This window comes from Aquamicrobium soli (assembly GCF_042646345.1).
Lineage (GTDB): Bacteria > Pseudomonadota > Alphaproteobacteria > Rhizobiales > Rhizobiaceae > Mesorhizobium > Mesorhizobium soli_A.
In genome coordinates, this window is sequence record NZ_JBHRTK010000012.1 from 817359 (window position 1) to 872162 (window position 54804).

A 54804-nucleotide genomic window follows, 5' to 3' on the forward strand; every position below is an offset into this window, starting at 1 on the left:
CACTTCTGTGCCCGCCGGCAGGATTATGCTACTGCTTGATCCACGGCGGCAGCTTGAACTCGCCCGTCGCGTATTTCTTCGGCCCGACGAGGACGCGGTTGCCGTCCCAGATCTGGTAGAAGGTGACGGGGATATGGTCGTCGTCCTGCACCGCGAGGTGCGTCGCCAGGTCGAACTCGACAGGTCCGGGAGCCGTGTCGAGCTTGGTCTCGCCGAGCGCCTTGCCGATCGCGTCGTGATCCGTGGGGTCGCCGACCTTCTCCAGCGCCGCGAAATACATTTCCGCCTCCTCGTAGAGCGCGGAGCCGTAGACGCCGGGCGAAACGCCGTACTTGTCCTTGAACTTCTTCAGTACTTCCTGCCCGCGCGGCCAGCCGGGCGAGTCGATGGCGCCGCCGATCAGGTTGTAGAGCACGCCGTTCGACTGATCCTTGGTCAGGTCGACGAATTCGGGCACCGACGGCGCGTATTGCAGGAACACCAGGCTCTGGGTCGGCTGTTCGAGGAACTGCTTCAGGAACAGCGCCGAGTTCGACGGCTGGAAGTCGGTGTTGACGACGAGGTCCGGCGGGTCCTGCCGCACCTTGGCGAGGATGGCGCGCCAGTCGTTGACCGGTCCGAACGGCACCATCTCGTCCACGGTCACGGTCCAGCCGGCTGCCGAAAAGGACTTCTTCATGCCCTCCGAGATGACCTTGGAATAGGGATTGTCGGAAGAGATCATGGCCAGCTTCTTGCCGGCTGTGAGCTTGAACTTGCCGTCGGCGACCAGGCCGTCCACCAGCGGAAGGACGTCGGTCTCGTAGCCCGCATAGGAGGGCGAGAGCGACCAGCAGCAATTGTAGTTGTCCGGGTCCTTGGCGACGATGCCGGAGAACGAGCCGGACGGGCCGGAGGAGATGTAGGGCATGTTCGCGTCGGCGAAGAGGTCGACCTCGAACAGCGACAGGCTGGCGAAACCGGTCAGAACGACCTCGACGCCGTCGGTGTTGATGAGCCGCTGCGCGGCGCTGCTGACGTTGTCGGGCGAGCCGTCCTTGACGTCGGCCGAGACGATCTCGAACGTATAGCCCGCGACGCCACCCTTGGCGTTGCGTTCCTCCACGGCGAGTTCGACGCCCTTGACGAAATCCGATCCGTCGGAAGCCGAGGGGCCGGAAAGCGGCGCGAGCACGCCGATCTTGACGACGTCGGCGGCTGCCGCGCCCAATGCGACGCCGAGCGCCGAGGCGCCGAGCGCGCCGACGAGAAGCAGCCTTTTCAGTAGTCCCTGCTTGTGCACCGGATCATTCCCCCATTTTGCACGGTTCAATTGCGCGGCCTGCCGGCTTCAGGCGTGCCGCGCGTGGTCGATCAGCTTGTCGATGAAGCCGACGCAGCGTTCGAGCTGCTCGACGGCGATCCATTCGTCGGTGATGTGCGCCTCGCTGTCGCGCCCCGGCCCGCAGACGATGGTCGGCATGCCGGCGGCCTGGAAGATGCCGGCCTCGGAGCCGTAGTTCACGGTCGTCACCTCGTTGCGGCCGGCGAAGCGCTTGGCCAAGGTCTCGGCGTGCGAGCCCGCGTCGGGCACGAGCGGCGGCACGTCATAGGCGAAACTGGTCGCAACCGTGGAATCGGCGAACCCTTGCCGCATGGCGGGAACGACCTTCTCGTCGGAGAAGGCGCGGAATCTTTCGACCAACGCCTCGACGACGCCGGCTTTGGTCGCGCGGATGTCCCACTGGAAGGCGCAGTCGCCGGGAATGGCGTTACGCGCCGTGCCGCCTTGGATCACGCCGACGCTGACCGTCGTGTAGGGCAGTTCGAAGGGCGAGCCGGCCTCGGGCGCCGCGCGCAGTTCGGCCGCATAGCCGTGCAGCTCGCCGATGAGATCATGGGCATGGAAGATGGCGTTGACGCCGAGGTCGGGGCGCGAGGAATGGCACGCCTTGCCCGTCACCGTCGTGATCAGCCCGGTGCTTCCCTTATGGCCGCCGACGACGCCCATGCCGGTCGGTTCGCCGACGAAGACGGCAAGCTGCGGCGGCAGGGCCTTCGTCATGTGCTCGACGATGTCGTAGACGCCGAGGCAGCCGACCTCCTCGTCATAGGAAAAGGCGAAGTGGATGGGAGCGGCAAGCGGCTCTTTCAGCATGGCGGGAACGCCCGCCAGCATGCAGGCGAGGAAGCCCTTCATGTCGGAGGTGCCGCGGCCATAGAGCCGGTCGTTCTCCCGCCACATGGCGAACGGGTCGCGCGACCAGTTCTGGCCGTCGACCGGCACGACGTCGGTATGGCCGCTCAACACGTAGCCCGGCCGGTCGGCGGGGCCGATCGTGGCGAACAGGTTGGCCTTGGTGCCGGTCGCGTCGGGGATGATGACGCTCTCCACCCCGAAGCCGGCCAGGTAGGTCTTGATGAAATCGACGATATCCAGGTTCGAGCGGCTGGAGACGGTATTGAAGCCGACCAGCCGGTCCAGGAGTTCGATCTCGGAAAGATGTGTCATTGCGTGTTCCTGCTTCAGTCGCCGCTGCCGATCACAGCCGGTAGAATCGCTTGGCGTTGTCGTGGAACAGCCGCGACTGCTCCTGGGGCGACAGGGCGGCCGCGATCGTCTTGAAGGTGTCGTAGATCTGGTCGTAGCTCATCTGGATCTTCGAGACCGGATAGTCGGTGCCGAACATGCTGCGCTCGGAGCCGAAGCAGTCGATGCAGTGCATGGCCACGTCGCGCACGCTTTCCAGCGTCCAGTCGTGGTCGTAGGCGCCGGGGTTCGAGATCTTGATGGCGATGTTCGGGCAGGCCGAGATCAGCTTCAGCCCGTCGCGCCAGCGCTGCATGCCCTCCGGATCGCGGTCGATCGGGCTACCGCAATGGTTGATGATAATCTGCAGGTCGGGCAGCGCATCGGCGATCTCGCGCACGATTTCGGCCTGGTAGGGATACATCATCAGTTCGAGGTTGAGCCCGTGCTCGCGCAGCCGGGCGATGTCGCTGCGCCAGGCCGGATTGCGGCCGAGTTCGGGATCGGCCACGAAGCATTTCTTCGGGTCGGGATGCCAGCTCAGGATGCCGCGGATGCCCGTCATCCGCTCGAAAGCCGCCTGCCGGGCGATGGCGTCGGCCGCCGCCGGCGTGCCCAGCGAAGCGCCGCCGACATAGCGCGAGGCGACACCCTTGGACTTGTCCAGGGTTTCGAGCCATTGCGTCTCGCCGACCGGATCGCCCGCCCACAGCGCCTCGATATGCACGGTGGCGACGACATTGTGCCCGCTGGAATCTCGGACATAGTCGTCCACCAGATAATTGGTGGCGATCTCGGAAAGACCGGCCACCGCCTGTACGGAAGGGTCCGTCGGCAGCAGCCACGGATGCTTGCCCATGGAAAGATCCCACAGGTGATGGTGCGGATCGATGATCGGTCCCGAATACATGAAGTCTCCCGGCCTGCAGATATGGGGTCAAACCGGGGAGGCCAGCGCTTGCGACCCCCACCGGGAACCGCGCATGTTACCCAACCATGCCCGGTTCGCAACCCAAGCAGGCATAGTGCTGACAGCGCAAAAGCCTGTATTGTCCTTTTGGGACAGGATTTTACAGGACGGACTCCGCCGGCATCCGCCAAGCGCTCAGATAAGTTCGCGGCGCCAGCGCAGCGGCGTCAGCCCGGTGGCCTTGCGGAAAGACGTGGTGAAATGGCTCTGGTCGGCGAAGCCGCAGGTGAGCGCGATGTCGGCCAGCTGCAGGTCCGGCTTCCTGAGCAGGCCCTTCGCACGTTCGATGCGTCGGCGCACGATGAAGTTGTGCGGGGTCTGCCCTGTCGACTGGCGGAACATGCGGGCGAAGTGGCGAACGCTCCACCCTGCCGTCTGCGCGAGGTCCGGCAGCGCGATCTCTTCCTGCAGGTGGCTTTCGATGTAATCGCAGACCTGCCGCCAGTCGCGTGGGGAAAAGGCGCCGGATGCCGGAGGGGGCGTTCCGGCCCTGGCCAGCAGAAGGACCTGGCAGACCAGCGCCAGCACCATGCTGTCCGCCAGGATGCGGCTGAGTGGTTCCTCCTGGTCGCCGAGCGACCAGAGCTGCTGCAGAAGCGCGCTTATGGCCATGGTGTTGGGCGCGGTGGAGCCCGAAAGCGGCTCGAGCGCGGTCGCCAGGTCGTCTGGGCACTCATGGCCGAGCAGGCTTTTGACGTGATCGACCGGCACGGCCAGGATGACCAGCTTGCGCGGACCGCCGACGCGCCATCGGCTCTCGACGTTCGGCGGCACGAGGATGAGGTCACCCGTGCGCGACTTTCCTCCCGCCCATCCGGTGCCCATGTTCCAGTCGTAGGAACAGGCCGGCGCCGATAACGGCGTCGAGATGACGATTTCCTCGACGGCCGGGTCGGCAAGCTCGTGCCTTCCCTGCTCGACCAGGATCATGCTGGATCGCCTGCTACCCTGGATGGTGCGATGCTGCTGGGGAAAGGCGGAATAGGAGGAGGTGCGGTAGAATTCCGCATAGCTCTCATACGCTCCGCGCGCGAACTGCAAATCCTCGGTCCTCATGACCGGCCTCCACCGAGCCCATCCCTGCTTCGCGCGTTCGGCCGGAAACAGGCAGGCGTTTCAGGAAAGCCCCCCGCTGCCCTGCTCCGCTTGCGTTTGTAGCACGAATTTTTCCGGGGACCGCAAGCTGCGCTCCCCGGGGTCGCGTTACGGCTGCTCAGACAAGCGGATCGGGAGCCGCGCTTTCGCCGCGTCCCTGCTGCAGGATCATCCGACCGTGATCGGCCGCCGCGCGGCGGAACTTGGACGCCGCCTGGTAGTCGGTGTCGTTGTACCAGGCCTTGGCCGCGGCCTCGTCCGGGAATTCGAGGATGACCATGCGGTCGGTGAAGGTTTCGCCCTCGCAGGTGGTCACCGGGTCGCCCCGCGTCAGGAACTTGCCACCATATCTCTTCAGCGTAGCCGGGGTGAGCGCGGTGTACTTCTTGTAGGTCTCGGGGTCGTGGACCCTCATGGTGCAGATCATGTATGCGGCCATGGCCTCCTCCTTGGTTGTGGTCGAGCTTATCGCTTTATCGAAGCGGGTTCACGACAAATTTCGGTTGTGATCGCCGTAATTGCGCATAAAGTCACCAAGGACAAGAAAAATGGTAGCTTAAAACGCCATGACGCCCCTCGACGGCATCGATCACAGGATCCTGCGCGAACTGCGGCGCGACGGCCGCATCTCGACGGTGGAACTGGCCGAGCGCGTCGGCCTTTCACCGACCCCTTGCGCGCGGCGGCTGAAGCGGCTGGAGGAAACGGGGGTGATCCAGGGCTATGCGGCGCGCATCAATCCGGCGGCGCTGGGCTTCGGCGTCTGCGTGATGGTTTCCGTGCGGCTCGGCCAGCAGGGTCCCGAAGGGGCGGGTCAGTTCCTGGGCGAGGTGGCCAGGCATTCCGAAATCACCGAATGCCTGCTGGTGACGGGAAACATCGACTATCTGCTGCGGGTGTGGGTGAAGGACATTGCGGCGCTGCGCGAATTCATCAGCAATGTGCTGCAGTCCATCCCGTCGGTGGCCGAAACCTCGACCATGGTGGTCCTCAACCCCGACATGACCAAGCTTTAGCTTGTCGCCCGCCGACCAGCTTAGCGTTTGAAACTATTGATGAATAGGGAAGGTGGTACGCCCAAGGGGAATCGAACCCCTGTTTGCGCCGTGAGAGGGCGCCGTCCTGACCGCTAGACGATGGGCGCGCTCAAGAACCGGCCATATAGGCCGGCCTTTCGCAAAAAGCAACCGGCCTTTCGCGGCAAAAAGCGCTCATTTGTTGCGGATCGTGAATTGGCCGATCATGCGGCGCTCGGCGATGTCGTAGACGAAGATCGTGCGGGAACCGTCAGCGAGTTCGGCTTCGAGGGAAAGGCGGTTTTCCGACAGCGCCTGGGAAAGCACCTTCGCGCCCACCGGCAGCACGATGTCGCCGCTTACCGGCGCGCCGGCCGGCGCCGGAATTTCGCCGACGGGCGAGGGGGCCGGCGTCCTGGTGCGCGATTTGTAGACAAGGGCCGCAATCACCACCATAAGGGCGAGGAAGATAAGCCCGAGGTTGACGGCCATGAAGCGTATCAGCTTGCGCCGGACTTTCTCGAGCCCGGGGTCGAGCGGCGGCGTCTCTTCGTCGTCGGCGGCAGGCCTGGCCATGGCAGAATAATCCGGAACGGTTGTCGATGAGCGCTCATAGCGAACAGGCCCCCGAATTGATAGGGGACGAATTGACCGGCGGCGGCAAGACCGTGCTCGAGGTCGAGCCGGAGGCCGCCGGCCAGCGGCTCGACCAGTGGCTGGCCGGCAAGCTCGGCGCCACGCTTTCGCGCAATCGCGTGCAGGGGCTGATCCGGCAGGGCGCGGTCGGCATCGACGGCAAGCCGCTCGGCGAAGGCAAGCGCAAGCTTGTACCGGGCGAGCGCGTGTCGATCGTCCTGCCCGACGCCGAGCCGGCGGCGCCGCAGGGCGAGGCGCTGGCGCTCGACATCCTCTACGAGGACGGCGACCTGATCGTCGTCAACAAGCCGGCGGGGCTGGTCGTGCATCCGGGCGCGGGCAACTGGTCGGGCACGCTGGTCAATGCGCTCATCCACCACTGCGGCGAAAACCTTTCGCGTCTCGGCGGGGTGTGGCGTCCGGGTATCGTCCACCGCATCGACAAGCAGACCAGCGGTGTCCTGGTCGCGGCCAAGACCGACCTTGCCTATACCGCGCTGTCGGAGGCCTTCGCCGACCATGGCCGCACCGGCGACCTCGCGCGCGCCTATGCCGCGCTGGTCTGGGGCATCCCGCCTCGCGGCAGGGGAACGGTCGACGCCCCGCTCGGCCGGGCCGCCGACCGGGTGCGGCGCGCGGTCGTTCCCGAGACGCGCGAGGATGCCCGCCATGCGGTGACGCATTTTTCGGTCGAGGAGCGCTTCGGCCAGGGCCAGGGCGACGGCGCCCAGGCGAGCCTGATCGAATGCCGGCTGGAAACGGGGCGCACCCACCAGATCCGCGTCCACATGGCCCATATCGGCCACCCCGTCATCGGCGATCCCGATTATGGCCGCGCCTTCGCCTCCAAGGCCAATCGACTGCCGCCGCTGCTTCGCGAAAAGGTGAGGGCCTTCCCGCGCCAGGCGCTGCATGCCCGCCTTCTTGAATTCCGGCACCCCAATACCCATATCACCATGCGGTTCGAGGCGCCGCTGCCCCCTGACATGGAGGAACTTGTCGAGGGGTTCCGGTCGCTGTGAGCTGCCTTGAGAATTCCAGAATCGACCCATAAAAAAGCCTGACCGGCATTGTTCACTTCACCGTGACACTCCGTTCAGGCCGGAACTAACGCTGTCTTTTCTGGTTTTGTTCCAGTATAAGCCGACTGTCCCGGATGAGCCTCATCGTTGGCATCCGGTTCGCCTGCCCGCCGCTTCCTGGGGGCAGGAACTCAAGAGAGGAGGGTGCACATATGGCCCAGTCGCTACCCAGTATCGTTTCCGGCGAAGGGGGGCTTTCCCGTTATCTCGAGGAAATCCGCCGTTTTCCGATGTTGCAGCCGCAAGAAGAGTACATGCTCGCCAAGCGTTATGCCGAGCATGGCGACACTTCGGCCGCGCACAAGCTCGTCACCAGCCATTTGCGGCTCGTCGCCAAGATCGCCATGGGCTATCGCGGCTACGGCCTGCCGATCGGCGAGGTGATTTCCGAAGGCAATGTCGGCCTCATGCAGGCCGTCAAGAAGTTCGAGCCGGAGCGCGGGTTCCGGCTGGCCACCTATGCCATGTGGTGGATCAAGGCCTCGATCCAGGAATACGTCCTGCGTTCGTGGAGTCTGGTCAAGATGGGCACGACCGCGAACCAGAAGCGGCTGTTCTTCAACCTCAGGAAGGTGAAGAGCAAGATCCAGGCGCTGGACGACGGCGACCTCAATCCGGAGCAGGTCACGGAGATCGCGACGCGGCTCAACGTTTCGGAAGAGGAAGTGGTTTCCATGAACCGCCGCCTCTCCGGCGACGCCTCGCTCAATGCGCCGATCCGCGCCAGCGAGGGCGAGTCCGGCGAGTGGCAGGACTGGCTGGTCGATGACAGCCAGAGCCAGGAGCAGATGCTGATCGAGCAGGACGAGCTGGAAAACCGCCGCGGCATGCTCGCCGGCGCGCTCTCCGTCCTCAACGATCGCGAGAAGCGCATCTTCGAGGCACGGCGCCTGGCCGATGAGCCGCTGACGCTTGAGGAACTGTCGAGCGAGTTCGACATTTCGCGGGAGCGCGTGCGCCAGATCGAGGTGCGCGCCTTCGAGAAGGTGCAGGACGCCGTCAAGGCCGCCGCCAAGCGGCAGGCGCAGGCCCTGCGCACCATCGAGGCGCAGCCGGCCGCCTGAATGACGGCCGGGTCCTTCGCGTCCCGGCGGCCATCTTATGACCTATCATCAACGCCCCGAAAGCTGTCCGGCTTTCGGGGCGTTTTTTGTATTCAGCCGTGGGATGCCGTCAAGGCGTTTCGGGGCGGCCTCGCGGCGTGGCTGCGGAACCGGCCACCCGCTTTGTCGGAGAGGGTCGATAGAACTGCTCGACCATGGCTTCGACGCGCCGCCGGTAGCTGTACTGCTCCGCGCGAGCGAACGCGCCGGCTTTCAACGCCAGGAGCCGGTCCCTGTCTGAACATAATTGCGCCAGGGCCTCGGCGATGCGCTGCTCGACAGCCGGGCGGCCCTGCGCCCTGGTTTCAATGACCACGCCGCAGGTCGAATCCACTGCGACACCTGGCCCACCCAGATCGAGGCATACGATCGGCAGTCCGTGCGCCATCGCCTCGCCGATCGCCTGCCCGGCGGAATCGTGCAGGCTGGGAAACAGGAATATGTCGTGCGATCCGTAGAGCCGGTGCATTTCCGCGTGCGGCACCTGCCCGACGAATCGCACCATGCCGGCAATGCCCTTTTCCTCTGCGATGGCGCGCAGATAGGCTTCATCCGGCCCTGTCCCGGCGATGGTCAGGCGAAGTCCGGGGATGTGGCCCCGGAGCCGGGCAACGGCACCGAGCGCGAACTGGACGCCTTTCCAGTATTCCAGCCGTCCCGCGAACAGGATCGATGGACCGTCGGAGGATGCCTTGGATAGAAACACCGGCTCGCCCACTGCGGGCGGCGCGTAGATGTCCGGCACCACATGCGCTTTTCCCTGCCACCATGGTGGTACGTATCGACGGGTAGCCTCGTCGGTCACCAGGATCACGTCGGCCTGCGCCAGGCAGCGCAAGGCCATCGGGTCCAGCCGGCTGGCCAGGTTGAGCAGGTCGCGCTTGAACTCGAACGCCATGCCGCGCCTTGGGAAGCCTTGCCGCAGCCGCCATGGCGCGCTCTCTCCGCCGCCGACGGGACCGAAAATGAAGGGGGGCCCGAGGCCGCCCAGGAAGGACGGCCAGCGCAGCACCGTCCAGGTCAGGTGGTGGATGACATCGTAATGATTTTCGGCGTGCAGTTCGGCGGCCGCTGTTCGGGCCGTCATCTGCCATCGGTAATAGTGCTGGCGAATGCGGTGCGGGTTCTGGTAGCCGGGGCCGGGCCAGCCCGGTATGTCGTGCCAGGCGAAGGTCAGCCGTTCGGGGACGTCGTTGTTTTGGAGATAGCGCTCTATCGCCGCCCGATGGTGGCTGCCGCAGGTCAGCACGGTGACCGTGTGGCCCTGCCGGGCCATTTCCAGTGCCAGATTCCAGCCCTTTCCCTGTTCGGAACCCGCGCCGGGCTCGCAGGCGTAGGCCGAGGCAAGTATCTTCATCGATCCGTTCCGACCGCATCCGTCCGCGCTCGGCCGAGAATCGAGCATTGGCTGTCCCGGCGCAAACTGCACTTAAGAGGTAGCCGTCAGGTCGGCCGCGGCAGGCGTCAGAGCGCGTTGAGCGGGATTTTCAGGTAGCGGCAGCCATTGTCTTCCGGTTCCGGCAACCGGCCGCCGTTGATGTTGACCTGCAGGGCCGGCAGGATCAGGCGCGGCATCGGCAGGGTCTTGTCGCGCGCCTCGCGGGCGGCGACGAAGTCAGCCTCTGTCAGGTATTTCGACAGATGGCTATTGGTCGCCCTCTGCTCGGCGACGGTGCTCTCCCAGACGGGATCGCGCCCGCCGGGCATGTAGTCGTGGCCGGTGAAAAGCCGCGTTTCGTCCGGCAGGGCCAGGATTTCCTGGATCGACCGCCACAGGCGCCGGGCGTCGCCGCCGGGGAAATCGGCGCGCGCCGTGCCGCTGTCGGGCATGAAGATGGTGTCGTGGATGAAGGCGGCGTCGCCGACCAGATAGGTGATCGATGCGAGCGTATGGCCGGGCGAAAACAGCACCTTCGCCGGCAGGTCGCCGATCGAAAAGGTCTCACCCGGCTCGAACAGCTTGTCCCATTGCGAGCCGTCCGCGGGGAAATCGGGCCAGTTGAAGATGACCTTCCACAGGTTCTGTACCTCGGTGATTTTCGAGCCGATGGCGGTCGGCGCCCCGGTTTTCCGGCCGAGGTAATGGGCCGCCGAAAAATGGTCGGCGTGCGGATGCGTGTCCAGGATCCACTCGATGTCGAAACCGCTCCGGTCGACGAAGTCGAGCAGGGAGTCGGCATTGGCGGTCGAGGTCGCGCCCGCCTTTTCGTCGTAGTCGAGAACCGGATCGATGATGGCGCAGCGCCGCGTGGCCGGATCGGCGACCACATACTGGATCGAACCGGTGGGCTTGTCGTAGAAGCCCGTCACCAGCGGGCGGGTGGATGATCCGATCAAAGCGTCCCCCTTCACGCAGGAATAAATTTCCATGCCTGCCTTGAATCCAGGCATGGTTATCCTCCCCGGCGGCGCAGTCAAGCGGCGCCGGGGCAGGCTTGGGGCGGGCAGAAAATCAGGCGGCGGGCTGCCTGGTCTTGCGCAGGTAGGGCAGGACCTTCTCGAACGAACCGAAGCGCTTGATGGCTTCCTCGTCCGAGATCGTGCCGCCGATGACGACGTCGTCGCCCTGCTTCCAGTCCGCCGGCGTCGAGACAGAGTGCTTGGCGGTAAGCTGGATCGAATCGATGGCGCGCAGGATTTCCTGGAAGTTGCGGCCGGTCGACATCGGGTAGGTGAGGATCAGCTTGATCTTCTTGTCGGGGCCGATGACGAACACCGAGCGCACCGTCTGGTTGTCGGCGGGCGTGCGGCCTTCGGAACTGTCGCCGGCGCCGGCCGGCAGCATGCCGTAAAGCTTGGCTACCTTGAGGTCATGGTCGCCGATCATCGGATAGTGGACCGCGTGGCCGGTCGCCGTCTTGATATCCTCCTTCCAGCGATGGTGGCTTTCCACCGGGTCGACCGAAATGCCGATGATCTTTGCGTTGCGCTTGGCGAACTCGCCTTCGAGCCCGGCCATGGTGCCGAGCTCGGTGGTGCAGATCGGCGTGAAATTCTTGGGATGCGAAAACAGGACGGCATAGCCGTCGCCGATCCAGTCGTAGAAATGGATCGTGCCCTCAGTCGTTTCGGCCGTGAAGTCAGGCGCCGTGTCGTTGATGCGAAGGCTCATGGCGTGCTCCTTGTCGTGATCGTGGCGATGGATGGTTTCGCGGCGGCCCGGCTACGTTTGGTCAATCGCCGGCCGCTGTGCGGGCAATCTAAGCTTGGGCCGAGCCATGCGGCAAGCGTTTTCGCGCCATGCCGGGCATGGCGTTCGCGGGGGCGGGAAAGGTCAGGCCTTGCCGGCGGTCAAGGTAACCGCCAGGTCCTCCATGCGCTGGGCCAGCGCGCCGAGCGCTCCCGTCAGCGCCGCATCGTTCTTGTCGGCCTTGGTCAGCGCCTCGTCGCGCGTCTTGCGCAGGGTCTGCACTTCGCTTTCCATGCCCTTCACGCGCTTCTGGAGTTCCGTCAGCTCGTCCATCACCATGATGCCGGCCATGACCGTCAGGCGCTGGTCGCCGATCTCGCCGAAGGAATCCTTCAGGTGCGAGACATAGCGGTCGAAACGCGTGGCGAGGTCCGCGAGGTGCTCTTCCTGGCCTTCGTCGCAGGCCATGCGGTATTGCTTGCCGTCGATGGATACCGTGACTTGTGCCATGCCCGTGCCTCCTCGCCTACCTGTCCAGCACCGCGCGGATGGTTTCCATGGCGGTCACCAGCCGCCGCGACACTTCCTTGTTGGCGTCTTCCAGCCGCTCGGCGCGGGCCTCGGAGTTGTCGAGTTCCTGCGCAAGGCGGGAGCGATCCGCGTTCATGCGCTGCACTTCGGCCTCGGCTTCGGAATAATCGCGCTCGTTCTCGAGCCTTGTCGCCACGGCGCTTTCCAGCTCTTCGATCGCTTTGCCCAGCCTGGCGATGACTTCCTTCAGGGTCGTTTCACCGGTCATGGTTCTATCCCATCATCCGCCCATCACCGAATCGTTCGCTTTCAGAAAGCGTTATGTCCGAAACATTAGGCGGCGGGTGAAGCATGCGTCAACAAAGCTCTATGGGCTGTCCCCTGCTAAGGCTACAGTGCGGGACAGCGGATGGCTTCGACACAGGAAAACACAGCGATTTATTGACTAAAGCCCCGCGGCTGTTATGTGTCGCCCCATCTTTTTCCCGAACCGTCATTGCCCGGAGGAACCATGGTTTCGCGCGAACAACATGACCGGATGGCCAATGCAATCCGATTCCTTTCCATGGACGCCGTCGAGAAGGCGAAGTCGGGGCACCCCGGCCTGCCGATGGGCTGCGCCGACATCGCCACGGTACTGTTCACCCGCTTCCTGAAATTCGACGCGAAAAACCCGCACTGGCCCGACCGCGACCGCTTCATCCTGTCGGCCGGCCATGGCTCGATGCTGCTCTATTCGCTGCTCTACCTGACGGGCTACGAGGATATTACCCTCGACCAGATCAAGAATTTCCGCCAGCTGGGTTCGCGCACTGCCGGCCATCCCGAATACGGCCATGCGGCCGGCATCGAGACGACCACCGGCCCGCTCGGCCAGGGCATCGCCAACTCGGTCGGCTTCGCGCTCGGCGAGCGCATCATGAACGCGGCCTTCGGCAAGGACCTCGTCGACCACTACACCTATGTGCTGGCCGGCGACGGCTGCCTGATGGAAGGCATCAGCCAGGAAGCGATCACGCTGGCCGGACACCTGAAGCTCAACAAGCTGATCGTGTTCTGGGACAACAACGACATCTCCATCGACGGATCGGTGTCCTTGACCGACAACACCGACCAGGTCGCCCGCTTCCAGGCTTCGGGCTGGAATGCCATGCATATCGACGGCATGGACCCCGAGGCGATCGCCTATGCGATCGAGGCGGCGCGCCATTCCGACAAGCCGACGCTGATCGCGGCCAAGACGACCATCGGCTTCGGTGCGCCGACAAAGGCCGGCACCAACAAGGCGCACGGCTCGCCGCTCGGCGCCGACGAAATCGCCGGTGCGCGGAAGTTCTTCGGCTGGGACCTGCCTCCGTTCGAGGTGCCGACCGATGTCCTTTCGGCGTGGCGCGAGGCCGGCCAGGCCGGCGCCAACGCGCGGACCGAATGGGAAGGCCGACTGGCCAAGTCCGACAAGAAGGCCGAGTTCGAGCGCCGCGTCAGCGGCAAGCTGGTCGAGGGCTTCGACGGCGTCATCGCCGACTACAAGAAGAAGCTCGCAGCCGACAAGCCGAAGGTCGCCACCCGCAAGTCCTCCGAAATGGCGCTGGAGGTCATCAACGGCTTCCTGCCGGAGACCATCGGCGGCTCGGCCGACCTCACCGGCTCCAACAACACCAAGACCAGCCAGACCAACAACATCACGCCCGGCGACTACGGCCAGCGTTATGTCCATTACGGCATCCGCGAGCACGGCATGGCGGCGGCCATGAACGGGCTTTCGCTGCATGGCGGCATCATCCCCTATGGCGGCACCTTCCTGTGCTTCTCGGATTATGCGCGGCCGTCGATGCGGCTGGCCTCGCTGATGGGCATCCGCTCCATCTTCGTCATGACGCACGATTCCATCGGACTTGGCGAAGACGGCCCGACCCATCAGCCGGTCGAGCACCTGGCGGCGCTGCGCGCTATTCCCAACCACCATGTGTTCCGCCCGGCCGACGCCACCGAGACGGCGGAATGCTGGCAGGTCGCCATCGAAAGCGAAAAGACGCCCTCGACGCTGGCGCTGACCCGCCAGAACCTGCCGGAACTGCGCACCGAATATGTTGCGGAGAACCTGTCGAGCAAGGGCGCCTACGAACTGGCGGCGGCCGAAGGCGGCGAGGCTGCGGTCACCATCTTCGCTTCCGGCTCCGAGGTCGAGATCGCGCTCGGCGCGCGCGCCCTGCTTCAGGGCCACGGCCACCCGACCCGCGTCGTCTCGGTGCCCTGCTTCGAGCTGTTCGACGAGCAGAGCGCCGACTATCAGGCGAGCACGATCGGCAAGGCCGGCGTCAAGGTCGCCATCGAGGCCGGTATCCGCCAGGGCTGGGACCGTTTCATCGGCACCGACGGCATCTTTGTCGGCATGACGGGCTTCGGCGCTTCCGGCACCATCGAGCAACTCTATCCGCACTTCGGCATTACCGCCGAGGCGACGGCAAAGGCCGTGGAGGCCCGGTTGCACAAATGATGGCTTCGGCGCGCGCCGGAGCGATTTGATTTAAACCCGCGGCGGATCGCTGGCCACGCCTGGCGGCCGCCGCAGCGAACGACGGACGTCTTCCGCCCCAGGAGAAACAAATGACTGTCAGAGTTGCCATCAACGGATTTGGCCGCATCGGCCGCAACGTCCTGCGTGCCATTCACGAATCCGGCCGCAAGGATATCCAGGTCGTCGCCGTCAACGATCTCGGCCCGGTCGAGACCAACGCGCATCTGCTTCGCTATGACAGCGTGCATGGCCGCTTCCCGCACGAAGTGACGGTCGACGGCGACCAGATCTCCATCGGCTCCGAAAAATTCAAGGTCTGCGCCGTGCGCGATCCGGCGCAACTGCCGTGGAAGGACCTCGGCGTCGACATCGCGCTCGAATGCACCGGCCTGTTCACCTCCAAGGAGAAGGCGTCGGCGCATCTCACCGCCGGCGCCAAGCGCGTGCTGGTTTCGGCCCCGGCCGACGGCGCGGATCTGACCGTCGTCTACGGCGTCAACCACGACAAGATCAGCAAGGATCACATCGTCATTTCCAACGCCTCCTGCACCACCAACTGCCTGGCGCCGGTGGCGCAGGTGCTGAACGATGCCTTCGGCATCGAAAAAGGCTTCATGACCACGATCCACTCCTATACCGGCGACCAGCCGACGCTGGACACCATGCACAAGGACCTCTACCGCGCCCGCGCGGCGGCGATGTCGATGATCCCGACCTCAACCGGCGCGGCCAAGGCGGTCGGCCTGGTGCTGCCGGAACTGAAGGGCAAGCTCGACGGCGTGTCGATCCGCGTGCCGACCCCGAACGTCTCGGTCATCGACTTCAAGTTCGTCTCCAAGAAGCCGGTCACGGTGGAAGAAGTGAACCAGGCGCTGGTCGCCGCTTCGGAAGGCAAGCTCAAGGGTATCCTCGCCTACACCAAGGACCCGCTGGTCTCCATCGACCTCAACCACAACCCGGCGTCCTCGACCTTCGCGCTCGACCAGACCAAGGTCATCGAGGGCAACCTGGTGCGCGTCATGTCGTGGTACGACAACGAATGGGGCTTCTCCAACCGCATGTCCGATACGGCGGTGGCCTTCGGCAAGACCATCGCCTGACGGCCCGCTTTTTCGCAGAATCGAACGCCCGGCTCCGGCCGGGCGTTTTCGTTTGCGCCATGCGGCAAAAAAAAGCTTGCCGCCCTCGCGTTCACAACAAAACATTTGCGGTTTGCCTTGTCTTCGCCGCACTGTGTCTTATGCACGAAACAGGCTCGTTTCACGTAGCCGGGCCGGGTTCGGAGGAGACAGGGGGAAGATGGAGCATGCGATCTATCTCGTGACGCTGATCGGCACCGGACTGGTGGTGGCCGCGGCGTTTTCGAGCCTGATCGCCTTTCGCTTCGGCGCTCCGCTGCTGCTGCTGTTCCTCGGCATCGGCCTCGTCAGCGGCGGGGACGGCCTCGGCATCCAGTTCGACAATGCCCGGGTCGCCTATTTTGCCGGCTCACTGGCGCTGGCCATCATCCTGTTCAATTCCGGATTCTCCACATCGCTGAAGGTCCTGAGGCAGGCGGCGTTGCCGGCGCTGACGCTGGCGACGGCCGGCGTGCTCGTCACCACCGGCGTGTTCGGCGTTGCCGTCTACTACCTGCTCGGCCTTAGCTGGCTGGAGTCCTTCCTGCTCGGGGCGGCCGTTGCCTCGACTGATGCGGCGGCGGTGTTTTTCCTGTTGCGCGCCGGCGAGATCCATCTGCGCGAGCGCGTGCGTTCGACGCTCGAAGTCGAGTCCGGCACCAACGATCCGATCGCGATCTTCCTCACCATCACGCTGGTCGAGATCATCGCCGTCCACGGCAACCCGCACGCCAACGCGCTTTTCATCGACCTCGTCGTCGGCTTCTTCCTCAGCATGGGGCTGGGCGCCATCGTCGGCCTGCTTGGCGGCTTCGCCATCGTGCGGCTGGTCGACAGGCTCAATCTCGACCACGGCCTGCTGCCGATCTTCGTCCTGACGCTGTCGCTGATGGTATTCGCGGCGGCCGGCGCCATCGGCGGCTCGGGCTTCCTCGCCGTCTATCTGGCCGGGTTGGTGGCCGGCAATTCCGACATCCGCGCCGTCACCATGCTGAAGCGTTTCCAGGACGGCATGTCGTGGCTGGCGCAGATCATCATGTTCCTCGTGCTCGGGCTGTTCGCCACGCCGTCGCAGTTTTCGGCGCTGCTGGTCCCGGCGGTGCTGCTGGGCCTGTTCCTAGTGTTCGTCGCGCGGCCGGTGGCGGTGTGGCTGTGCCTGGCGCCGTTCCGGCTGCCGCGGCCGGAGGTGGCGTTCATCTCCTGGGTGGGCCTGCGCGGGGCCGTCTCGATCCTGCTCGCCATCACGCCGCTGCTCGGCGGGCTGGAAAACGGGCGCACGATCTTCAACACCGCCTTCATCGTGGTCCTGGTCTCGCTGGTGGTGCAGGGCTGGACCGTCGGCCCGCTGGCGCGACGGCTCGGCCTCATCGTTCCGGCCCGCCTCGGCCCGCTCGACAAGGTCGAGCTGGAACTGCCGGGCTCGGCCCGCCACGAGCTTCTCGCCTACAAGGTGGCGCCGGGCAGTCCGGTGGCGCGGGGCGAACGCATTCCGCGCTGGGCAAGGCCCTCGCTGGTGGTGCGCGACGGGCGTTCCATGCGCTTCCAGGACATGGGCCGGCTCGCCGCCGGCGACAACGTCTATATCTTCGTGCCGGACCGCTATCCGCGCCTGCTCGACAAGCTGTTCGCCAGCCGCGCGCTGGTCGACCCCGAGGACGCCGATTTCTTCGGCGCCTTCGCCGTCGATCCGGGGCGTCCGGCGGCCGAACTGGAGACAGCCTACGGCATCGGCCTCAGCGAGGCCGAGCGCAAGCTTAGCGTCGCGGCACTCCTCGTCGAGCGGTTGGGCGGCCATGCCGAATATGCCGACCGCGTGCCGATCGGCCCGATCGAACTCATCGTGCGCGATGTCGACGACAAGGGCCACATCTCCGGCGTCGGCCTTTCCTTCGAGCCGACCGCGCCGGTGGCCCGCGTCCCGGTTTTCCTCAGCGCCGGCGAGATCGCCGACCGGGTGGTCGCGTTTCTGCGTGACCGGCGCAGGAAGCGCGGCGGTCCGCAGCCCGCGCCGGCAAAGGAAGAGGGAAAGCCGGAAGCGGTGGGCGAAACCGGGCAGCCTCCGTCGCAGGAAACCGCGAGCGAGGCGGATATGGGAGACGACGCGCCGCAGGCCGCCTGACAGGTTGCCGCCGGTTTTTTCGGCCGAATGCGGTTGCCGGCCTTGCATCGCCCAAAACGCACGGTAAGGTCCGCTCGCTTTTTCCGGAAAGGACCTCGACATGGCCGACTTCAAGACCCTCGACGATATCGGCGCCATTGCCGGCAAGCGCGTTCTGGTGCGGGTCGACCTCAATGTTCCGGTCATCGACGGCAAGGTCAGCGACACGACGCGCATCGAGCGCATCCTGCCGACGCTTGACGAATTGTCGAAGAAGGGCGCGAAAGTCATCCTGCTCGCCCATTTCGGCCGGCCGAAGGGTGAGCCCAATGTCGAGTTCTCGCTGGACCCGATCGCCCATGCGGTCGCGGCGATGATCGGCAAGCCGGTCGCCTTCGCCGCCGACTGCATCGGCGAGGAAGCCGCCGGCGCGGTCGCGCGCATGAAGGACGGCGACCTGCTGCTCCTGGAAAACACCCGCTTCCACAAGGGCGAGGAAAAGAACGACCCGGCCTTCGTCGAAGCGCTGGCGAAGAACGGCGATATTTTCGTCAACGACGCCTTTTCGGCGGCGCACCGCGCGCATGCCTCGACGGAAGGGCTGGCTCATCGCCTGCCGGCCTATGCCGGGCGCACCATGCAGGCCGAACTCGAAGCGCTGGAAAAAGGCCTCGGCAATCCGGTCAAGCCGGTGGTCGCCATCGTCGGCGGCGCCAAGGTGTCGACCAAGATCGACCTGTTGATGAACCTGGTCCAGAAGGTCGATGCGCTGGTCATCGGCGGCGGCATGGCCAACACCTTCCTTGCCGCGCGCGGCACGCAGGTCGGCAAGTCGCTGTGCGAACATGACCTCGCCGCGACCGCCAAGCAGATCATGATCGAGGCCGCCACCGCCGGCTGCGCCATCATCCTGCCGTCGGACGGTGTCGTCGCGCGCGAGTTCAAGGCGGGCGCCGCCAACGAGACGGTGGCGATCGAGGCCTGCCCGGCCGATGCGATGATCCTCGATGCCGGGTCCGCGTCGGTGGACAAGATCAACGAGTGGATCGACCGCGCCGCGACGCTGGTGTGGAACGGCCCGCTCGGGGCCTTCGAGATCGAGCCGTTCGACCGGGCGACGGTGGCCGTGGCGCGGCATGCGGCGGCGCGCACCAGGGAGGGCAGGCTCACCTCCGTTGCCGGCGGCGGAGATACGGTTTCGGCGTTGAACCATGCCGGCGTTGCCGACGACTTCACCTATGTCTCGACGGCCGGCGGCGCGTTCCTCGAATGGATGGAAGGCAAGCCGCTGCCCGGCGTCGAAGTGCTGAAAAAGTAAGGCGCGGGATAATACCTTCGGCGTTCAATCGATTTTGAGTTTGGGCAACCATTCCTTTGGCGCTAGCGTTTCCTGAGCCGTAGTCACGGAGAAGGAACATGAGCGAACGTCTCGAGGATATCGCCGCCGCCATGGTGGCCGACGGCAAGGGCCTGCTGGCCGCCGACGAAAGCACCGGCACCATCAAGAAGCGTTTCGACGCCATCGGCGTGGAGTCGACGCCGCAGAGCCGGCGCGACTATCGCGAACTGATGGTGCGCACTACCGGCGCGATGCGCGAGTGCATTTCCGGCGTCATTCTCTATGACGAGACGATCCGCCAGAATGCGGCCGACGGCACGCCGCTGATCGACATCATCAAGGCAACCGGCGCCATTCCCGGCATCAAGGTCGATGCCGGCGCCAAGCCGCTGGCCGGGTTTCCCGGCGAGAAGGTCACCGAGGGGCTCGACGGGCTGCGCGAGCGGCTGGCGGAATATCATGGAATGGGCGCCCGCTTCGCCAAATGGCGCGCGGTGATCGACATCGACGTGGCCAAAAGCGTTCCTTCCGGCGCCTCCATCGCCACCAACATGCATGCGCTCGCGCGTTATGCGGCGTTGTGCCAGGAGGCCGGCATCGTGCCGATCGTCGAACCGGAAGTGATGATGGAAGGCGACCATCCCATCGAGACGTGCTTCGAAATCAGCAAGGCTGCGCTGCTCAGGCTTTACGGCGAGCTCTACGGGCTGCGGGTCCGGCTCGAAGGCACCATCCTCAAGCCCAACATGGTCATCGCCGGCAAGAAGGCGGCAAGGCAGGCGGGGCCGGAGGAAGTGGCCGAAAAGACCATCGGGCTGTTTCGCGAGGCGGTGCCGGCTGCGGTGCCGGGCATCGTGTTCCTGTCGGGCGGCCAGTCGGAGGTGGAGGCGACAGAGAACCTCAATGCCGTCAACGCCATCGGTCCGCATCCGTGGAAGGTCAGCTTTTCCTATGGCCGCGCCTTGCAGGAGGCGGCGCAGAAGGCCTGGGGCGGCAAGGCCGCCAATGTCGCGGCGGCCCAGCAGGCGTTTGCCCATCGCGCCCGCATGAACCACCTGGCGGCGCTCGGCCAATGGCGGCCGTCGTTGGAAACGGCCGGCTGAGGCCAGGGCCCGCCGGTCAGTGCCAGTGCCCCATCACCGCCGTCAGCGAGATGGCGGCCAGGGCCAGCACGGCCAGCTTCCAGAAGTCGCGGCGCTTCTTCAGCCACGGCCAGCCGAGTGGCTTGATCAGTTGAATGATCATCATGGCGAGGATGACGAGGGCGAGAAACTTGGACATGCCGTCTTTGAACAGCAACGCGGGCGCGTGTCAAAGCCAATGCGGAGACTGGGCCAATAGGCGATCCGGGCCGATGCGGGAACTGGGTCAAAAGCGCCATGGACGTAGACCCTTTCGAGGCGCTAGAACGGCTTGGTTACTGCCCGGGAGGAGACAATATGGCATCGCGCTATCATGAGATCTATCAAAGCTGGCAACGCGATCCTGAAGCGTTCTGGGCCGGGGCGGCGCAAGGCATCGACTGGATAAAGCCGTTCGACAAGGTGCTGGATACCGAGGCCGGCGTCTATGGCCAATGGTATGCCGGGGGCCTGTGCAATACCTGCTGGAACGCCGTCGACCGCCATGTGGAAGGCGGGCGCGCCGACCAGGCAGCGCTGATCCACGACAGCGCCTACACCGGCGTGATCCAAAAATTCACCTATGCCGAGATGAAGCGCGAGATCGTTGCCCTTGCCTCGGTGCTGAAGAACCAGGGCGTGGGCAAGGGCGACCGCGTCGTCATCTACATGCCGATGGTGCCGGAAGCGGTGTTCGCCATGCTGGCCTGCGCGCGGCTCGGCGCCATCCACTCGGTGGTGTTCGGCGGCTTTGCCTCCAACGAATTGGCGACCCGCATCGACGACGCCAAGCCCAAGCTGGTGATTTCCGCCGCCTGTGGCCTGGAGCCGGGGCGTGTGCTCGCCTACAAGCCGCTTCTCGACGGTGCCATCGCGCTTTCCCGCCATAAGCCGGACCATTGCCTCATCCTGCAGCGCGAACAGCTTCGCTGCGACATGAAGGAAGGCTATGACATCGACTTCGCCGACGCGGTGGCGCGCGAGCGCGCGGCCGGCGCCAATGTCGATTGCGTGCCGGTACTGGCGACCGACCCGCTCTATGTCCTTTATACGTCCGGCACCACCGGCCAGCCCAAGGGCGTCATCCACGACAATGGCGGCCATATGGTCGCGCTCAAATGGTCGATGGAAAACGAATATGGCGTCAAGCCGGGCGAGGTGTTCTGGTCCGCGTCCGACATCGGCTGGGCGGTCGGCCACTCCTACATCGTCTACGGGCCGCTGCTGCATGGCTGCACCACCGTCATGTTCGAGGGCAAACCGGTCGGCACGCCCGACGCCAGCGCGTTCTGGCGCGTGATTTCGCAGCATGGGGTCGTCGCCCTGTTCACCGCCCCGACGACGTTCCGCGCCATCAAGGGGCAGGACCCCAGGGGCGAACTCGTCGCCAGGTTCGACCTTTCGACGTTCAGGACGCTGTTCCTCGCCGGCGAGCGGGCCGATCCCGAAACGATCAAATGGGCCGAGCAAAGCCTGAAAGTGCCGGTGATCGACAATTGGTGGCAGACCGAGACCGGCTCGCCGATCACCCACAATCCGGTCGGACTCGGGCTGCTGCCGGTCAAATACGGCTCGCCCGGCGTGCCGATGCCGGGCTACGACATTCGCGTGCTGGACGATGCCGGCCACGAGGTGCCGCGCGGCACGCTGGGCAATGTGGTGCTGAAGCTGCCGCTGCCGCCCGGCTGCCTGCCGTCGCTGTGGAACGCGGACGAGCGTTTCCGGCAGGCCTATCTCGCGGAGTTCCCCGGCTACTACAAGACGGCGGATGCCGGCATCGTCGACGAGGACGGCTATCTGTTCATCATGGCGCGCACCGACGACATCATCAATGTCGCCGGCCACCGGCTCTCGACGGGGGCGATGGAGGAGGTGCTGGCCACGCATCCGGACGTTGCCGAATGCGCGGTCATCGGCATCGCCGACGAGCTGAAAGGGCAGGTGCCGCTCGGCTTCGTCGTCCTCTACGCCGGCGTCTCGCGCGATACGGCGCTGATCGAGAAGGAAGTGGTGGGCCTTGTGCGCGAGAAGATCGGGCCGGTTTCCGCCTTCAAGACGGTGATCACCATCAAGCGCCTGCCGAAGACGCGCTCGGGCAAGATCCTGCGCGGCACCATGCAGAAGATCGCCGACAAGGAACAGTGGTCGATGCCGGCCACGATCGACGATCCGGCGATCCTGGAGGAAATCGGCAAGGCGCTGGCGGCCCGCGGCATCGGCGTCTGAGGTTCGCAGCGCGGCCTTGTGCCCGGCCGCGGCCTTTCCTTTCCGGCGTCAATTCGCTAGACGGGGCCTTCCCCACATAATGCAGTCCGTGCCGGTCGGCGCGGTCCGTCTGTTGCGAGCGCTCGACCATGGAAACAGCCTATTGCGGTGTCGATTTCGGCACCACCAACTCCACCGTCGGCCTGTGCCGGCCGGGGGAGACGCCCAGGCTCATTGCGCTCGAAGGGGAACACCGGACCATCCCCACGGCACTGTTCTACAGCCTCGAGGACGGCAAGACCTATTTCGGCCGCTCGGCGGTGTTCGAATACATGGATGGCGCCGAAGGGCGGTTCATGCGGGCGCTGAAGTCGATCCTTGGCACCGGCCTGATGAAGGACACCACCCAGGTCGGGCGCGAGCGGCTGCGTTTCGAGGCGATCATCGGCCGCTTCCTGCGCCATCTGCGCGGCCGGCTCGAAGCCGAGCACGGAGCGGCGCCCGAGCAGGTCGTCCTCGGCCGTCCGGTGCGCTTCGTGGACGAGGACGACGCAGCCGACGAACAGGCGCAGGCGCAACTCGAGACGGCCGCGCGCATGGAGGGTTTTCGCCACATCGAGTTCCAGTTCGAGCCGGTGGCGGCCGCGCTCAGCCATGAGCGTGCGCTCGATGCCGAGCAACTCGTGCTGGTCGTCGACATCGGCGGCGGTACCTCGGACTTTTCCGTGCTGCGGCTTTCGCCGGAGCGGGCGCGGCGCGCCGACCGCCTCGACGACATCCTGAGTACGACGGGCGTGCATATCGGCGGCACCGATTTCGACCGCCAGCTCAACATCGCCAAGGTCATGCCGTATCTGGGGCTCGGCTCCGAAACGCGCGACGGCAAGCGCCAGCTTCCTGTCTGGTACTTCAACGACATGGCGACATGGCATCGCATCAACACGCTCTATACCGCGCAGAACGCACGCGACATCCAGCGGTTGGCGCGCGAGGCGGCCGAGCCGGAGAAGCTGGCGCGCTATGCCCATGTGCTCAAGAACCGCTCCGGCCACCGGCTGGCCGGCGAGGTGGAAACGGCCAAGATCGCGCTGACGGATGCGGACGCGCAGACCATCGTCCTCGAGGAGCCGGGCCTGCGGCTCGAGGTTCCGGTGACGCGTGCCGAGTTCGAGGCGGCGAGCCACGACCTCGTCGCGCGCATCGGCGCTTCGGTGGACGAGGCCCTGCGCCTCGCCGGGATCGAGGCACAGGCGATAGAGACCGTCATCCTGACCGGCGGCGGCGTGCAGGTTCCGGCCGTGGAAAGGGCGGCGACGCAGCGCTTTGCCGGTGCGCGCATCTCCCGCTCCGACCGTTTCGGATCGGTCGGCCTCGGTCTTGCCATCGACGCGGCGCGCCGCTTCGGCTGAGGGTATTCGAGCCCCCTGCACCCCTGCTGACAGGCTGCTGGCAGCAGGGGTGTGAGACAATGGCCTCCAGTCAAATCAGGAGGCCCACGATGAACCAGCTCACCATCCTGCACAGCGTCAAGCGCTATATCGGCAAGGTGCGCACGCTCCGCAACGAAATCCGCACCGAGCGCCTGCTCAATTCCCTGCCGGCCGAGGTCCGCATGGATATCGGCTGGCCGGACCTGCACGAAGGCTGGCAGCAACGCCATAAATAGCCTTGATTCCGGCGCCATGATGCCCGTCGATCGCTTCCGGCCGGACGGCGGCCGCGGCACGGGCCTCCTGACACTATGCTGTCAGCAGGCCCGTGCGATAGTATCCGCGAACCCTGGGTGGACGGCGGAGAGGAACGACGATGCGACGCGCCGACAGACTGTTCCAGATCGTGCAGCACCTGCGTGGCGGCCGGCTGGTCACCGCGCAGAAGCTTGGCACCTGGCTCGAGGTTTCCGAGCGCACGATCTACCGCGACATCGCCGATTTGCAGTCGACCGGCGTGCCGATCGACGGCGAGGCGGGCGTTGGCTACATGATGAGGGAAGGGTTCGACCTTCCGCCGCTGATGTTCACGCGTGACGAGATCGTCGCGCTGGTCGCGGGCGCCCGCATGGTGCGCGCCTTCGGCGGCGCCGCCATGGCGCGGGCGGCCGAGGAAGCGCTGGTCAAGATCGGCGCCGTCTTGCCCGATGCCGAGAAGGATCGCATCGCCCGCACGGAAATCCACACACCGATGTGGGTGGTGAGCGACGCCGCCCGCGAGGCGATCGACCTGATCGAGCGGGCGGTGGAGAAGCGGCAGGTGCTGACCATCGACTATACCGACGAGGCCGGCCGCGGCAGCGTGCGCGACATTCGTCCGCTCGGGCTATGGTTCTGGGGCAAGGTGTGGACGCTGATCGCCTGGTGCGAGATGCGGGGCGATTTCCGCGCCTTCCGCATCGACCGCATCGGATCGGTGATCGTGGCCGGCCGCACCTTCCGGCCGGAGCGGGGCAAGCAGCTCGCCGATTTCTACCGCACGGTGGAACGCAGCGGCGACCAAGCCATCCTCAACGGGACGGCCCGGGGCGGATAAGGCGGTCCGCTGGAGCATTTTGCAGCCAGACGGAATCGTCTGGCGTCGCACCAATGCGGCTGAAATAGAAAGACAGAGCGGCAGCCTGGATTTATCCGGGCGTACGCCGCTCTGCTATTCCTCGCCGTCTTCGTCCTCGTCCTTCGACTTCAGCGCCGACAGCTTGGCGAACACGGCATCGGCGTCCAGCTCCTCGTCCTCGTCCCGCGGCTTTTCCGTGGGCGGCACGAGCCGCTCGGTGACCGATGCCGGCAACAGCGTATCGCCGACCGGGGCGGCCGGCTCCTTGCCGCGCGAGGCGCGGTTGACTTCCATGTCGAGGTCGATCTGCGAGGTCAGGCCGAGCGTCACCGGGTCCATCGGCACCAGGTTGGCGGCGTTCCAGTGCTTGCGCTCGCGGATCTGCTCGATGGTCGACTTGGTGGTGCCGACCAGGCGCGAAATCTGCGCATCCTTCAGTTCGGGATGATTGCGCACCAGCCACAGGATCGCGTTCGGGCGGTCCTGGCGCTTCGACAGGGGGGTGTAGCGCGGGCCCTTGCGCTTGGATTCCGGTACCCGGACCTTCGGCTCGGAGAGCTTGAGGCGGTAGTTCTCGTCCTTTTCGCCGCGCGCGATCTCGTCGCGGGTCAACTGGCCGGTCATGATCGGGTCCATGCCCTTGATGCCCTGCGCCGATTCGCCGTCGGCGATCGCCTTCACTTCCAGCGGATGCAGGCCGCAGAACTGCGCGATCTGCTCGAAGGAGAGCGCGGTGTTGTCGACCAGCCAGACGGCGGTCGCCTTGGGCATGAGCAGCGTATTGACCATCGGATACAGTCCTTTTATTCGCCCGCGTTCCCGCGCGGGCGGTGGTTTTAGAGCCACCGATATGGGAAAAAGTGCGGCCTGTATAAACGCCCTTTGTGCGTTTCGCAACGGTTTTGGGCAATTTCAGCCGAATGAACCGCCGGTGGCGGCGGACGATTCGGCGATCAGTCGCACACCACCTGGACGCGCTCGCCCGACCGCGTGACGGAGCGGCACGCCAGCCCCGATGAGGCCTCGCCGGCGGGCGGGCGGGCACTGGACAGCCGGCGCGCTGACTTCCTCGCCGTTCTCGTTCCGGCGTGCGGCGATACCGGGAAAGGCTCGGGCACGGTGGCGACGACGTTCGGCCGGCTTTCGACCGGGCGCATGCGGCCGGGATGCCGCATGTCCAGCGGGCCGAGGTCGACGCGCCGTATGTCGAGGGGTTCGGGGATCACCACCGTTCCGTCGTCGGTCCTGGCGCAACCGCCCAGCGCCAGCGTCACGAAAACCAAACCTGGAAAGAACCGTCTCGGCATCCACCAACCTCCGTTGCCCGGACCTTGGCCAAGGAGGGTGGCCGGATCAAGGCAATGCGGCGGTGAAACGGCAGAGGTTGGGCTTAATTATGGCGCTTCCAGCTTTGTTAAGGTTAGCAGCTCGTTAATGCTTGCATGCCTATTGTCTGCGGCGAGCCGTCAAGAGGTTCGGGGTGGTACTGCCTGGGGTGAAGCGATTGTGGTGACTGCAGGAGAACCGGGTGACGCGCCGGCGGGGGACGCGAACATCCGAGAGCCGGCGGCAAAGGCCGGACCGCTTGCGGAATTGTCCGGCGAAGAACTGCTTGCCCTGGTCGAGGCCGGCGCCGACTGGCTGTGGGAAACCGATTCCGAGCTGCGCTTCTCGTGGTTTTCGGACACCTACCAGAAGGTCACCGGCATCGATCCGGCGCAGGTCATCGGCCGGTTCCGGTTCGATTTCCTCCGCAAGGCGCTCGACGGCAGCCGCGCCATCGCCGCGCATCTCGACGACCTGCAGGCGCATCGGCCGTTCCGCGACTTCGTCTATGAGCTGAAGGACGGCCGCAAGGGGTGTCGCTGGATCTCCACGACGGGTTTTCCGCGATTCGATGCGGACGGGACCTTCATCGGCTATCGCGGCGTCGGCCGCAACGTCACCGGGATCGCGGCCTCGGTGGAAGCGCTGGAAGAGGCTTCCTCGCAAGGCGAGGAGCCGCATGCCGAGCAGATGATGGCCGCGCTCAACGTCATGAACGACGCCTTCTGCTACTACGATGCGAACGATGTCCTCGTCCTTCACAACGAGGCCATGCGTACCATGTATGCCGACCTTGGCGACGCGCTCGCCCCAGGCGCCCGTTTCGAGGACCTGCTCGACGCCGGCCTGGCGCGCGGGATGTGGGATACGCAGGGCCTCCCGCCGGGCGAGTGGCGGCAGGCCTGGCTCGAGCGCCGCCGCAACCAGCTGCAATCGACGGCAATGCTGCGCTTCGCCGACGGGCGCTGCGTCATGCACCGGGAAGTGCGCGTTGCCGAAGGCGGCATCGTCGCCACCTGCACGGATGTGACCGAGCTTGAAAACCGGCAGAGCGAATTGCGGGTCATCGCCGAGCGCAGCAGCCAGCTATTGTTCGACCTGCAGCGCACGGTCGATTCGGTGGAGATGGGCATCGTCGTGGTCGACGCCGACCTCAATACGGAACTCATCAATCGTGCCTTCTATCGGTCGTGGGACATGTCTCCCGAGCAGGTGCCGCTTGGTGTTCCCTTTCGCCGGCTGATCGAATTCGACCGCAACAACGGGCTGGAGGACATCGCCGAGGACGACTGGGAGGCCTATGTCGCCCGGCGGCTGGCCGATATCCGGGCGGGAGAGGTGGCGCCCCGCGAATTCACGCGCGGCGACGGACGCTCGACGATCTATTCGGTCACCCCGCTTTCGGGCGGCAAGCGGCTGCTGACCTATTACGACGTCACCGAGATGAAGGCGCGCGAAGCGGAACTGGCGGTGACGCTGGAGAAGGCAAAGCTGGCCGAGGCGGTCATCAACAGCGTGCCCAATCCGATGTTCGTCAAGGACTCGGATCTGACCTACGTGATGGCCAACCAGGCCTTCGCCGACTTCTTCAGCACGACGCCCGAGCGGATCGTGGGCCTGAAGGACAAGGACCTTGTCCCGCCCGAGGAGCAGGGCCTGTTCGAGCCGTGGGAACGGCAGGTCCTCGAGACCGGGGAAATCTACGAAGTCGAAGTGGGCTTCGAGCGCGACGGCGTCGAGGGCGCGCGCATCGTTCGCAAGAATCGCGTCCGGACTTCGAGCGGCAAGGCTTATCTCGCCAGTTCGATCTTCGACGTCAGCGAACTGAAGCGCCGCGAGAAGGAGGCCGACGAAGCGCGCAAACATCTGGCCTATGTGCTGGAATCGCTGCCTGCCGCGGTCATGATCTACGATCGCGACGACAATTTCGTTTTCGCCAACAAGAAGCTGCAGGATTCATGGCCCGCCCTGAGGTCGGTGTGGAATCCGCAAAGCACGCTGCGCGACGCTTTCAGGGTCGGCTATGCCAGCGGCTATTTCATGGAGAGCGGCGACAAGGAAGTCGACAAGCTCTACGGCGTCGATACCGAACGCTGGATCGACGGCATGGTCGCGCGCTACCATCAGCGCAGTTTCGTCTCCGAGCGCCAGAATCCGGACGGCCGCTGGTACCAGGTCTACGACATGCGCACGGACGACGGCACCTTCATCGGCGTGCGCGTCGACATCACGGAGCTGAAAAGCCGCGAGAAGGCGCTGCGCGATTCGATGCGCCAGATCGACCTGTTCCGGCATGTGATGGACGAGTTGCCGGTCGCGGCCTTCGTCAAGGCCGAGGACCTGACGGTCGAGTTCGTCAACAAGGCCTGGTGCGCGATGACCGGCATCGCCAAGGACGAGGCGGTGGGGCGTACCGACGCCGAGTTGTTCCCCCGCGAGGCGGCGCAAGGCTACAGCTACAACGATTCCCAGGTCGGCATCACCGGCAAGGTCATCGAGGTGGAGGAACCGGTCGCCCATCGCGACGGCACGGTGCGGCAGGTGATGACGCGCAAGAGCCGGCTGGTGGCGTCGGACGGCTCGATCCATCTGGTCGGCTCCAGCGCCGACATCACCGACGTCAAGGCGCGCGAGCGGGACCTTGAAGAAAGCATGCGCGAGAACGAGGTGTTCCGCAGCCTGATCGATAACGTGCCGGTGTCGATCTACGCCAAGCGCGCAGACCTCAGGCAATTCTACGTCAACAAGGGGTGGTGCGAGCTCACCGGCTTCAGCTACGAGGAAGCGCTGGGCAAGACCGACATCGAAATCTTCGGCGCGGAGGGCGAGGCTTTCGTCGAGAGCGACCTCGAGGTGCTGCGGACCGGCGAGACGCAGGAGATGGAGGAAACGGTGACGGGGATCGATGGCAGCCTGCGCCATCAGTTCGCCCGCAAGGGCGCCATGATCGCCTCCGACGGCTCGCTCTACCTGATCGGCTCCACCACCGACATCACCGAACTGAAGCAACGCGAGGCGGAACTGCGGGAGGCCCGGCAGCGGGCGATCCTTGCCGATCGCGCCAAATCCGAATTCCTCGCCAATATGAGCCACGAAATCCGCACGCCGATGAACGGCGTCCTCGGCATGGCCGAGCTGCTGGCGAAGTCGGATCTCGACCCCAAGCAGCGGACGTTCACCGACATCATCGTGAAGTCGGGCAACGCGCTTTTGACCATCATCAACGACATTCTCGACTTTTCGAAGATCGATGCAGGCCAGCTGGTGCTCGATCCGGCGCCGTTCAACCTCGCCGAGGCGATCGAGGACGTGGCCACGCTGGTTTCGACGCGGGCCAAGGAAAAAGACCTGGAACTGATCGTGCGGGTCGAGCCCGGGCTCGACGGGCCCTACGTCGGCGATGTCGGGCGTATCCGCCAGATCGTCACCAACCTGCTCGGCAATGCGATCAAGTTCACCGACGAGGGCCATGTGCTGGTCGACGTCACCGGCGAGGCGGTGCCTGCCGGAACGCGGTTCCACGTCTCGGTGACCGACACCGGTATCGGCATTCCCGACGACAAGCGCCAGCTCGTCTTTGAAAAATTCAGCCAGGTCGATGCCTCGTCGACGCGGCGACACGAGGGCACGGGTCTCGGCCTCGCCATCACGGCGCGCCTGGTCGAGCTGATGGGCGGCGAGATCGGCGTCGAAAGCGAGGAGGGCAAAGGGTCCACCTTCTGGTTCTCCGTCACCTTGCCCGATGCCGGGCGGCCCGGGGCGTGGCGCCCCATGCCGATCGACATCACCGGGGCGCGCGTGCTGGTGGTCGACGACAATGCCGTCAACCGCGCCATCCTGTCGGAGCAGATGGCGGCGTGGAAGTTCGATTCCTGCGCGGCGGCCAGCGGCCCGGAAGGCCTGCAGGTGCTGGTTGCCGCGGCCGCCTACGGCCTGCCGGTGGACTGCATCGTGCTCGACTACCAGATGCCGGGCATGAGCGGCGCCGAGATGGCCCGCATCGTGCGCCGTACCGAGGGGCTGGCGGATACGCCGATCATCATGCTGACCTCGGTCGACCAGTCGCTGGCCAGCGTCAGCTACCGCGACCTCGCCATCGACGCCCACCTCATCAAGCCGGCGCGGTCCTCCGCCTTGCTCGAGGCGCTGGTCACCACCATCCAGTTCCATCGCGCCAAGTCGGGACCGCATGAGCCGCCGGCGCTCGCGCTGCCCGGGCCGGAACCGGCTGGCCGGGCGGAAGCGGCGGCCGAGGCGGTGGAATCTGCCGTGATGTTGCCGTCGAGGCCGCTGCCGCTGCGTCCGCGCGGCGACGCCGTGCCGGGCGACGGCCGCCAGCTCGATATCCTGGTCGCCGAGGATAACGAGGTGAACCAGATGGTGTTTACCCAGATACTGTCGGAGACGGGATACGCCTTCGAGATCGTCGAAAACGGCCGCAAGGCGCTGGAAGCCTATGCCCGCGCCAAGCCGCTCATGATCCTGATGGACGTATCCATGCCGGAGATGAACGGCCATGAGGCAACGGCCGAAATCCGCCGCCTGGAAGCAGGGACGGGGACGCATGTACCCATCGTCGGCGTGACGGCGCACGCCCTGAAGGGCGACCGCGAGCGCTGCATCGAGGCCGGCATGGACGACTACCTGTCCAAGCCGATCAGCCCCAAGGCGCTGCTGGAAAAGCTTCGGCGCTGGCTAAGCGAGGAAGGCGATGACGCCGGCTACGAGGCGGGCGCGAGGGCCTAGCTCCGTTTGAACGGAATCGGCCTTCTCTCGGGGCCATTTGCAGGCGCGGTGACGCCGCCTGCCTTCCCGCATCGTAATGGAAGCGTCACGAAGCTGTCATGTGACTGTTACAAACGCCGGCTATGGGCTTGCCGGGCGCCGGAAAACGGTGCCGCGAGACAAATCCGAACAGGAGCAGGCCACATGAGACATTTCCTCCGCTCTGCTGTCGTTGCCGTCGCAATGGCCACAGTATCCAGCTTCACCCTTTCCGCTGCCTCTGCCGCCGACATCTCCGGTGCGGGCGCCACCTTCCCCTATCCGATCTACGCAAAGTGGGCCGACGCCTACAAGAAGGAAACCAATATCGGCCTCAACTACCAGTCGATCGGTTCCGGCGGCGGCATCAAGCAGATCAAGGCCAAGACCGTGACCTTCGGCGCCTCCGATGCGCCCATGAAGGGCGAAGACCTCGAGTCGATCGGCCTGGCGCAGTTCCCCATGGTGATGGGCGGCATCGTGCCGGTGGTCAACATCGAAGGCATCAAGCCGGGTGAACTGGTCCTCGACGGCAAGACGCTCGCCGACATCTTCCAGGGCAAGATCACGAGCTGGGACGACGAGGCGATCAAGAAGCTCAACCCGGATGCCGCGCTGCCTTCGCAGGCCATCGCGGTCGTCCACCGCTCGGACGGCTCGGGCACGACCTTCAACTTCGCCACCTACCTGGCCGACGTCAGCGCCGACTGGAAGGACAATGTCGGCGTCAACACGGCGCTGGAGTGGCCGGTCGGCATCGGCGCCAAGGGTAACGAAGGCGTCGCCAACAACGTCGCCCAGACGGCCGGTTCGATCGGCTATGTCGAATACGCCTATGCCAAGCAGAACAACCTGACCTACACCGACCTGATCAACAAGGAAGGCAAGAAGGTCGAGCCGACCGCCGCCTCGTTCTCGGCCGCCGCCGCGAACGCCGACTGGTCCTCGCAGCCCGGCTACGGCGTCATCCTCGCCAACCAGCCCGGCGCCGAGACCTGGCCGATGACGGCCGCGACCTGGATCCTCGTCTACAAGCAGCCGGAAGACGCGGCCGCCACCGCCGAGGCGCTGAAGTTCTTCGCCTGGTCCTACGAGAAGGGCGGCGAGATGGCCGCCGAGCTCGACTACGTGCCGATGCCCGACAGCGTCGTCAAGAGCGTGGAGGCGATGTGGACCAAGGACATCGTCGGCAGCGACGGCAAGCCGCTCTATAACGGCATGTAAGGTCTGGAGGGGGTGCCCCGGCGCCCCCTTTCCCCAGCGAATGGAACGCCCATGACGATTGCTTCAGAAGCCATGCCGTTGTCGGAACAGATGCGGGCCAGGGCTGCCACCGTAAGGCGCTTTGCGCTTACCGACGCGGTCTTCCGCGCGGTTACCCGCGGTGCGGCGATCCTGGTCCTGCTCATCCTCGGCGGCGTCGGCATCTCGCTGGTGGTCGGCGCGTGGCCGGCCCTGTCGGCGTTCGGCGGCTCATTCCTGGTCACCCAGTCCTGGAACCCCGTCACCGAGAAATTCGGCGCGCTGGCGCCGATCTACGGCACCATCGTGACGGCGGCGATCGCCATCCTGATCGCGGTGCCGATCGGCATCGGCATTGCCGTCTTCCTCTCCGAATTGTGCCCGCGGCCGCTGCGCCGCCCGATCGGCATCGCGGTCGAGCTCCTGGCCGGCATTCCCTCGATCATCTACGGCATCTGGGGCTTGTTCGTCTTCGCACCGTTCCTGCAAACGACGGTCCAGCCCTTCGTCATCAACCTGTTCCACGGTGTTCCGGGCCTGTCGAGCCTGTTTGCCGGGCCGCCCTACGGCATCGGCCTGTTCACCTCGGCCCTGATCCTGGCGATCATGGTGCTGCCCTTCATCACCTCGATCACCAAGGACGTCTTCGACACGGTGCCGGCGGTGCTGAAGGAATCGGCCTACGGCATCGGCTGCACCACCTGGGAGGTCACGCGCCGCGTCGTCATCCCCTATACCCGCGTCGGCATCATGGGCGGCGTCATGCTGGGCCTCGGCCGCGCGCTGGGCGAGACGATGGCGGTAACCTTCGTCATCGGCAACGCCCACCGCATCTCGGCCTCGCTGTTTGCGCCCGGCACGACGATCTCGGCCACCATCGCCAACGAGTTCACCGAGGCCGACGGCGAGCTCTATACCTCCTCGCTGGTGGCGCTCGGCCTGATCCTGTTCGTCATCACCTTCATCATCCTCGCCATCGCCCGCTATATGCTGGCGCGGATCGAAAAGCGCGCGGGAGCCTGAAAGATGTCCGTATCCTCTTCGCTTCACCGCCGCCGCAAGGCCAGGAACGCCGTCATGATGACGCTGTGCATGGGGGCTGCCGGCGTCGGCCTCGCCTGGCTGGCGCTGATCCTCGGCGCGCTCGTCTACAAGGGCACGGCCGGCCTTTCGCTGGCGGTCTTCACCGAGATGACGCCGCCGCCGGGCGACGCGGGCGGCCTCGCCAACGCCATCTTCGGCAGCATCGTCATGACGATCATCGCCGTTCTCGTCGGCACGCCGGTCGGCATCCTCGCCGGCACCTACATGGCCGAATACGGGCGCTTCTCGCGGCTGACCACGGTGGTGCGCTTCATCAACGACATCCTCTTGTCGGCGCCGTCGATCGTCATCGGCCTGTTCGTCTACGAATTGATGGTGCGGCCGATGGGGCACTTTTCTGCGCTCGCCGGAGCCATGGCGCTGGCGATCCTGGTGATCCCCGTGGTCGTGCGCACGACCGAGGATATGCTGAACCTGGTGCCGAATGCGCTGCGCGAGGCAGGCACCGCCATCGGTGCGCCGCGCTGGATCGTCATCCGTTCGGTCGGCTACCGTGCCGCCATGTCGGGCATCGTCACCGGCATCCTGCTGGCGATCGCCCGCATCTCCGGCGAGACGGCGCCGCTCCTGTTCACTTCGCTCAACAACCAGTTCTGGTCCGGCAACCTCAATGCGCCGATGGCGAGCCTGCCGGTCACCATCTTCCAGTTCGCGCTTTCCCCTTACGAGGAATGGCAGCAACTGGCCTGGACCGGAGCGCTCATCATCACCCTGACGGTTCTGGCCCTGAGCATCTTCGCCAGAAGCCTCACCGGACGCAGGACCTAAGACAGGATGGCACAGATGTTGGCTTCCGAGATGACCATGACGCAAAGCGTTGCCGAAAAGGCCGCCAAGACCAAGATCGAGGTCAAGAACCTCAATTTCTACTACGGCGAGTCGAAGGCGCTGAAGAACATCACGCTGTCCCTGCCGGAGCGCAGCGTGACCGCCTTCATCGGCCCGTCCGGCTGCGGAAAGTCGACGCTGCTGCGCGTCTTCAACCGCATCTACGAACTCTACCCCAAGCAGCGCGCCGAGGGGCAGGTCCTGCTCGACGGCTACAACGTGCTCGACCGCTCCCAGGACCTCAACCTGCTGCGCTCCAAGATCGGCATGGTGTTCCAGAAGCCGACGCCGTTCCCGATGTCGATCTACGAGAACATCGCCTTCGGCGTGCGGCTCTACGAGAACATCGCCAAGAGCGAGATGGACGGCCGCGTCGAGCAGGCTCTGCGGCGCGCGGCCCTGTGGGACGAGGTCAAGGACAAGCTCGACGCCAGCGGCACCAGCCTTTCGGGCGGCCAGCAGCAGCGGCTGTGCATCGCGCGCACCGTGGCGGTGAAGCCGGAGGTGATCCTGCTCGACGAGCCGGCTTCGGCGCTCGACCCGCTGTCCACCGCCAAGATCGAGGAACTGATCGACGAATTGCAGGCCGACTACACCATCGTCATCGTCACCCACAACATGCAGCAGGCGGCCCGCGTGTCGAGCCAGACCGCCTTCATGTATCTCGGCGAACTGATCGAGTTCGACAAGACCGAGAAGATTTTCACCTCGCCCGGCCACAAGCGCACACAGGACTACATCACCGGCCGGTTCGGTTGAGCCGCAGCCACGGCCATAGGGATACGGACAGCACCATGAAAGAACATACCGTCACCGCCTTCGACGAGGAACTGGGGCAGATCGGCGGCCTGCTCAACGGCATGGGCGAACTTGCCGGCGCGATGGTGAACAGCGCCACCCATGCGCTGCTTGCCGGCGACAACGCGCTGGCGCAGAGGGTCGTTTCCGACGATGCCCTGATGGACTCGCGCCAACGCGAACTGGACGACCGGGCCATCACGCTCATCGCCAAGCGCCAGCCGATGGCCGACGACCTGCGCGCCGTTGTCGGCTCGATCCGAATGGCCGGCGACCTGGAGCGCATCGGCGACCTTGCCAAGAACATCGCCAAGCGCGTGGGCGCGGTCGGGCAGGACGCCATCCCGCGCACGCTCTCGCACTCGATCGACGGTATGGCGCAACTGGTCCTGGAGCAGGTTCGCGGCGTCGTCGAGCGCTACACCGCAGGCGATACCGCCGGGCTCGCGGCGCTGCGCAACGACGACGAGCGCATCGACGTCAAATACACGGCGGTTTTCCGCGAGTTGCTGACCTATATGATGGAGGACCCGCGCAATATCACGGCCTGTACGCATCTGCTGTTTTGCGCGAAGAATCTGGAGCGCATCGGCGACCATGTCACCAATGTCGCCGAGAACGCGTATTATGTGCTGAGCGGCGAACAACTCCCGGCAGACCGCCCCAAGGCGGACGAGATGGCAGCGCCGACCGCGTGAGCGGGTAGACAGGAAGGTGGATTGCATGATCGCACCGCGTATCATGGTGGTGGAAGACGAGGAGCCGCTGGGCGTGCTCCTGCGCTACAACCTGGAATCCGAAGGCTACCAGGTCGAAGTGGTGACCCGGGGCGACGAAGCCGAGATCAGGCTGCAGGAAAGCGTGCCCGACCTTCTGGTGCTGGACTGGATGGTGCCGGCGCTTTCCGGCATCGAACTGTGCCGGCGCCTGCGCATGCGGCCCGAGACCGAGCGCCTGCCGATCATCATGCTGACGGCGCGCGGCGAGGAAAGCGACCGGGTGAGGGGGCTTTCGACCGGCGCCGACGACTACCTCGTCAAGCCGTTCTCGACGCCGGAATTCATGGCGCGGGTGAAGGCGCTGCTCCGGCGTGCCAAGCCGGAGGTGCTGTCCTCCGTGCTGAAGGTCGGCGACATCGTGCTCGACCGCGAGACCCACCGTGTCTACCGCAGCGACAGCGAGATCAAGCTCGGGCCGACGGAGTTCCGCCTGCTGGAATTCATGATGCGCTCGCCCGGCCGCGTGTTCTCGCGCGGGCAGTTGCTGGACAATGTCTGGGGCGAGTCGATCTATGTCGACGAGCGCACCGTCGACGTCCATGTCGGGCGCCTGCGCAAGGCGGTAAATGGCGGCCATGCGGAGGACGTCATCCGCACCATCCGCGGCGCCGGCTACGCGATCAGGGAAGCCTGACCGCCGACCGGCGGCGGCATCGGCCGCCCCGGCGCGAAAATCTCCTGGTCGACGAACACCAGCGCGCGCATGGCGCAGCCTTCGCGGATCAGCAGCAGTTCGTTGGTTTCGGTATCGAAGCTGATCGATTTCGAGTGGTGGCCGCCGGCGGTCTTGGCGATGGCCTCGCGCAGCGCCGGCTCGATGAGATCGAAAGCGCTCGCGCCCACCCCGACCATGGTGACCGGCGCCGGATCGATGAGGGCGAACAGGCTGCCGAGGCCGAAGCCGAGGGCCTCGCCGGCCTTGCGGAAGGCTTCGCGCTCCGGCCCGTCGCGTTCGCGGGCGATTTCCGCCAGCGCGCGGATGTCGGCATCGGTCACGTCGGCGGAAGGTTCTTCGTTATCGTTATGCTGGCGGGCGTTGCGCCAGATGGCGTAGTTGCCGGCATAAGCCTCGATGCAGCCGCGCCGTCCGCAGCGGCACAACGCGCCCTCCGGCTTGTGCACCATGTGGCCGAACTCACCGCCCGACGAATGCGTGCCGGTGAACAATTGCCCCTTGAGCACGATGCCCATGCCGATGCCGTGCGACAAAAGCACGGCGATGAAGTCGTCGCGGTAATGGGCGGGGTCGCGCCAGCGCAGCGCCACCGCCATCATGTTGCAGTCGTTCTCGATGACGACGGGAATGCCGAATTCCTTCTCCAGTATGGCGGCGAAGGGGATGTCGGTCTGCGGGGTGATCGGCGACCACAGCATGGCGCGCGCCGCCGAATCGGTGGTGCCCTGGACGGCGAGCACGATGCGCGCGACGCGCCTGGCGTCGAGCGCCGGGTCCTCCAGTTGCCGCCGTATGAAGGCGACGCATTCGCCGATCAGGTCCTCGCGCGGCAGCGACTGCGTATCCAGCCGCCGCTCGTCCTGCGCGACCACGCCACCGGTGTAGTCGATGACGGCCAGCGACAGGAAATTCAGCGACAGCACCACGCTCAGCACGAAGGAGGCCTGCGGATTGAGCGCCAGCCCGACTTGCGGGCGCCCGCGCTTGGCGGAAGGGACGCTGTCCCTGCTTTCGCTGAGGATGCCTTCGGCGATGAGGTCGGCCGAGATCGCCGATATGGTCGAATGGCTGAGCCCTGTCTCCGCCGCGATCGCCGTGCGCGACACCTGCCCGACGGAACGGCGAACGGCCGAAAGCACCAGCGCGCGGTTGCGCCGGCGCAGATCGTCGTGGCGTACTCCGGCTGCCATCCTGCCTATTCCTCCACCTTGCCGGCCCCCGCGCTCCTCGCTGTTTCGTGACTTTGTGGGACACTGGCAATAGCCTAATCCTTAGTGAAAGCCTTTCGCCCTGTCATTGTTTATTTCGGGTTTCGAAAAAATTATGGAACGGGACGAATCCCTGTTGACAGGCCGGGGGCGTTGGGTGAGTATTTTTTCGAAGCTCGAAATAAAAGCTTCACTTTAGGGTCCGGGCTTGTCCGGGCCATGATGGTCGCGTCCCACGAGGGCGTAGGGAGGAAATCATGAAGAAGTTTACTGCCGCCATCATGGCGGGTGCCGCGCTTTCCATGACGCTGGTGTCGGTCGCGCAGGCGAAGGACAAGGTGATCGGCGTTTCCTGGTCGAACTTCCAGGAAGAGCGCTGGAAGACCGACGAAGCGGCGATCAAGAAGGCGCTGGAAGCCAACGGCGACAAATACATTTCCGCCGATGCCCAGTCTTCGGCCGCCAAGCAGCTTACCGACGTCGAAAGCCTGATCTCGCAAGGCGCGAACGCGCTGATCATCCTGGCGCAGGATGCTTCCGCCATCGGACCGGCCGTGCAGAAGGCGCTGGACGAAGGCATCCCGGTGGTCGGCTACGACCGCCTGATCGAGAACAAGGACGTATTCTACCTGACCTTCGACAACAAGGAAGTCGGGCGCATGCAGGCCCGTGAGGTCTACAAGGTCAAGCCGGAAGGCAACTACGTGTTCATCAAGGGCTCGGGCGCCGACCCGAACGCCGACTTCCTGTTCGCCGGCTCGATGGAAGTGCTGAAGGACGCCATCGACAGCGGCAAGATCAAGAATGTCGGCGAGGCCTATACCGACGGCTGGCTGCCGGCCAACGCCCAGAAGAACATGGAGCAGTTCCTGACCGCCAACGACAACAAGGTCGACGCGGTGGTGGCCGCCAATGACGGCACCGCCGGCGGCGCCATCGCGGCGCTGCAGGCGCAGGGCCTTGCCGGCACCGTGCCGGTTTCCGGCCAGGACGCCGACCACGCGGCCCTCAACCGCATCGCGCTCGGCACGCAGACGGTCTCGGTGTTCAAGGATGCCCGCGACCTCGGCAAGAACGCCGCCGAGATCGCCTCGCAACTGGCCGACGGCAAGGCCATGACCGACATCGCGGGCGTGCAGGACTTCACGACGCCCGGCGGCAACACCGTCAAGTCGGTGTTCCTGACGCCGGTCGCGATCACCAAGGACAACCTCAACGTCGTCATCGACGCGGGCTGGATCAGCAAGGACGAGGTCTGCGCCGGCGTGAAGGCAGGCAGCGTCGCCGTCTGCAACTAGGCGCCCGGCCTCCGGTAATCCCGATGCCGCCGCGCCGACGGGGTGCGGCGGCATCGTTCGACTTCATTTGAAATCGAAAAGCGCATAACATCGCAGCCAGCCAACGCGGTGGGAGGAAATCATGGCCGACACCACGACGTCCAGCGCCTCGGCCGAGGTCGCCCGTGCCTCCGAACTGGGACCGGTCGGCCGGTTCCTGAAGGCGACCGAACTCGATACCCGCATGCTCGGCATGGTTGCGGCGCTGATCCTGATCTGGATGCTGCTGCACGGCCTGTCCGGCGGCCTGTTCCTTACGCCGCGCAATCTGTGGAACCTGTCGGTGCAGACCTCCTCGGTCGCCATCATGGCCACCGGCATGGTGCTGGTCATCGTCATGCGCCACATCGACCTGTCGGTGGGTTCGCTGGAAGGCGTCATCGGCATGGTGATGGGCGTCATGCAGGTGCACATCCTCATCCGTGTCTTCGGCATCCAGACGGGCGATCCGTGGATCTGGGTCATCGCGCTTGCCTGCGGCGTGGCCGCCGGCCTGATCGTCGGCGCGTTCCAGGGCTTCATCATCGCCTACATGGAAGTACCGTCCTTCATCGTCACGCTGGGCGGCCTGCTGGTCTGGCGCGGGGCGGCCTGGTGGGTCACCAGCGGCCAGACGGTGGCGCCGCTCGACGCGACCTTCCAACTGATGGGCGGCGGACCGCGCGGCTCCATCGGCGCGACATGGAGCTGGGTCGCCGCCGCCGTGGCCTGCCTCGCCGTCGTGCTGATGCTCATCAACGGCCGAGCGCAGCGCAAGCGCTTCAAGTTCCCGCTGCGGCCGGTATGGGCCGAAACCTTCATCGGCGCGGTCAATTGCGCGGTTATCGTCGGCGCGGTGTGGATCGCCAACTCCTATCCGTGGCCGGTCGGCATCGTTCGCCGGTATGCCGAGCAGAACGGCATCGAAATCCCCGAGGGCGGCCTGTTCATCGCCCATGGCATCGCCATTCCGGTTCTGATGGCGGTGGCCGTCGGCATCGTCATGACCTTCGTCACCAACCGGACCCGCTTCGGCCGCTATGTCTTCGCCATCGGCGGCAACCCGGAAGCGGCCAACCTCGCCGGCATCAACACGCGCTGGGTGACGGTCAAGGTCTTCATGATCATGGGCGCGCTCGTCGCCGTCAGCGCGGCGATCTCGTCGGCCCGCCTCAACGCCTCCACCAATGCGCTCGGTACGCTGGACGAACTGCTGGTCATCGCCGCGGCCGTCATCGGCGGCACGTCGCTCGCCGGCGGCTCCGGCACCATCATCGGCGCCATGCTGGGCGCGCTCCTGATGCAGTCCCTGCAATCGGGCATGGTGTTGCTCGGCATCGATTCGCCGCTGCAATCGATCGTCGTCGGCGCGGTGCTGGTGATCGCGGTGTGGCTCGACACCGTCTACCGGAAGCGGGTCTAGGAGGCAGGAAATGGCTGAGAACATGGCATATGCCGGCGCCGTTCCGCTGGTCGACATGAAGAACATCTCGATCGCTTTCGGCGGCATCCGGGCCGTCGACGATGCCTCGGTCGATCTCTATCCCGGCGAGGTCGTGGCGCTGCTCGGCCATAACGGCGCCGGCAAATCGACTCTGATCAAGATCCTGTCTGGCGCCTACAGGCGCGACGCCGGCCATATCTTCGTCAACGGCGAGGAGGCTTCGATCTCCAACCCGCGCGATGCCAAGCGGTACGGCATCGAGACGATCTACCAGTCGCTGGCGCTCGCCGACAATGTCGATGCCGCCGCCAACCTGTTCCTCGGGCGCGAACTGATGACCAAGTGGGGCACGCTCGACGACGCCGCCATGGAGGCGGAGGCGCGCAAAGTCATGGGCCGGCTGAACCCGCGCTTCCAGCGCTTCAAGGACCCGGTGATCAAGCTCTCCGGCGGCCAGCGCCAGTCGGTGGCGATCGCGCGCGCGATCCTGTTCAATGCCCGCATCCTGATCATGGATGAGCCGACGGCGGCGCTCGGCCCGCAGGAAACCGCGCAGGTCGGCGAACTGGTCAAGCAGCTGAAGGCGGAGGGGATCGGCATCTTCCTCATCAGCCACGACATCCACGATGTCTTCGATCTCGCCGACCGCGTCTGCGTCATGAAGAACGGCCAGGTGGTCGGCACCGCACGCACCACCGACGTGACGCAGGACGAGGTCCTCGGCATGATCATCCTCGGCAAATGCCCGCCCGGCGCCGTTCCCGGTCCCGGCGCGCTGAAGATTGCCGCCTGACGGGCATCCGGGCTGCCTCGGCCCGGCATCACCTGAATCACGGCCTGTGCAGCCGGGCCGCCCTGGTGCCGCGCCTGCTTGTGTTGGCGCGCGAACGCGCTAAGAAGGTCAGGTCTCGTCCAGGTTGCGGAATGACTTGAAGAAGATACATCCGATCGCTGCCTTCGTCGCCGTTGCCCTGATCAGCCTGGCAATGGCCGGCTATGCCTATTTCGCGACGCAGGAAGCCGCGCGCATCAAGTTCGTGGCGGCGGTCAACGACGCGCAGGACCGCATCGAGAGCCGGATGGAGCTGCACCTGTCGTTGCTTCGGGCAACCAAGGCGCTGTTCGAATCGCAGGACGGCGACGTTTCCCCCAGCGAATACGCGGCCTTCTACAAGGCGCTGGACGTGTCCGATCATTTCGCCGGCCTGCACGGCATCGGTTTCATCCGGGTGGTGAAGGCGGGAGAGGAAGCGGCCGTCGAGCGCGAACTGACCGACAATCTCGGCGGTGATCGCAAGGTCCATCCGCCGTCCAGTCTGCCGCAGCGCGCCATCACCGTCCTGGTGGAGCCGCATGACGGCTACAGCGATCCCGTCATCGGCTTCGACATGATGGTGGACCCGGCGCGTCGGGAAGCCATCGAGCAGGCCCTGGACGACAACGGGGTCCACGCGACCGGACGCGTGCTGATGGGCGACAAGACCGGGGCCAGCCGCAACTTTGCCGGCTTTCTGGTCTTCACCCGCCTGACCCGCCAGGCGGCGTCGGATTTGCCGGGCACGGGGCTGGTCTACAACGCGTTTCGCGCCGAGGACCTGTTCCAGACGGCGCTCGCCAAGACGCCGCTGCTGCCGGTCAGCGTCGAAGTCTACGACGGCGACGTGGGCGACGATTCGCTGATGTTCCGCTCCGAAACGCCGCCTGCCTCCCCGCTGGCGGAAAGCCTCGCCACCGTCCGCAAGTTCACCATGGCCGGCCGGCAATGGACGGTCCTGTTTAGGCCCACCAGCGCCTTCGCCTCGCCGTCGTCGCGCGCCGTGCCGCTGCTGCTCGGCCTGTTCGGGCTGATGCTGGCCGGAGCGATTGCGCTCTTTTTGCGCTATCAGCAGAAAGCCCTCGAAGCGGCATCGACGCTGCACGAGACGACGGAAAAAAGCCTGCTCGAGAAAGAGCTGATGCTTCAGGAAATGAAGCACCGCATCAAGAATTCGATTGCCCGCGTGCTGGCCATCGCCCGCCAGACCGCCGCGCAGGCGGACGACATCGGCCAGTTCTCCTCGTCCTTTTCCGCGCGCCTGCAGGCGATGGCCGCCTCGCAGGACATGCTGACGCGTTCGCGCTGGCAGAAGGCGGATCTCGGCGACTTGCTGCGCATCGAGCTTGGCCAGGTTTTCGGCAAGGAACTGCCCGAAGACCTGCTCGATGGGCCGCAGGTGCTGCTGGACGAGACGACGACGCAGGCGCTGGGCCTGACGTTCCATGAACTGGCGACCAACGCCTTGAAATACGGGAAGGTGGGCAGCCTGGTGAGTTCCCTGCGGATTCGCTGGCGCCTGGAAGGCCGCTCCCGTAGCCGCGCACTGGCGCTGGACTGGCATGAGACGGGGCAGGCGGACCTGCAGTCGCCCTCCGGGACCGGGTTCGGCACCAAGCTGATCGATCTCAACATCGTCCGCGAGCTGGGCGGCGAGATCAGCCGCGATTATCGCCCCGACGGGCTAAAGGTCAGGATCAGGATTCCGCTGCCGGGTAACCCTGCCGTTTGAAACCCTGATGCCGGCCAACAAAAAAGGCCGGCGTTTGCCGGCCTTTTCCGTGGGTTTTTCGCCTCAGTTACAACGCCGCGTGTAGATGCGCCGCGTGTCGGGATCGCGATACTGGCAATAACCGTTGCGCAGATTGCGAACCAGCAGGCCGGAGCCGGCGCCGACGGCCGCACCGATCGCCGCACCCTTCCAGCCGCCTGCGATGCCGCCGATCACGGCACCGGCAGCGGTTCCGACGCCGACATCCTGCTCGGTCGTCGTGCAGCCGCTGAGCGCGAGCACCGCGACCAGCGCGAGAGCCACTTTTTTCATTCGTCTGTTCCTCTCACTTTACGTTCCTCGTTTAACGTCCCGTCTCGCCTATATCATGGGAGCCGTGACGCTGCCTAGACACCGCCCTAGTCGGCGTGGCGTTGCCGGGACGGGTAGCCGTTCGACGCCACCACGGCGCCCGTCACGCTGATAGCGGCCTCGAATGTGCCGTCGGCGCGCACGTTCCAGGTGATCTGGTCGTAGTCGTCTTCCAGCGCCGGGTCGACCACCAGGCATCGACTGAAAAGGCGCGGCTCGACATGGGCGAGGCTCGCGATGGCTTTCGGACGCTGCGCGGCGCATTCCGACACGGTCTCGAACACGGCAACCGGCGCGGGAAGCTCGCGGCACTGGTCGAGGCCGTTGTTGCATCCGACGATCAAAAGCAGGGCTGCAATATGTTCCATGGCGGGGTCCCTTGTCGTGCGGAAACGGCCAAGGGGCGCTCATGGTTCCATCGCAGATGCCGATGCAGGCTCTCCGGTTCAGTCGGATTCGAAATTGCTCTGCGGCACGCTGAGCCTGTATTCGAGGCGACTGTCCTTTATTTCCAGCGACGATTGCCCATTGAGGGAGGTCGGCACGACGCGCTCGAGCGCGACGCTGCCGAATCGCTTGGCGCTTTGGCGCACGTGCTGGGCGCCGATGTTCTCGGCCCAGATCAGGAGCAGCGTCTTGTCGCCTTCGGGAGGCTGGATCATCCGGGCAGTCACCTCGACAAAGCCCTGCGGCTGCGAAAGCGCGCCGTAGCTGACGGAGTTGACGGCCAGTTCGTGCATGGCCAGGCCGATGTGCAGCGCGGCATTGGGGTTGAGGTAGGGGTCGTCGCCGTCGAAGCGCAGGCTGCGTTCCGGGTTGGCCAGGTAGCGCTCGGCCTGGTTGGAGACGAGGTCGCGCAGCTTGGCGCCGCGCCAGTTAGAGGAGGTGACCAGGTCCTGCGAGGAGGCGAGCGAGTGCAGGCGGCCGCGGAAACGCACGAGGAAGTCGGCCAGCGTCCCCGAATAGCGGCCGGTCTGCGTGGCGATGCTCTGGATGATGGCGAGGAGATTCTTCGACCGGTGGCTGACCTCGCGCAGCAGCGTCTTCAGCGTCTGCTCGCGGCGCTTCTGCTCCGTGGTTTCGACCTTGGTCGTGACGACGCCTAGAATGGCACCGTCCTCGTCGACATCGGCGTCGACCCATACTTCGAACCAGCGCATGCCGTTCGGACCGGGAACGTTGAGTTCAAGCCGTTCGGGGTTGGATGAACTGGCCACGCGTTGGCGGGCCGCGTCCAGCCGCTCTGCCTGCAGGGGGGGCAGGGCGGCGCCCTCGTCGTCCCCGGCGTTGTCCTCCCAGGGAGCGCGCATGTTGCGGGCCCACACGGTTTTGAGCGTCCTGTCCTGATAAAGCACGGAAATGCCGGCATTGCGTAGCGCGTGCAGCAAGGCGCGGCCGACCTGGGCATTGCTGCCGGCCGGCGGGGTTATCATGTCCGTCCTGGCGGCGCGTGATGTCGGAACTTTGCTGTCTGCGGGACTCATTGGCCAGCCAACCCATTGGTCCCCACGGGGCCTGATGCTTTGGAATCGATGCGGGAGTCTGCGGGAAAACCAGGCTCCGTCCCTGCCGATCCGGACGGAAGCTTGCCGAGCGAGGTGCTCATGGAACGCGCTTGGTACCTGGAAACCGTCTGCGCGAGGCGGTTTCCAGCGAAGGGCGAGTTGTGGGCGGCCCTTCTCACGTTCGCCTGAAAATGCCGGCGATGAGGGAGATCACCAGGAAGGCCAGGAAGATGAAGAACAGGATCTTCGCCAGCCCGGCAGATGCGCCTGCGATCCCGCCGAAGCCCAAGGCGCCGGCAATGATCGCGACCACAAGGAATACAAGCGTCCAGTAAAGCATCGCCAAACTCCCTTCGGACCGGAAAACGCGACGTTGCGTCGTTGGTTCCGCTTTTCATGGAAAGAAGAGCCGTCAGGCGGCCGCTTTTGCCTGACGCTCGAAGAACAGGGCTTGGCTGATCAGGGCCTTGACCATGTCCGGGTTGAAAGGCTTGGTGACGAGGAAGGTCGGCTCCGGCCGCTCGCCGGTCAGCAGGCGTTCCGGGAAGGCGGTGATGAAGATCACCGGCACCGGCGTCGAGGCCAGGATCTCGTTGACGGCATCTATGCCGGAACTGCCGTCGGCAAGCTGGATGTCGGCCAGCACCATCTTCGGGCGGGCCTTGCCGAACATCGCCACGGCCTCGGCATGGGTGCGGGCCGTGCCGACGACGCGGTGGCCGAGGCTTTCGACCATTTCCTCGATATCCATGGCGATCAGCGGTTCGTCCTCGATGATGAGGACATCGGTTGCCACCTGTCGCGAAATCTCGTTGCTCGCCTGCGCCAGGAGGTCGGAGAAACGGTTCTCGTCGACGTCGAGGATTTCAGCCGCTTCTTCCTCGCTGAAGCCTTCGACGGCCACGAGCAGGAAAGCCTGCCGCTGCAAGGGCGCCAGCGCATTCAGGTTGGCGGCCGCGCGCTGCTCCCATGCCGATTGCGCTTCTTCCTGCGGCACTCGGATCGCCACCGAGGTGAACAGCTTGGCGAATATCTTGTAGAGGGCGATGCGGTCGTTGGAGGCCTGCGGGTAGATGTCCACGTCGGCGATGATCGCCTCGAGCATTGCGGCGACGAGCGCGTCGCCGCTTTCCTGCGACCCGGAGACGGCGCGCGAGAAGCGGCGCAGGTACGGCAGATGCGGCGCGATTGTTGCGGACAAACCCATGATGACCATCTCCCTCAGATGACGTCTTTGCATAAGATGCAGGCTGGACGAAATGCAAGCCCCGACGGCATAAACGTCGAGTTCCGGAAAAAGTTCCGGGCGGCCGGAACCAATTTCCGGCGACGGCGTTGTAAGGCGATCGGTGGCTGGACGAGGAGGCCTGCCGCGGCAGGTGGCGTGAAAAAAAGTGGAAGCCGGGGTGGTTGGGGAGATCATGAAGGAAAAAAACAAGCGGGAATCGGCGGACGACGTTGTCAGGCAACGGCGAACCGGCGATCCACTGGGCGTGAATTCGGAAGTCGGGCGCAAGCTCAAGCAATATTACGATGATCTGGTATCCGATGAAGTACCGGACCGCTTCGCCCAGTTGCTAGCGCAGTTGGAACAGGCCGAGCCATCTGCGAAAAAGGGGTAGCGATGGCCGTTTCCCAGGGGTTTAAGACGGATTTGCTTGGCGCCATTCCAAGCCTGAGAGCGTTTGCGGTTTCTCTGGCCCAGAACGCTGACCGGGCCGACGATCTGGTGCAGGAAACGCTGGTCAAGGCGTGGGACAAGCACGAGAGCTTCCAGATGGGCACCAACCTGAAGGCGTGGCTGTTCACCATCCTGCGCAACGAGTTCTATTCGCAGATGCGCAAGCGCGGCCGCGAGGTCCAGGACAGCGAGGGCATCATGACGGCGCGCCTTGCCGTCCATCCGGCCCAGCAGGGACAGCTCGACCTCAAGGATTTCCGCGCCGCGCTCGAGCGCTTGCCGGAGGACCAGCGCGAGGCGATCATCCTCATCGGCGCATCCGGCTTTTCCTACGAGGAAGCCGCCGAAATCTGCGGCTGCGCCGTCGGGACGATCAAGAGCCGGGTCAGCCGCGCGCGGGCCAAATTGCAGGAAATCCTCGAAATTTCCGGCGAAGACGAGTACGGCCCGGACGCGATCTCCACTCAGGTGATGGCGTCGCCGAATTCCTGAGGCGCGGGGGCGCCGCGGCTCCTCGCCACCGCCTCGATGAGGTCGAGGCCCGAATAGGGCTTGCCCACCAGGATGACGCCGGGAAACGCCTGCTTGATCTCCTCGGTCTCGGAATGTCCCGTGGCGAAGACGAAGGGGACCTTGCGGTCGCGTAGCTGCCGGGCGAAATCGAGCGTCGAGACGCCGCCGAGCATCAGGTCCACGATCGCGGCATCGAAGCCGGCTGCGGCAGCCTCTGCATCGATTTCGGCAAGATCACCGAGAACGGTAACATGGCTTGCGCCATGTTCCAGGCAAAGCTGTTCGACATCCATCGCGATCAAGGCTTCGTCTTCGAGGACGAGGACACGCAGACCGTCAAGCAATAGGGCCAAGGGCGTCTCCTTTTTGCCAAACTCCTTCATGGCCTATAACGCGCGAGGCGTCCGATAAAACTGTCGCAGGCGGATCACAAGTTGCTTCAATCTGAAACAAGCGCCGCTGAGTCCGGCGTCGGCCGGCCGGCCTTGGAACTTTCGCGCGTGCGGTGCGTTCCTACCGACCGCCAGCGTGTCGCCATCTTCCCGATCGGCGATGCGCTTCATTTTTGTGATTTCGCGCATGTCTTCCTCACGTCGAGGCTCCGGCAAGACATGCCTACCAAGGGAGCAGGCAATGGCCGCAGCAGGCAAGATGACCCCCGACAATGGCGTCAACCCGGACCTCGAAGCCGATATCCGGCAGCTGAAGGCGGATATCGAAAAGCTTGCCGCGCAACTGGCGGCGACCGGCGAGCACGGCTATGGCGCGGCCCGCCGGGCGGCAGCGGAAGGGGTGGAGCAGTTGCGGGCGCGTGGAGAGGCGGCGCTGGGCGGGCTGCGTGGCAGTGCCGAGGACATCGAGGCGCAGGTGACCGCCCATGTGCGCGAGAAGCCGATCACCTCGCTGGCGATCGCCGCGGCCGTCGGCTACCTTTTCGCGCTCCTGTCCCGTCGCTGACCATAGCGGAACAGAAGGAATGGGGACGCTCACATCGCTGATCGCGGGGCTCGCATCCGGCGAGACCGCCGCCGCCATCCGCCGGGCGCGCGTGGCCGCGATCGTCTATCTGCTCGCGGGTACAGCCGCACTTTGCGGCGTCGGCTTCCTGGTCGGCGCCGCCTTCATTGCGGCGTCGTACCGCTATGGTTCCATGCATGCGGCGCTGGGCTTCGGCGTCGGCTTTCTCGTTCTGAGCGGCCTTGTCCTGCTGGTCTACAAGCTTTCGGCCGGCAGCCGCGAGGCCGAGCGGTCGAAGCGGCGCAAGGCGGACATGACCGCGATCGTGGTCACCACCGCGCTCACGCTGCTGCCGACGCTGTTGCGCGGCAAGGGCGGCCTCGGCGCGCTGCTTGCACCGGCGCTGGCTGCGGCCGCTTATGCGATCTACAAGGAAAACACCAAGCCTGACGGGGATTCCGGCTCGAAAAAGCCGGAATAGCCCACGGATGCCGATCTTTTCGGCGCGCGTGCCAAGGGCGGCCTGACGCCGCTCTTGGCTGCAACGGGCGTTTATCTCTGCCTGCAAGAGGTCCGAGCTGGCTTTCCGAAACCGCTCTTTTGCGTTCGGAACAAGATGCCAATCGCGACGTTGTGAACACACCGATGCCGTGTCCGACATCCCCAGCTACAGGTCAGCCGGGCGCGGCGTGCATTTTTACCTGCACAAGGAGAGAGTACCATGATGCGGAAACTTATGGCTACAACGGCACTGGCGACGCTTCTCGTTTCGGGCGCCTATGCGCAGGATGCTACCGCACCGGCCCCGGCCGCCCCGACGATGGAGCAATCCGCCCCCACCAAGATCGTGACGCTGGACAATGGCAGCATCGTCACCAACATCATCGGCGAATCCGTCTATAACGGCACGGCGGACGACGCCCAAAGCATCGGCAAGGTCAGCGACGTGATCCTCGACAATGCCGGCAAGGCCAAGTCGCTGGTCATCGGCGTCGGCGGCTTCCTCGGCGTCGGCGACAAGAAGGTCGCCTACGACTTCAGCAAGCTGAAATGGGCCGAGAAGGGCAGCGACCGCTGGCTGGTCGCCGACACCACCAAGGAGGCGCTGCAGGCCCAGCCCGAGTTCGATCCGGCGCCTTACCAGCCTGCCGGAACCGGCGAGGCTGCGGGCGACAACGCGATGGCGCCCAATGACGGAACGGCCCCGGCCGGTACCATGGCGCCTTCCTCGGATACGGCCCAGTCGACACCGGCCCCGGCTCCTGCCGGCGCAGCGGAAGGAAACCTCGCCAGCCAGATCATCGGCGAGAACGTCTATAACGGCACCGGCGACGACGCGCAGAACATCGGCAACGTCAACGACATCCTGCTCGACAAGGACAACCAGGCGCGGTCGTTGATCATCGGCGTCGGCGGCTTCCTCGGCATGGGCCAGAAAAGCGTCGCCTTCGACTACGACAAGGCCCAGTGGGCGACCAAGAACGGCGACCGCTGGCTGGTGGTCGAAGCCACCAAGGAGCAGTTGGAGAAACTGCCTGACTTCAACCGCAAGGCCTATGATCCGGGCGGCACGCCGGCCGCCGCGTCGAACGACACGGCTGCCCCGGCGCCTACCGCAGCTGCCCCGGCCGAGGCGTCGCCGGCGGCTCCTTCCACCGATACGGCCGGAAATGCGCCGGCCGAGACCGGAACAGGCACGGCTACGAATGAGACCACCGGCACCGAGGCCGGGACCGACGAAACCAAGACGGCCGCGATCGACAAGTCCACGCTGACCGAGATGCCGGTCGGCGACATCCGCAGTCAGGATCTGGTCGGCACCACGGTCTATGGCGCCGACGACGTCAAGATCGGCGAGATCGGCGATGTCGCCCTGTCGGCCGACCAGAAGGTCGATGCGGTGATCGTGGACGTGGGCGGCTTCCTCGGCATCGGCGCGAAGGAAGTCGCGGTGGCCATGGATCACCTCAAGTTCATGACCGACAAGAACGGCAAGAAGTATCTCTACACGTCGCTTACCAAGGACCAGCTCGAGAAGCAGGCGGCCTATGACAAGGGCAGCTACACCGAGAAGCGCGACGAGCAGCGCATGATGGTGCAGTAGCCCCCTGCCAGGCTTCGCTGGACTGTGGAACTCGCGCCCCGACCGGCGCGGGTTCTTTTTGCATAGAGCGAAGTGAACGATGAAGCACGCGTCGTTCACCAATAGAGCACAGTCCTTGCTGTGTTTGCGGCCTTTGCCGCGCCAGGGAGTGGGCCCATATTGGCGTGGACAGCGGCAAGGGCCGCGCAAGACAGGAAGGAGCAAGGATCATGCTCGACCAGATCAAGGGCCTGCATCACGTCACCTCGATGGCGGCGGACGCGCGCCAGAACAACGCCTTTTTCACGCACACGCTCGGCCTGCGCCGGGTGAAGCAGACCGTCAATTTCGACGCGCCGGACGTCTACCACCTCTATTACGCCGACGAGCGCGGCACGCCCGGTTCGGTAATGACCTATTTCCCGTTCCCGCATATCGCCAAGGGGCATCCCGGCGTCGGCGAGGTCGGCACCACCGTCTATTCCGTTCCCGAGGGCACGCTGGGCTATTGGGAAAAGCGCTTTGCCGACAAGGCGGTCTCGGGCGTCTCCCGCGAGGAGAAATTCGGCGAAAAGCGCCTGGCCTTTTCCGGGCCGGACGGCGACGGCTTTGCCCTTGTCGAGGACAAGGCGGACAACCGCGCGCCGTGGAGCAAGGGCGACGTGGCGGCCGACGAGGCGATCCGCGGCTTCCATTCGGTGTCGCTGCGCCTGCGCGACGGCGGCGCGACCGAGGAGCTGCTGAAATATATGGGCTACCAGGAAGTGGATCGTTCCGGGGCAATCCGCCGTCTGGCGATCCCGGGCGGCAACGGCGCCGATGTCGTCGACATCGAGACCTTGCCCGGCGCGCCGCTGGCCCGTCTCGGGGCCGGCTCCGTCCATCATGTGGCGTTTGCCGTCGAGGACCGCGCCAAGCAGTTGGAAGTGCGCAAGGCGCTTGCCGATACGGGCTACCAGGTGACGCCGGTGATCGATCGCGACTACTTCTGGGCGATCTATTTCCGCACGCCGGGCGGGGTCCTGTTCGAGGTGGCGACCAACGAGCCGGGCTTCGACCGCGACGAGGACACCGCCCATCTCGGCGAGGCGCTCAAGCTGCCGAAGCAGCACGAGCACCTGCGGCCCTATCTCGAAAAACATCTCCAGCCGCTCGGGGAGTGACGACGATGGCTATTGACGCTTACATCCACAAGGCCTTGCCCGGTTCGCCGGGCGGGCCGCTGTTCTTCGTCTTCCACGGCACCGGCGCGGACGAAACCCAGCTTGTTTCACTTGGGCGAGAACTGCTGGCGGATGCAACCATCGTTTCGCCGCGCGGCGATGTCTCGGAATATGGCGCGGCGCGTTTCTTCCGCCGTACCGGCGAGGGCGTCTACGACATGGCGGACCTGGCGCGGGCGACCGCCAAGATGACCGGCTTCGTGGCCGCCCATGTCGAGGCGCAGAAACCGTCGCGCGTGCTCGGGCTCGGCTATTCGAACGGCGCCAACATCCTGGCCTCGGCGATCTTCGCCGAGCCTGGCCTGTTCGATGCGGCGGTGCTGATGCACCCGCTGATCCCGTTTTCGCCGCAGGTGAACGGCGACCTGGCCGGGCGGCGCATCCTGATCACGGCCGGCGGCCATGATCCGATCTGCCCGCCGGCGTTGACAGAGCGCCTGGCTGGCGATTTGCGGGCAGCGCAGGCCGATGTCATGCTGGAGTGGCACGAGGGCGGCCATGAGGTGCGCCCCAACGAAATCGAGGCGGCGCGGCTGTTTCTTGCCGCCGACGGCAGGGAGAACAAACAATGACGGGCGAATTGCCGGAAATCGAACTCGAGGACCAGGGTGCGAAGGGCCGCTATGTTTTGCGCGGCCCGGACGGGGCCGAGGCGGAAATGACCTTCACCAGGGTTGGCGAGAAAAAGATCATCATCGACCACACCGGCGTGCCGGACGCTTTCCGGGGGCAGGGCGCGGGCCTGAGGCTGGTGGCGCGCGCGGTCGAGGATGCCCGCGCGGCCGGCAAGACGATCATTCCGCTTTGCCCGTTCGCGGCCGCCCAGTTCCGGCGCCACAAGGAATGGGCGGACGTGCTGTCCCAATAAGAAGAGGGTTCAGCGGGTCGGTACCGGATGCTCGCCGCGGTAGTCGTAGAAGCCGCGGCCGGTCTTGCGGCCGAGCCAGCCCGCTTCGACATATTTCACCAGCAGCGGGCAGGGCCGGTACTTGGAATCCGACAGGCCCTCATGCAGCACCTGCATGATCGACAGGCAGGTGTCGAGGCCGATGAAGTCGGCCAGTTGCAGCGGCCCCATCGGGTGGTTGGCGCCGAGCTTCATCGCCGTGTCGATGGCCTCGACGGAGCCGACGCCCTCGTAAAGCGTGTAGATGGCCTCGTTGATCATCGGCAGCAGGATGCGGTTGACGATGAAGGCCGGGAAGTCCTCCGACACCGTGATCGTCTTTTCCAGCCGGTTCACATAGGCCTTCGCCGCCTCGAACGTCTGGTCCTCGGTGGCGATGCCGCGCACCAGTTCGACCAGCTTCATCACCGGGACGGGATTCATGAAATGAATGCCGATGAAGCGCTCGGGCCGGTCTGTCTGCGAGGCAAGGCGGGTAATCGAGATCGACGAGGTGTTGGTGGCGAGGATCGCCTCCGGGTTCAGTTGCGGGCAAAGTTGCGCGTAGATCTTGCGCTTGACGGTCTCGTCCTCGGTCGCGGCCTCGATCACGAGATCGGCGCCGGCGAGGTCGGCCATCGAAGCCGCCGTCGCGATGCGGCCCATCGCCTGCTGGCGGGCCGCCTCTTCCAGCTTGCCGCCGCCGACCTGCCGCGCCATGTTGCCGTTGATCGTGGCGATGCCCTTTTCGATGCGGTCCACGGAAACGTCATGGATGAGCACGTTGTAGCCGGCCAGCGCCGAGACGTGGGCGATGCCGCCGCCCATCTGGCCAGCCCCGATGATGCCGATCGTTTCAATCTTACTCATGACCGATCCCGTTCCACGCTGTTCGCCTGCTTTTTGTGCAGTGCAACCTAGCTGATTTTTTGTGCAGCGCAAATCAGAAAGGCGGGGAGACGTTGGTCTCCCCGCCTTTCGGCACCAGTCTAATACGGGTCGATAATGTAGGTCAAAGCGCCTTTTGGAGTTCCGGAAGGGCGACGAAGAGGTCTGCGACGAGGCCGTAGTCGGCGACCTGGAAGATGGGGGCTTCCTCGTCCTTGTTGATGGCGACGATGACCTTCGAGTCCTTCATGCCGGCCAGGTGCTGGATGGCGCCGGAGATGCCGCAGGCGATGTAGAGGTCGGGCGCCACCACCTTGCCGGTCTGCCCGACCTGCCAGTCGTTGGGCGCATAGCCGGCGTCGACGGCCGCACGGCTTGCGCCGACGGCGGCACCGAGCTTGTCGGCGACCGGCAGGATCACTTCCTGGAACTTTTCCGACGAGCCGAGCGCACGGCCGCCCGAGATGATGATGCGGGCCGAGGTCAGTTCCGGGCGGTCGCTTTCCGACAGCCGGTTCTCGACGAAGCTCGACAGGCCGGGATCGGCCGCCGCCTTGACCGCCTCGACGGCGGCCGAGCCGCCCTCGAGGGCTGCCTGGAAGCCGGCGGTGCGCACCGTGACGACCTTCTTGGCGTCGGTCGCCTGCACCGTCTGGATGGCGTTGCCGGCATAGATGGGACGCTTGAAGGTATCGGGCGAAACCACTTCGATGATCTCCGACACCTGCGCCACGTCGAGCAGGGCCGCCACGCGCGGGGCAACGCTCTTGCCGACGGCGGTGGCCGGTGCCACGATGGTGTCGTAGGAACCGGCCAGCGATACGACCAGCGCCGCCAGCGGCTCGGCCAGCTGCTCAGCCAGCTCGTCGGCCTCGGCCAGCAGCACCTTGTTCACGCCCTTGAGCTTGGCGGCGCCATCGGCGGCAGCCTTGGCGCCCTTGCCGGCCACCAGCACATGCACATCGGAGCCGATCTCGAGTGCGGCCGACAGCGCCTTGGCGGTCTGGTCGGAAAGGGTTGCGTTGTCGTGTTCGGCAATCAGAAGAATGGCCATGTTCTTATCTCCTATTCCTGCTGATCAAAGCACGCCGGCTTCGTTGCGGAGCTTGTCGACCAGTTCGGCCACCGAAGCCACCTTGACGCCTGCCTTGCGGCCGCTCGGCTCCTCGGTCTTGAGCACCTTCAGCCGCGGCGTAACGTCGGCGCCGAAATCGGCCGGGCTCTTCTCGTCCAGCGGCTTCTTCTTGGCCTTCATGATGTTGGGCAGCGAGGCATAGCGCGGCTGGTTGAGGCGAAGGTCGGCGGTGATGATCGCCGGCATCTTCAGGTCCACCACCTGCAACCCGCCGTCGACCTCGCGCGTCACCTTTGCCTTGTCGCCGCCAAGCTCAATCTTGGAAGCAAAGGTGCCCTGCGCCCAGCCCAGCAGCGCCGCCAGCATCTGGCCGGTCTGGTTGGAATCGTCGTCGATCGCCTGCTTGCCGAGGATGACCAGGCCGGGCTGCTCGGCCTCGACCACGCCCTTCAGGACCTTGGCGACGCCGAGCGGCTCGACCTCGCCGTCAACCTTGACCAGGATCGCCCGGTCCGCGCCCATGGCCAGCGCCGTGCGCAGCGTCTCCTGCGCCTGCTGCGGCCCGATCGAGACCACCACGATCTCTTCCACCT

The 54804-nt window shown here is 65.4% G+C and carries 55 protein-coding genes and 1 tRNA gene (1 of these 56 cut by a window edge); 31 read left to right on the forward strand and 25 right to left on the reverse strand.

The features are described 5' to 3' along the window. Positions 1-28: 28 nt before the first annotated feature. The 5 genes from ACFOHJ_RS13745 to ACFOHJ_RS13765 form a co-directional block, all read right to left on the reverse strand. Positions 29-1282, reverse strand: a complete 1254-nt coding sequence (locus ACFOHJ_RS13745) for an ABC transporter substrate-binding protein (RefSeq protein WP_378221319.1) — start codon at positions 1280-1282, stop codon at positions 29-31. Between the two features lie 48 nt (positions 1283-1330). Further along, positions 1331-2491 (reverse strand): acetylornithine deacetylase, encoded by a 1161-nt coding sequence (gene argE, locus ACFOHJ_RS13750; RefSeq protein ID WP_378221322.1) that lies wholly within the window; start codon positions 2489-2491, stop codon positions 1331-1333. Positions 2492-2522: 31 nt separating this feature from the next. Beyond that, positions 2523-3419, reverse strand: a complete 897-nt coding sequence (locus tag ACFOHJ_RS13755) for an amidohydrolase family protein (protein WP_378221325.1) — start codon at positions 3417-3419, stop codon at positions 2523-2525. A gap of 195 nt (positions 3420-3614) precedes the next feature. Continuing rightward, on the reverse strand, positions 3615-4535 hold the full coding sequence (locus ACFOHJ_RS13760) for a helix-turn-helix domain-containing protein (RefSeq protein ID WP_378221327.1): 921 nt from the start codon (positions 4533-4535) through the stop codon (positions 3615-3617). A gap of 157 nt (positions 4536-4692) precedes the next feature. Continuing rightward, positions 4693-5013 (reverse strand): DUF1330 domain-containing protein, encoded by a 321-nt coding sequence (locus ACFOHJ_RS13765; protein ID WP_378221328.1) that lies wholly within the window; start codon positions 5011-5013, stop codon positions 4693-4695. Positions 5014-5140: 127 nt separating this feature from the next. Here ACFOHJ_RS13765 and ACFOHJ_RS13770 point away from each other — a divergent pair, with 127 nt between their 5' ends. Beyond that, positions 5141-5590, forward strand: a complete 450-nt coding sequence (locus ACFOHJ_RS13770; protein ID WP_378221330.1) for an Lrp/AsnC family transcriptional regulator — start codon at positions 5141-5143, stop codon at positions 5588-5590. 53 nt (positions 5591-5643) lie between these two features. Here ACFOHJ_RS13770 and ACFOHJ_RS13775 read toward each other — a convergent pair. Continuing rightward, positions 5644-5718 (reverse strand) — tRNA-Glu (locus tag ACFOHJ_RS13775). Positions 5719-5785: 67 nt separating this feature from the next. Further along, positions 5786-6166, reverse strand: coding sequence for a fimbrial protein (locus ACFOHJ_RS13780; RefSeq protein ID WP_378221333.1), 381 nt, complete (start codon positions 6164-6166; stop codon positions 5786-5788). Between the two features lie 26 nt (positions 6167-6192). On the opposite strand from ACFOHJ_RS13780, the gene ACFOHJ_RS13785 reads away from it, so the two are divergent. Further along, a complete protein-coding gene (locus ACFOHJ_RS13785; protein WP_378221334.1) occupies positions 6193-7248 on the forward strand; it encodes an RluA family pseudouridine synthase in 1056 nt (351 codons plus the stop codon). Positions 7249-7460: 212 nt separating this feature from the next. Next, positions 7461-8372 (forward strand): RNA polymerase sigma factor RpoH, encoded by a 912-nt coding sequence (gene rpoH / locus ACFOHJ_RS13790; RefSeq protein ID WP_378221336.1) that lies wholly within the window; start codon positions 7461-7463, stop codon positions 8370-8372. A gap of 109 nt (positions 8373-8481) precedes the next feature. Here the strand turns inward: rpoH and ACFOHJ_RS13795 are convergent, their stop codons facing one another. From ACFOHJ_RS13795 to ACFOHJ_RS13815, 5 genes are all read right to left on the reverse strand, one after another. Beyond that, the gene (locus ACFOHJ_RS13795) at positions 8482-9768 is read right to left on the reverse strand and encodes a glycosyltransferase family 4 protein (protein ID WP_378221338.1); all 1287 of its coding nucleotides are present in this window, start codon (positions 9766-9768) and stop codon (positions 8482-8484) included. 107 nt (positions 9769-9875) lie between these two features. After that, positions 9876-10781, reverse strand: a complete 906-nt coding sequence (locus ACFOHJ_RS13800; protein WP_378221585.1) for an MBL fold metallo-hydrolase — start codon at positions 10779-10781, stop codon at positions 9876-9878. 82 nt (positions 10782-10863) lie between these two features. Beyond that, positions 10864-11523, reverse strand: coding sequence for a peroxiredoxin (locus tag ACFOHJ_RS13805; RefSeq protein ID WP_378221341.1), 660 nt, complete (start codon positions 11521-11523; stop codon positions 10864-10866). Positions 11524-11685: 162 nt separating this feature from the next. Then, positions 11686-12051, reverse strand: coding sequence for a cell division protein ZapA (locus ACFOHJ_RS13810; RefSeq protein ID WP_378221344.1), 366 nt, complete (start codon positions 12049-12051; stop codon positions 11686-11688). Between the two features lie 16 nt (positions 12052-12067). Continuing rightward, the gene (locus ACFOHJ_RS13815) at positions 12068-12340 is read right to left on the reverse strand and encodes a DUF4164 domain-containing protein (RefSeq protein ID WP_378221346.1); all 273 of its coding nucleotides are present in this window, start codon (positions 12338-12340) and stop codon (positions 12068-12070) included. A gap of 243 nt (positions 12341-12583) precedes the next feature. Here ACFOHJ_RS13815 and tkt point away from each other — a divergent pair, with 243 nt between their 5' ends. The 5 genes from tkt (at position 12584) to ACFOHJ_RS13840 (ending at position 20248) form a co-directional block, all read left to right on the forward strand. Next, the gene (gene tkt, locus ACFOHJ_RS13820) at positions 12584-14569 is read left to right on the forward strand and encodes a transketolase (RefSeq protein WP_378221349.1); all 1986 of its coding nucleotides are present in this window, start codon (positions 12584-12586) and stop codon (positions 14567-14569) included. A gap of 110 nt (positions 14570-14679) precedes the next feature. Beyond that, positions 14680-15690, forward strand: a complete 1011-nt coding sequence (gene gap / locus ACFOHJ_RS13825) for a type I glyceraldehyde-3-phosphate dehydrogenase (protein ID WP_378221350.1) — start codon at positions 14680-14682, stop codon at positions 15688-15690. A 199-nt stretch (positions 15691-15889) separates the two neighbouring features. Beyond that, positions 15890-17827 (forward strand): potassium/proton antiporter, encoded by a 1938-nt coding sequence (locus tag ACFOHJ_RS13830; protein ID WP_378221352.1) that lies wholly within the window; start codon positions 15890-15892, stop codon positions 17825-17827. A 100-nt stretch (positions 17828-17927) separates the two neighbouring features. Further along, positions 17928-19124: a phosphoglycerate kinase gene (locus ACFOHJ_RS13835; RefSeq protein ID WP_378221354.1), complete on the forward strand. Its 1197-nt coding sequence runs from the start codon at positions 17928-17930 to the stop codon at positions 19122-19124. Between the two features lie 98 nt (positions 19125-19222). Then, positions 19223-20248 carry a class I fructose-bisphosphate aldolase gene (locus ACFOHJ_RS13840; protein WP_378221356.1) on the forward strand — a complete coding sequence of 342 codons (1026 nt, stop codon included), beginning with the start codon at positions 19223-19225 and terminating at the stop codon, positions 20246-20248. A gap of 16 nt (positions 20249-20264) precedes the next feature. Here ACFOHJ_RS13840 and ACFOHJ_RS13845 read toward each other — a convergent pair whose 3' ends face one another. Next, positions 20265-20426, reverse strand: a complete 162-nt coding sequence (locus ACFOHJ_RS13845; protein WP_378221359.1) for a hypothetical protein — start codon at positions 20424-20426, stop codon at positions 20265-20267. A gap of 158 nt (positions 20427-20584) precedes the next feature. Between ACFOHJ_RS13845 and ACFOHJ_RS13850 the strand changes: the two genes are divergently transcribed. From ACFOHJ_RS13850 to ACFOHJ_RS13865, 4 genes are all read left to right on the forward strand, one after another. Further along, positions 20585-22492, forward strand: a complete 1908-nt coding sequence (locus ACFOHJ_RS13850) for a propionyl-CoA synthetase (protein WP_378221360.1) — start codon at positions 20585-20587, stop codon at positions 22490-22492. 128 nt (positions 22493-22620) lie between these two features. Beyond that, positions 22621-23880: an Hsp70 family protein gene (locus tag ACFOHJ_RS13855; RefSeq protein ID WP_378221363.1), complete on the forward strand. Its 1260-nt coding sequence runs from the start codon at positions 22621-22623 to the stop codon at positions 23878-23880. An 89-nt stretch (positions 23881-23969) separates the two neighbouring features. After that, positions 23970-24137, forward strand: coding sequence for a hypothetical protein (locus ACFOHJ_RS13860; RefSeq protein WP_378221364.1), 168 nt, complete (start codon positions 23970-23972; stop codon positions 24135-24137). 140 nt (positions 24138-24277) lie between these two features. Then, positions 24278-24997: a helix-turn-helix transcriptional regulator gene (locus tag ACFOHJ_RS13865; protein ID WP_378221365.1), complete on the forward strand. Its 720-nt coding sequence runs from the start codon at positions 24278-24280 to the stop codon at positions 24995-24997. Between the two features lie 114 nt (positions 24998-25111). On the opposite strand, the gene ACFOHJ_RS13870 is transcribed toward ACFOHJ_RS13865, so the two are convergent. After that, positions 25112-25807 (reverse strand): DUF1013 domain-containing protein, encoded by a 696-nt coding sequence (locus ACFOHJ_RS13870; protein ID WP_378221367.1) that lies wholly within the window; start codon positions 25805-25807, stop codon positions 25112-25114. A 164-nt stretch (positions 25808-25971) separates the two neighbouring features. Next, the gene (locus ACFOHJ_RS13875; RefSeq protein ID WP_378221370.1) at positions 25972-26325 is read right to left on the reverse strand and encodes a hypothetical protein; all 354 of its coding nucleotides are present in this window, start codon (positions 26323-26325) and stop codon (positions 25972-25974) included. 202 nt (positions 26326-26527) lie between these two features. On the opposite strand from ACFOHJ_RS13875, the gene ACFOHJ_RS13880 reads away from it, so the two are divergent. The 7 genes from ACFOHJ_RS13880 to phoB all read left to right on the forward strand — a co-directional run bounded on the left by ACFOHJ_RS13880 (position 26528) and on the right by phoB (position 36493). Further along, entirely contained in the window at positions 26528-31090 is a 4563-nt protein-coding gene (locus ACFOHJ_RS13880) for a PAS domain-containing protein (RefSeq protein WP_378221371.1), read from the forward strand. Positions 31091-31273: 183 nt separating this feature from the next. Then, on the forward strand, positions 31274-32332 hold the full coding sequence (gene pstS / locus ACFOHJ_RS13885; protein WP_378221373.1) for a phosphate ABC transporter substrate-binding protein PstS: 1059 nt from the start codon (positions 31274-31276) through the stop codon (positions 32330-32332). A 51-nt stretch (positions 32333-32383) separates the two neighbouring features. Next, positions 32384-33373 (forward strand): phosphate ABC transporter permease subunit PstC, encoded by a 990-nt coding sequence (gene pstC / locus ACFOHJ_RS13890; protein WP_378221374.1) that lies wholly within the window; start codon positions 32384-32386, stop codon positions 33371-33373. A gap of 3 nt (positions 33374-33376) precedes the next feature. Continuing rightward, on the forward strand, positions 33377-34222 hold the full coding sequence (gene pstA, locus ACFOHJ_RS13895; protein WP_378221376.1) for a phosphate ABC transporter permease PstA: 846 nt from the start codon (positions 33377-33379) through the stop codon (positions 34220-34222). Between the two features lie 6 nt (positions 34223-34228). After that, positions 34229-35041 carry a phosphate ABC transporter ATP-binding protein PstB gene (pstB, locus tag ACFOHJ_RS13900; RefSeq protein ID WP_378221379.1) on the forward strand — a complete coding sequence of 271 codons (813 nt, stop codon included), beginning with the start codon at positions 34229-34231 and terminating at the stop codon, positions 35039-35041. A gap of 35 nt (positions 35042-35076) precedes the next feature. Continuing rightward, positions 35077-35778 carry a phosphate signaling complex protein PhoU gene (phoU, locus tag ACFOHJ_RS13905; protein WP_378221381.1) on the forward strand — a complete coding sequence of 234 codons (702 nt, stop codon included), beginning with the start codon at positions 35077-35079 and terminating at the stop codon, positions 35776-35778. Positions 35779-35803: 25 nt separating this feature from the next. Continuing rightward, entirely contained in the window at positions 35804-36493 is a 690-nt protein-coding gene (phoB, locus tag ACFOHJ_RS13910; RefSeq protein ID WP_378221382.1) for a phosphate regulon transcriptional regulator PhoB, read from the forward strand. Here phoB and ACFOHJ_RS13915 read toward each other — a convergent pair. After that, on the reverse strand, positions 36472-37725 hold the full coding sequence (locus ACFOHJ_RS13915) for an ROK family protein (protein ID WP_378221383.1): 1254 nt from the start codon (positions 37723-37725) through the stop codon (positions 36472-36474). The two genes, phoB and ACFOHJ_RS13915, sit on opposite strands and share 22 nt — an antisense overlap. Before the next feature lie 275 nt (positions 37726-38000). On the opposite strand from ACFOHJ_RS13915, the gene xylF reads away from it, so the two are divergent. From xylF to ACFOHJ_RS13935, 4 genes are all read left to right on the forward strand, one after another. Then, on the forward strand, positions 38001-39041 hold the full coding sequence (gene xylF, locus ACFOHJ_RS13920) for a D-xylose ABC transporter substrate-binding protein (protein WP_378221385.1): 1041 nt from the start codon (positions 38001-38003) through the stop codon (positions 39039-39041). A gap of 121 nt (positions 39042-39162) precedes the next feature. Next, positions 39163-40482, forward strand: coding sequence for a sugar ABC transporter permease (locus ACFOHJ_RS13925; protein ID WP_378221388.1), 1320 nt, complete (start codon positions 39163-39165; stop codon positions 40480-40482). 10 nt (positions 40483-40492) lie between these two features. Continuing rightward, positions 40493-41296, forward strand: a complete 804-nt coding sequence (locus tag ACFOHJ_RS13930; protein ID WP_378221391.1) for an ATP-binding cassette domain-containing protein — start codon at positions 40493-40495, stop codon at positions 41294-41296. 136 nt (positions 41297-41432) lie between these two features. Then, positions 41433-43049 carry a CHASE domain-containing protein gene (locus ACFOHJ_RS13935; RefSeq protein WP_378221394.1) on the forward strand — a complete coding sequence of 539 codons (1617 nt, stop codon included), beginning with the start codon at positions 41433-41435 and terminating at the stop codon, positions 43047-43049. Positions 43050-43112: 63 nt separating this feature from the next. Here the strand turns inward: ACFOHJ_RS13935 and ACFOHJ_RS13940 are convergent, their stop codons facing one another. From ACFOHJ_RS13940 to ACFOHJ_RS13960, 5 genes are all read right to left on the reverse strand, one after another. Beyond that, positions 43113-43361 carry a YMGG-like glycine zipper-containing protein gene (locus tag ACFOHJ_RS13940; protein ID WP_378221397.1) on the reverse strand — a complete coding sequence of 83 codons (249 nt, stop codon included), beginning with the start codon at positions 43359-43361 and terminating at the stop codon, positions 43113-43115. Positions 43362-43447: 86 nt separating this feature from the next. Continuing rightward, complete coding sequence (locus ACFOHJ_RS13945) at positions 43448-43768, reverse strand: hypothetical protein (protein WP_378221400.1); 321 nt, start codon at positions 43766-43768, stop codon at positions 43448-43450. A 78-nt stretch (positions 43769-43846) separates the two neighbouring features. Continuing rightward, a complete protein-coding gene (locus tag ACFOHJ_RS13950; RefSeq protein ID WP_378221402.1) occupies positions 43847-44833 on the reverse strand; it encodes a sensor histidine kinase in 987 nt (328 codons plus the stop codon). Positions 44834-45080: 247 nt separating this feature from the next. Beyond that, positions 45081-45245, reverse strand: a complete 165-nt coding sequence (locus ACFOHJ_RS13955) for a DUF1328 domain-containing protein (protein WP_378221587.1) — start codon at positions 45243-45245, stop codon at positions 45081-45083. 72 nt (positions 45246-45317) lie between these two features. Further along, positions 45318-46112, reverse strand: coding sequence for a response regulator (locus tag ACFOHJ_RS13960; protein ID WP_378221404.1), 795 nt, complete (start codon positions 46110-46112; stop codon positions 45318-45320). Positions 46113-46326: 214 nt separating this feature from the next. Between ACFOHJ_RS13960 and ACFOHJ_RS13965 the strand changes: the two genes are divergently transcribed. Both ACFOHJ_RS13965 and ACFOHJ_RS13970 read left to right on the forward strand, forming a co-directional pair. Continuing rightward, positions 46327-46527 carry a NepR family anti-sigma factor gene (locus ACFOHJ_RS13965; RefSeq protein WP_378221406.1) on the forward strand — a complete coding sequence of 67 codons (201 nt, stop codon included), beginning with the start codon at positions 46327-46329 and terminating at the stop codon, positions 46525-46527. 2 nt (positions 46528-46529) lie between these two features. Further along, complete coding sequence (locus ACFOHJ_RS13970; protein WP_378221408.1) at positions 46530-47078, forward strand: sigma-70 family RNA polymerase sigma factor; 549 nt, start codon at positions 46530-46532, stop codon at positions 47076-47078. Here ACFOHJ_RS13970 and ACFOHJ_RS13975 read toward each other — a convergent pair. After that, positions 47051-47452, reverse strand: coding sequence for a response regulator (locus ACFOHJ_RS13975; RefSeq protein ID WP_378221411.1), 402 nt, complete (start codon positions 47450-47452; stop codon positions 47051-47053). The two genes, ACFOHJ_RS13970 and ACFOHJ_RS13975, sit on opposite strands and share 28 nt — an antisense overlap. Positions 47453-47732: 280 nt before the next feature. Here ACFOHJ_RS13975 and ACFOHJ_RS13980 point away from each other — a divergent pair, with 280 nt between their 5' ends. The 6 genes from ACFOHJ_RS13980 to ACFOHJ_RS14005 all read left to right on the forward strand — a co-directional run bounded on the left by ACFOHJ_RS13980 (position 47733) and on the right by ACFOHJ_RS14005 (position 52230). Then, positions 47733-48056, forward strand: a complete 324-nt coding sequence (locus tag ACFOHJ_RS13980; RefSeq protein WP_378221412.1) for a DUF883 family protein — start codon at positions 47733-47735, stop codon at positions 48054-48056. Between the two features lie 19 nt (positions 48057-48075). Then, the gene (locus ACFOHJ_RS13985) at positions 48076-48537 is read left to right on the forward strand and encodes a hypothetical protein (RefSeq protein WP_378221414.1); all 462 of its coding nucleotides are present in this window, start codon (positions 48076-48078) and stop codon (positions 48535-48537) included. Positions 48538-48777: 240 nt separating this feature from the next. Continuing rightward, positions 48778-50160, forward strand: a complete 1383-nt coding sequence (locus ACFOHJ_RS13990; RefSeq protein WP_378221416.1) for a PRC-barrel domain-containing protein — start codon at positions 48778-48780, stop codon at positions 50158-50160. A gap of 209 nt (positions 50161-50369) precedes the next feature. After that, positions 50370-51302, forward strand: a complete 933-nt coding sequence (locus ACFOHJ_RS13995) for a ring-cleaving dioxygenase (protein ID WP_378221418.1) — start codon at positions 50370-50372, stop codon at positions 51300-51302. A 5-nt stretch (positions 51303-51307) separates the two neighbouring features. Next, positions 51308-51934, forward strand: coding sequence for an alpha/beta hydrolase (locus ACFOHJ_RS14000; protein WP_378221420.1), 627 nt, complete (start codon positions 51308-51310; stop codon positions 51932-51934). After that, positions 51931-52230 carry a GNAT family N-acetyltransferase gene (locus tag ACFOHJ_RS14005; protein WP_378221422.1) on the forward strand — a complete coding sequence of 100 codons (300 nt, stop codon included), beginning with the start codon at positions 51931-51933 and terminating at the stop codon, positions 52228-52230. The genes ACFOHJ_RS14000 and ACFOHJ_RS14005 overlap by 4 nt, the downstream gene beginning before the upstream one ends. A 9-nt stretch (positions 52231-52239) precedes the next feature. Here ACFOHJ_RS14005 and ACFOHJ_RS14010 read toward each other — a convergent pair whose 3' ends face one another. From ACFOHJ_RS14010 to ACFOHJ_RS14020, 3 genes are all read right to left on the reverse strand, one after another. Then, positions 52240-53118, reverse strand: coding sequence for a 3-hydroxybutyryl-CoA dehydrogenase (locus ACFOHJ_RS14010; protein WP_378221423.1), 879 nt, complete (start codon positions 53116-53118; stop codon positions 52240-52242). 142 nt (positions 53119-53260) lie between these two features. Next, a complete protein-coding gene (locus ACFOHJ_RS14015; protein WP_378221425.1) occupies positions 53261-54190 on the reverse strand; it encodes an electron transfer flavoprotein subunit alpha/FixB family protein in 930 nt (309 codons plus the stop codon). A 24-nt stretch (positions 54191-54214) separates the two neighbouring features. Then, on the reverse strand, positions 54215-54804 hold the 3' portion of the coding sequence (locus ACFOHJ_RS14020) for an electron transfer flavoprotein subunit beta/FixA family protein (protein ID WP_378221427.1). It continues 160 nt past the right edge of the window; only the last 590 of its 750 coding nucleotides appear in the window; its start codon lies off the right edge, out of view; it ends in the stop codon at positions 54215-54217.

What these genes read in the sequence shown, in the direction of transcription:
- ACFOHJ_RS13925 (WP_378221388.1), top strand. Translation starts at nt 39,163, where the DNA reads ATGGCCGACACCACGACGTCCAGCGCCTCGGCCGAGGTCGCCCGTGCC.
- ACFOHJ_RS14015 (WP_378221425.1), bottom strand. Translation starts at nt 54,190, where the DNA reads ATGGCCATTCTTCTGATTGCCGAACACGACAACGCAACCCTTTCCGAC.
- xylF (WP_378221385.1), top strand. Translation starts at nt 38,001, where the DNA reads ATGAAGAAGTTTACTGCCGCCATCATGGCGGGTGCCGCGCTTTCCATG.
- ACFOHJ_RS14005 (WP_378221422.1), top strand. Translation starts at nt 51,931, where the DNA reads ATGACGGGCGAATTGCCGGAAATCGAACTCGAGGACCAGGGTGCGAAG.
- ACFOHJ_RS13850 (WP_378221360.1), top strand. Translation starts at nt 20,585, where the DNA reads ATGGCATCGCGCTATCATGAGATCTATCAAAGCTGGCAACGCGATCCT.
- ACFOHJ_RS13860 (WP_378221364.1), top strand. Translation starts at nt 23,970, where the DNA reads ATGAACCAGCTCACCATCCTGCACAGCGTCAAGCGCTATATCGGCAAG.
- rpoH (WP_378221336.1), top strand. Translation starts at nt 7,461, where the DNA reads ATGGCCCAGTCGCTACCCAGTATCGTTTCCGGCGAAGGGGGGCTTTCC.
- ACFOHJ_RS13810 (WP_378221344.1), bottom strand. Translation starts at nt 12,051, where the DNA reads ATGGCACAAGTCACGGTATCCATCGACGGCAAGCAATACCGCATGGCC.
- pstS (WP_378221373.1), top strand. Translation starts at nt 31,274, where the DNA reads ATGAGACATTTCCTCCGCTCTGCTGTCGTTGCCGTCGCAATGGCCACA.
- ACFOHJ_RS13990 (WP_378221416.1), top strand. Translation starts at nt 48,778, where the DNA reads ATGATGCGGAAACTTATGGCTACAACGGCACTGGCGACGCTTCTCGTT.
- ACFOHJ_RS13965 (WP_378221406.1), top strand. Translation starts at nt 46,327, where the DNA reads ATGAAGGAAAAAAACAAGCGGGAATCGGCGGACGACGTTGTCAGGCAA.
- ACFOHJ_RS13930 (WP_378221391.1), top strand. Translation starts at nt 40,493, where the DNA reads ATGGCTGAGAACATGGCATATGCCGGCGCCGTTCCGCTGGTCGACATG.
- ACFOHJ_RS13940 (WP_378221397.1), bottom strand. Translation starts at nt 43,361, where the DNA reads ATGAAAAAAGTGGCTCTCGCGCTGGTCGCGGTGCTCGCGCTCAGCGGC.
- ACFOHJ_RS13875 (WP_378221370.1), bottom strand. Translation starts at nt 26,325, where the DNA reads ATGCCGAGACGGTTCTTTCCAGGTTTGGTTTTCGTGACGCTGGCGCTG.
- argE (WP_378221322.1), bottom strand. Translation starts at nt 2,491, where the DNA reads ATGACACATCTTTCCGAGATCGAACTCCTGGACCGGCTGGTCGGCTTC.
- ACFOHJ_RS13765 (WP_378221328.1), bottom strand. Translation starts at nt 5,013, where the DNA reads ATGGCCGCATACATGATCTGCACCATGAGGGTCCACGACCCCGAGACC.
- ACFOHJ_RS13755 (WP_378221325.1), bottom strand. Translation starts at nt 3,419, where the DNA reads ATGTATTCGGGACCGATCATCGATCCGCACCATCACCTGTGGGATCTT.
- ACFOHJ_RS14010 (WP_378221423.1), bottom strand. Translation starts at nt 53,118, where the DNA reads ATGAGTAAGATTGAAACGATCGGCATCATCGGGGCTGGCCAGATGGGC.
- ACFOHJ_RS13805 (WP_378221341.1), bottom strand. Translation starts at nt 11,523, where the DNA reads ATGAGCCTTCGCATCAACGACACGGCGCCTGACTTCACGGCCGAAACG.
- ACFOHJ_RS13770 (WP_378221330.1), top strand. Translation starts at nt 5,141, where the DNA reads ATGACGCCCCTCGACGGCATCGATCACAGGATCCTGCGCGAACTGCGG.
- ACFOHJ_RS13915 (WP_378221383.1), bottom strand. Translation starts at nt 37,725, where the DNA reads ATGGCAGCCGGAGTACGCCACGACGATCTGCGCCGGCGCAACCGCGCG.
- ACFOHJ_RS13855 (WP_378221363.1), top strand. Translation starts at nt 22,621, where the DNA reads ATGGAAACAGCCTATTGCGGTGTCGATTTCGGCACCACCAACTCCACC.
- pstC (WP_378221374.1), top strand. Translation starts at nt 32,384, where the DNA reads ATGACGATTGCTTCAGAAGCCATGCCGTTGTCGGAACAGATGCGGGCC.
- gap (WP_378221350.1), top strand. Translation starts at nt 14,680, where the DNA reads ATGACTGTCAGAGTTGCCATCAACGGATTTGGCCGCATCGGCCGCAAC.
- ACFOHJ_RS13955 (WP_378221587.1), bottom strand. Translation starts at nt 45,245, where the DNA reads ATGCTTTACTGGACGCTTGTATTCCTTGTGGTCGCGATCATTGCCGGC.
- ACFOHJ_RS13785 (WP_378221334.1), top strand. Translation starts at nt 6,193, where the DNA reads ATGAGCGCTCATAGCGAACAGGCCCCCGAATTGATAGGGGACGAATTG.
- ACFOHJ_RS13830 (WP_378221352.1), top strand. Translation starts at nt 15,890, where the DNA reads ATGGAGCATGCGATCTATCTCGTGACGCTGATCGGCACCGGACTGGTG.
- ACFOHJ_RS13795 (WP_378221338.1), bottom strand. Translation starts at nt 9,768, where the DNA reads ATGAAGATACTTGCCTCGGCCTACGCCTGCGAGCCCGGCGCGGGTTCC.
- ACFOHJ_RS13950 (WP_378221402.1), bottom strand. Translation starts at nt 44,833, where the DNA reads ATGATAACCCCGCCGGCCGGCAGCAATGCCCAGGTCGGCCGCGCCTTG.
- ACFOHJ_RS13800 (WP_378221585.1), bottom strand. Translation starts at nt 10,781, where the DNA reads ATGGAAATTTATTCCTGCGTGAAGGGGGACGCTTTGATCGGATCATCC.
- ACFOHJ_RS13985 (WP_378221414.1), top strand. Translation starts at nt 48,076, where the DNA reads ATGGGGACGCTCACATCGCTGATCGCGGGGCTCGCATCCGGCGAGACC.
- ACFOHJ_RS14000 (WP_378221420.1), top strand. Translation starts at nt 51,308, where the DNA reads ATGGCTATTGACGCTTACATCCACAAGGCCTTGCCCGGTTCGCCGGGC.
- pstA (WP_378221376.1), top strand. Translation starts at nt 33,377, where the DNA reads ATGTCCGTATCCTCTTCGCTTCACCGCCGCCGCAAGGCCAGGAACGCC.
- ACFOHJ_RS13815 (WP_378221346.1), bottom strand. Translation starts at nt 12,340, where the DNA reads ATGACCGGTGAAACGACCCTGAAGGAAGTCATCGCCAGGCTGGGCAAA.
- ACFOHJ_RS13865 (WP_378221365.1), top strand. Translation starts at nt 24,278, where the DNA reads ATGCGACGCGCCGACAGACTGTTCCAGATCGTGCAGCACCTGCGTGGC.
- ACFOHJ_RS13945 (WP_378221400.1), bottom strand. Translation starts at nt 43,768, where the DNA reads ATGGAACATATTGCAGCCCTGCTTTTGATCGTCGGATGCAACAACGGC.
- phoU (WP_378221381.1), top strand. Translation starts at nt 35,077, where the DNA reads ATGAAAGAACATACCGTCACCGCCTTCGACGAGGAACTGGGGCAGATC.
- ACFOHJ_RS13760 (WP_378221327.1), bottom strand. Translation starts at nt 4,535, where the DNA reads ATGAGGACCGAGGATTTGCAGTTCGCGCGCGGAGCGTATGAGAGCTAT.
- ACFOHJ_RS13835 (WP_378221354.1), top strand. Translation starts at nt 17,928, where the DNA reads ATGGCCGACTTCAAGACCCTCGACGATATCGGCGCCATTGCCGGCAAG.
- ACFOHJ_RS13840 (WP_378221356.1), top strand. Translation starts at nt 19,223, where the DNA reads ATGAGCGAACGTCTCGAGGATATCGCCGCCGCCATGGTGGCCGACGGC.
- pstB (WP_378221379.1), top strand. Translation starts at nt 34,229, where the DNA reads ATGGCACAGATGTTGGCTTCCGAGATGACCATGACGCAAAGCGTTGCC.
- tkt (WP_378221349.1), top strand. Translation starts at nt 12,584, where the DNA reads ATGGTTTCGCGCGAACAACATGACCGGATGGCCAATGCAATCCGATTC.
- ACFOHJ_RS13980 (WP_378221412.1), top strand. Translation starts at nt 47,733, where the DNA reads ATGGCCGCAGCAGGCAAGATGACCCCCGACAATGGCGTCAACCCGGAC.
- ACFOHJ_RS13780 (WP_378221333.1), bottom strand. Translation starts at nt 6,166, where the DNA reads ATGGCCAGGCCTGCCGCCGACGACGAAGAGACGCCGCCGCTCGACCCC.
- ACFOHJ_RS13960 (WP_378221404.1), bottom strand. Translation starts at nt 46,112, where the DNA reads ATGGGTTTGTCCGCAACAATCGCGCCGCATCTGCCGTACCTGCGCCGC.
- ACFOHJ_RS13845 (WP_378221359.1), bottom strand. Translation starts at nt 20,426, where the DNA reads ATGTCCAAGTTTCTCGCCCTCGTCATCCTCGCCATGATGATCATTCAA.
- ACFOHJ_RS13995 (WP_378221418.1), top strand. Translation starts at nt 50,370, where the DNA reads ATGCTCGACCAGATCAAGGGCCTGCATCACGTCACCTCGATGGCGGCG.
- phoB (WP_378221382.1), top strand. Translation starts at nt 35,804, where the DNA reads ATGATCGCACCGCGTATCATGGTGGTGGAAGACGAGGAGCCGCTGGGC.
- ACFOHJ_RS13870 (WP_378221367.1), bottom strand. Translation starts at nt 25,807, where the DNA reads ATGGTCAATACGCTGCTCATGCCCAAGGCGACCGCCGTCTGGCTGGTC.
- ACFOHJ_RS13970 (WP_378221408.1), top strand. Translation starts at nt 46,530, where the DNA reads ATGGCCGTTTCCCAGGGGTTTAAGACGGATTTGCTTGGCGCCATTCCA.